This is a genomic window from Brevundimonas sp. AVps4 (assembly GCF_058681525.1).
In genome coordinates this window covers 447,490-503,226 of record NZ_CM178741.1, presented here as the reverse complement: position 1 = coordinate 503,226, position 55,737 = coordinate 447,490, and the positions used below count along the sequence as shown (strand labels likewise).

Genomic DNA, 55,737 nt, shown 5'->3' with positions numbered 1-55,737 from the left:
CGACTGGCGCCGCGACCAGCGCTATGACCGGCGCGACGAGCGCCGCGACTATCGCTACGATCGCCGCTGGTAGACTGCGGACGTGAAATTCAGAAGGGGCGCCTTATCAAGACGCCCCTTTTGTCATGCCGCGTCCCGACGCGGGTCCCAATGCGGGAAGGGATCCTCCAGCCTGGCCCAGCCCTCGGGTCCGCGTTCCATCTCGAACCGGCTCAAAAGGGCGGCGTCGAACAGGGAGGTCAGCAGATCGCGGTTCATGTCCTTGCCGATCAGGACGATCTCCTGACGACGGTCGCCATAGGGTTGTCGCCAGACGGCCTCGATCGCCTTCAGCCATTCGGCGTTGTCGTCGGGCCAGCGCTCGCGCGGCGCCGAAGCCCACCACAGTCCGCCCCATTCATGTTCGGTCACGGCCCCGGCCTGGCTCCAGGAACCGACATAGTCCATCCGGCTGGCCAGCCAGAAGAAGCCCTTGGAGCGCCAGACGCCGGGCCATTCGCGCTGCAGCAGGTCATAGAAGCGCCGGGGATGAAAGGGTCTGCGCGCCCTGTAGACGAAGGTTGAGACGCCGTATTCCTCGGTCTCGGGCGTCACCTCGCCGCGCAGGGCCTGGGACCAGCCGGCCGCCTGTTCCGCCCTTTCCATGTCGAACAGGCCCGTGCCGACGACCTGATCCAGGGGCACGGCGCCGCGCACTGCCTGGATGATCCGGGCGCGCGGATTGAACTGGGCCATCATCGCCTTCAGCGTCCCGAGTTGGGTCGCATCGAGCAGATCGCACTTGTTCAGCACGATGACGTCGGCGAACTCGATCTGGTCCATCAGCAGATTGGCGATCGTGCGTTCGTCGTCCTCGCCCAGATGTTCGCCGCGGGTCTTCAGCCGGTCGGTCGAGGGATAGTCGCGGTGGAAGTTGAAGGCGTCCACCACCGTCACCATGGTGTCGATCCGGGCCAGGTCCGACAGGCTGAAACCGTCCTCGTCGCGAAAGTCGAAGGTGGCGGCGACCGGCATGGGTTCGGATATCCCGGTGGATTCGATCAGCAGGCAGTCGAACCGACCCTCGCGCGCCAGCTTGCCGACCTCGATCAGCAGGTCCTCGCGCAGGGTGCAGCAGATACAGCCGTTGGACATCTCAACCAGCCGTTCCTCGGTCCGCGACAGGTCCGCCCCGCCGCCGTCGCGCACCAGGGCGGCGTCGATGTTCACCTCGCTCATGTCGTTGACGATGACCGCGACCCGCAGCCCGTCGCGGTTCGCCAGGACGTGGTTCAGCAGGGTCGTCTTGCCGGCCCCGAGAAAGCCGGACAGGACGGTGACGGCCAGGGTCTTGAAGCTCGGACATGACGGCGCTCCACGGCTGCTGCGCCGAGCTTGACCACAGCCCGGCGACTGTGAGAGTTACGTTATATTATAACATGCATAGTCAGCAAGGTTTTCCATGGCGGTCGGCGCAGTCGTCCAGGGGCAGGCGCCCACGGTCTTCACCACCCTTTTCGAGCCGCAGGTGCGGATGGCGATCTGGTCGCGGCCCAGTCCCATGCCGCCGGACGCCTTACCCCCGCCGGACTTCACCGCCGACTGCGACGGGCGCTGGATCGCCACGTCCGGTCCGGCGCCCGAGTGGTTGCTGCAGGATATAGAGGGATTGGCGGAGATTGTGGCGGCGATAAGCGGATGCGACGCCTGGCGGGCGCGCTGCGAGACCGTGACCCGCCGCGCCTGCCCGCGATTTCATCAGGACGCCGTGCCGGTACGCCTGATCGTCGCCTATGAGGGGCCGGGGCCGGAATGGGCCTTCGCCGGCGAGATCGGCGAGGATCTGGACGGGCGCCTGATCGGCACGCGTCGTCGGGTCCGCACCCTTCGCCCTGGCGACGTCGCCGTCATCAAGGGCACGGCGCCGGGCTGGGAGGCCTGGCCGGACTTGCCGGTGGTCCTGCACCGCTCGCCGCCGGCCGGGAGACGCACCCCCCGGCGCGTCCTGACGATCGACGCCGCGCCGGACCGCGAGGACCGGGTTTGATCAGGGTCGCGAACGCGCGCGTCCGATCAGGCCGAGATGAGTCACGCCAAAGGCTTCAGGCGATTTCAGCCCATACCCCAGGGCGCGATCCAGGCCGATATGGGCCAGCCAGATTAGGGCCACGGACGTGGCTGAGGGGATGGATGCGGCGAGCCCCACGGCTCCCAGCACGAGGGGGCCGATCAGGCTGTGCGCCAGATTATAGCCCAGGGCGCCGAGACTCGGCCCCGCCAGATAGGCTGCGAAACTGACGTCGGGCGCCAAAAACAGGACGGCGAACAGGATCCAGCTGGCGTCCATATGGGCGTAGGCCGCCAGGGCCGCGCCGAAAAGCGCCAGGGCCTCGACCCTTTGCCAAGTTGCAGCGACGACCTTCATTGCGACAGGCGTCGCATCAGGGCGGCGGTAGAGGGGTCCAGTGCCTCGGACGGTCGTCCCGCCTCCACATCCTTCAGGATCGCCTTCGCTAGGACCTTGCCCAGCTCTACGCCCCATTGGTCGAAGCTGTTGATGTCCCAGATCACGCCCTCGACGAAGGTCTTGTGCTCATAGAGGGCCAGAAGGGCGCCCAGGGTCTGGGGCGTCAGACGGTCCATCAGTATGGCGGTCGAGGGGCGGTTTCCGGTGAAGGTCCGGTGGGTCGCCAGACGGGTCGCCTCTTCTTGCGACAGGCCCTGGGCCAGGCCTTCCGCCTTGGCGGCTTCGGTGGTCTTGCCCAGCATCAGGGCCTGACCCTGGGCCAGGGCGTTGGACCAGAGCGGCGATTCCGGCGCGTCTCCATGGGTCTTGGCCACGATGACGAACTCGGCCGGGACGATCTGGGGACCCTGGTGGATCTGCTGGAAGAAGGCGTGCTGGCCGTTGGTGCCGGGCTCGCCGAAGACGACGGGGCAGGTCTGGCGCGTCACGGGGGTTCCGTCGCGATGCACCCGCTTGCCGTTCGACTCCATCTCCAGCTGCTGCAGGAAGGACGGCAGGCGGCGCAGGGCGTGGGCATAGGGGGCCACCGTGCGGGCCGGCCGGTTCAGGCCGTCAACGTTGAAGACCTGGGCCAGGGCCAGAAGGATCGGGGCGTTCCGCTCCAGCGGGGCCGAGACGAAGTGATCGTCCATGGCCGCCGCCCCGGCCAGCATGGCCTCGAACACGTCCCAGCCCAGGGCGATGGCGCACGACAGGCTGACCGCCGACCACAGCGAATAGCGTCCGCCGACCCAGTCCCTGAACGCGAAGGTGCGGCCGCAGCCGAAGGCCGCCGCCTTGTCCGGCGCCGCCGTCACCCCGATGAAGTGTTTCGTCATGCCTTCGACCGGCAGGGCGGCCGCCAGCCAGGCCTTGGCCGCCTCGGCGTTGGCCAGGGTTTCCTGGGTGGTGAAGGTCTTGGACACCACCACGACCAGGGTGGTCTCGGGATCGAGCCCCGTCAGGGCCTCGGCCATGTCGCGGGGGTCGATGTTGGCGACGAAACGCAGGTCGATGGACGGCTCCAGCGGCCGCAGGGCGTCCCACACCACGCGCGGACCCAGGTCCGAGCCGCCGATGCCGACATGGACGATGGCTTTGAACCGTTTGCCCGTCGCCCCCGCCTCGGCGCCCGCGCGCACGGCTTCGGCATAGGTCTTCATGTCGGCGCGCACCGCGTCCACCTCGGCCGAGACCGGCTCGCCCAGGGCCTTGAAGTCGGCGCCGGCCGGGGCCCGCAGGGCCGGATGCAGCACGGCCCGGCCCTCGGTCAGGTTGACGGCCTCGCCGGCGAACAGGGCGGCGCGACGGCCCTCGACGTCGCAGGCGTGGGCCAGGTCCAGACAGGCCTCGAAGGCGTCCCGGGTCCAGCTCTGTTTCGACAGATCCAGATAGAGACCCGCCGCCTCGACCGACATCCGCGCCAGCCGGTCCGGATCGGCGGCGAACTGGTCCACGATACGGGCTTTGCCCGCCGTTGCGGCGGCGGCGTCGAAGGCGGTCCAGGCGTCGTTGCGGGTCATCAGTCGTCCTCGGGAGGAGAAATCTTGGGAAGACAAGGAAGGTAAACACTCGTTTACGGGTCGAGCGTATGCCGGTTCAACGTCCTAGCCGACGCTGAAACAGGAAGTCACCCATGTCCTGCGGCCTTGCTCTCACGATCGCCCTGACCCTGTCCAATCCCGCCGTGGCCCTGGCGGCTGATCAGCCCGCTGCGGCCGCCGGCGCCCCCGTGTCCGTGGCGGCCGAGCCCCTGTTCGCCGACATCGTGGCCCGGTCCGGGAGGCTGAAGGCGATGGTCGACGGCTGGGCGGCGTCAAAGGCTGCGGACGACGCCGGTTTCTTCACCAGCCAGGCCTTCACCGGCTTCAAGGCCCAGGCGGACGAACTGGCGGCCCTGGACCTGCAGGGCCATCTGATTCTGAAGGAACGGGGCACCGACGGCGATCTGAAATGCATCCTGCGCGGCATCTCCGAGGACATGCCGAAAAAGGTCCAGGCGGTTCAGGCCGCCGCTACCCCCGCAGAGCGCGCTACGGCCCTGTCGGAACTGTCCTATTTGCTGAACGACAATGTCGAAGTGATCACCGCCCCGCCTCAGCCTGAGGTCTAGCGAGCGAAACCCCGACCTCTGCGGGTTGCGGGTTGCGGGGGTGACGGTGCGGGTGCAGGCTGGGGGAAACCGTTTCCGGAGTCCCCATGGCTGGTCTTGTGCCCCTGATCGCCGTTGCCGCATCAATGGCCGCGTCAATGGTCGAATCCGCGACCGTTCCGCTCGGCGCGGTGCGCGGGGCCGAGCCGGTCGCCCTGGCGCAGCGGATACTGCCGCCGGAGACGGCGGCGCGGATCGAGGGCGGCCTCGTCCGGCGACAGTGGCTTCCGGGTCAGAGCTATTTCATTCGCTTCGACGAGCGCCCGAGCGTCCATTCGGACGGCCTGTGCCGCCGCACCTCCCACGTCGCCTCGGCCGGGGCGCCGCGCGTGGGCGAGGAGGCGGCCGACGACACGCCGCTGGCGCTGACGCCTTTTCAGACCGTCGTCTTCTACGCCCCGACCTATCCGAACCTCGCCTCTGATGCGGGGTGTCTGTCAGAGGGCGGCTGGATCGGCGCCCCGGAGCGCGAGCTTGAACCGACCCTGCGGATGCTCGACCGGCTGACGCGGGCGATGGCGCGGGCCGCCGGCCCCGACGAACTGGGGTTCGCCCTGTCCTGTCGTTCGGACAAGCCGGAAGATTGCGCTGATCCGCGACGCGCCCTGGCCGACCTGCCGCTGGATCGGCTGCTGGGCGTTCGGCTGAAGAACACCGTCTATCAGGAAGAGCCGACCGAGGGCCGGGTGCGGGTTCGAAAGATGCAGCCGGTCGTCGACGACCGCTGGCCCGAGGCCGAGGTCCATTTCGACAGCACGCCTCCGGACGGCCAGTCGTGGATCGTGGTGCTGAAGGGCATCGACCGCCTGGAGGCGGTCGAGATCCGGAGGACGCTGGTCATCCGCCACTGAGCCGCCGCATCCGACGCTCGCCGCGTCTTCACCGTCCCGTCAGCGCTTCGACCACCACACCCTCGGTCAACAACTGCGGCAGGATGCGGGGTTCGCCGCCGGCGGCGGGATAGAACAGATACAGGGGCACGCCCGAGCGGCCGTGACGCTCCAGTTCACGGCTGATGGCGTCGTCGCGGCGGGTCCAGTCGCCGACCAGATAGAGGGCGTTCGACGCCTTCAGGGCCTCGGCGACGCGGGGCGAGGACAGGGCGGCGCGCTCATTGATCTTGCAGGTGACGCACCAGTCGGCGGTGAAGTTCACCAGGACCGGACGGCCGGCCGCCTGGGCGGCGCGGACGGCCTCGGCCGACCAGGGGGCGGCTGTGAGAAAACCAGTCTCGGCCGCCGCCGCAGACGGCGGCCGAGTGGCGGCCAGACCGGCGAAACCGACGGCGAAGAACAGGGCCAGGGTGGCGGCGACGGCGCTGACCACGGCGGTCCCGCCCTGGGCCCGGCGCGCCTGGTTCATACCGGACAGCCACAGGCCGAAGGCCAGCATCAGGCCCGCTGCAAGGACCAGGGCCAGGGCCTCGGGCCCCGTCTGGCGCGAAAAGATCCAGACCAGCCACAGGGCCGCGCCGTACATGGGGAAGGCCAGCAGGGCCTTCAGCCGCTCCATCCACGGCCCCGGCCGGGGGAAGCGTCGCAACAGGCCGGGCGACAGGCTGATCGCCACATAGGGCAGGGCCAGGCCCAGGCCCAGCATCAGGAAGATCGCCAGGGCCGCGGGCCAGGGCGCCAGCAGGGCTGCGCCCAGGGCGGCGGCCATGAAGGGGGCGGTGCAGGGGGCGGCGACGACCACGGCCAGCACCCCGGTGAAGAAGGCCCCCACGCCGCCGGGCAGCCGCGACAGGGGACCGGCGCCGGCCCCCTGCAGCCCAGCCCCAACATGGAAGACGCCCGACAGGTTCAGGCCGACGCCCAGCATCAGCAGGGCCAGGCCCGCGATCACCGCCGGCGACTGAAGCTGGAAGCCCCAGCCTATGGCCTCGCCGCCCGCGCGCAGGATCAGCAGGGCGCCCGCCAGAACCAGGAAGCTGGACAGGACCCCGGCCAGGAACAGCAGGCCGTCGCGCCGGGCCTCGCCGGCCTGATGGGCCGAGGCGGCCAGGGCGGCGGCCTTCATCGCCAATATGGGGAAGACGCAGGGCATCAGGTTCAGGATCAGTCCGCCGACGAAGGCGAACAGGATCGACTGCAGGATCAGGCCCGCGCCGGTCCCTTCGGCGGGGGGGACGACCTCGTCGCTGAGGGCCGCGCCGCCGGTTGTTCCGGGCAGGGGGGGACCGGGCCGGGCCGTGATCTCCCAGGCGCCGGCGTCGGTGGCCAGGACGCCGGACACCGGCCGGGTCAGGCCCTGGGCCTTCAGACCGGCGCCGGGGGTCAGGGTCAGGCTCAGCCCCCGGGGGCCGGCCTGGCCCGACTGGGCCGCAGCATGGTCGATCACGCCGCCGTCATAGGGATAGAAATAGGCCTGGGTCACGCCCGGCGCGCCGCCCATGATCTCCGCCAGCGGTCCGCCCGCCGCCGACAGGGTCAGGACGCCGTTCTCGAGCGCGGCGCGCGCCTCGATCCCGGCAGGGCGGGGCGCGGCCTCGAGCACGGCCTGGAGCGCCCGACCGTGATCCGGGTCCAGCGGCGGCGCCCCCTCCCGGATCGGCAGGTCCAGCCTCAGGCTCATCTGCACCGGCACGCACATCTGGTCGCTGCACACCAGGAACAGGGCGTCGGCGACCAGGGGCAGGGTGGTGCCGGGTCGGGCCGAGGCCGGGATCTCGATCGGCACGGGCAGATAGACCTCGCCCGAATAGCCGTAGTTGACCAAGCTCATCAGCCGCTGGCGGGTCGGCAGGGGCCAGACGATGTCGCCGGCCTCGACCCCCGGCGGAAGGCGCCAGTTCAGGGTGGTGGGGCCCCCGGAATCGCCGGGGTTGCGCCAATAGGTGTGCCACCCCTCGGCGATCTGCTGTCGCACCGCCACCACGGCGGTGGAGCCCGGCGCCGCCCAGCGCGTCAGAGGAATGAGTTCCGCCCGGATGTTCTCCTCGCCCTGAGCGCCCGTCTCGACGGGGGCTTGGCTTCGGACCTGGGCCAGGGCCGGAGAGGCCAGGCCCAGCAGCAGGCCCAGGTTCAAGACCAGCAGCAGGCGCACCCCGAATCTGGAGCCGTCGCGGAGCCGGCCGGCCTTGAACAGGATGGAGAAAAGAAGGCGCATGATCGGCCTTTTAGGCCGGGAGACCGCCCCTGTCAGGGCGCCTTTACGGGATCAGCGAGGATGGGCGTCGATCGCCACCTCGGTGCGGCGGCGCAACGGCTCGGCAGCGCCCTCGGTCGTGACTGCGCCGACGTCCCCGGCGGCGGCCACGTCGAAGACGGGGGCGGGCAGGCCCGCGGTGTTCAAGGCCTGGGCCACGGACCGCGCCCTCTGTTGAGAGAGGCTGAGGTTGGCCGCAGACCCGCCCGTGGCGTCCGCGAGGCCCAGCACCTGGACCCGCCGAACGTCGCAGGTCTTCAGCACATTCGCCGCCGCCGTGATCGCCTGATCGGCCGCAGGCGTAAGCCGAGCCTCGCCTTCACGGAAATAGATGTCGAACCGCACCGGCGCGCACGGCGATTCCCCCGTCACGATTGCGTCTCGCGACGGCGCGGTGGCGCAGGCCGACACGGCCGCGGCCAAACCCAATGCCGAAATCGTCAGATATCTCATACCGTCCCCCTCGGTTGTGCGTCTGCAGACGCAAAAAGGGCGGCCCGTCGCCGACGAGCCGCCCGGTTGAACGGACGCGAACCGTCTCGCGCCCGTTCAGAAACCCTGAGGCTCAATAGCGCCGTTGGCCATTGTCCCAGTAGCATTCGTCCTGGCGGTTGTCGTAGCAGTAGTAGTAGCGACCCTGGCTGTCGCGATAACGCTGCTGGTTGTTGCGGTCCGCCTGAGAGCCGCGCACCGCGCCGGCCGCACCGCCCAGGGCGCCGCCGATCAGGGCGCCGGTGGCCGCATTGCCGCCGCCGACATTGTTGCCGATGACCGCGCCCGCCACGGCGCCGAGGCCCGCGCCGATGGCGCCCTGGCGCACCGTCTGGTTGGTGCCGCCGTAAGGATCGCTGGCGCAGGCCGAAGCCAGAAGACCGGCGCCGGCTATGGCGATGATGGCCTTGTTCATGGTGAATTCCTTTATCCTGGGTTCGCCCCGAATACGAGAACGCTGGACTCCCGCACCGGTTCCCTTGTCTATCACTGTTCCGCTGAAGCGGCTAAAATCGCCGCACGGCAGTCAAGCTTATGGGGGCAGGACGATGCGATTTTCCACACTGACGCGGGCTTCGGCCGGCGCCGAGGGACCGATCTGGTCGCGGCCTCGCAAACGCAAGCGCAGAGTCTCGGCGGCGTCCCTGGTCAACACTCTGCTGGTTCTGCTGGCCTTGATCGGCGCCCTGACGCTGGTTCTGTCGATCAGGGCGGGTTCGGTCGAGACCGCCGGCCGGACCATGGACGGATGGATCGCGACGGCCTGGGCCCACGGTCAGGCCTTGATCGGCCGAACGCCCAGCCCCAGCCGCTGAAGCGTCAAAGCGACGTTCGAGTCATGCTGAGGGGAACGGCTCGGCTTGGCAGGCGTTCGGCCCGACATGACCGACATCCTGAGCTCTGAGCCCGACACAGGGGAGGGCGGGCCGCGCCCGGACGCGGGCCGCGTCCTGACGCCTCATGCGTCGCTGAAGCGGTTGGTCATTCTGGTGAATCCGCTGTCAGGCGGCGTCGGACCGCGCGCCGTCGCAGAGGTCGAGGCGATCCTGGCCGACTATCAGGTGGAGAGCCAGGTCATGCTGTTGCAAGGCGGCGGCTTCGACCAGGCCATCGCCGACGCCTTCGCCGCAACGCCCGACGTCATCTTCGTTCTCGCCGGGGACGGCACGGCCCGTTCGGTGGCGGCCAAGGCCAGGCCGGACGGTCCGATGATCGCCCCCCTGCCCGGGGGCACCATGAATATGTTGCCCAAGGCGCTTTACGGCACCGGCGATTGGAAGGCGGCCTTGCGCCACGCCCTGGAGGAGGGCGAGCCCCAGACGGTGTCCGGCGGCGAGGTCGGCGGGGAATATTTCTACTGCGCGGCCATCCTGGGGTCGCCGGCCCTGTGGGCCCCGGCGCGCGAGGCGATGCGGACCGGAAAGCTGAGACTGGCCTGGGCCTATGCTCGACGGGCGTTGAGGCGAGCCTTTTCCGGCCGATTGAGGTTCAGCCTGGACGGCGGCGGCCGTCGCCGCGCCGAAGCCCTGGTGTTGATCAGCCCGATGATCTCCAAGGCGATGGAGGAGCCGACGGGGCTTGAGGCGGCGGCCCTGGACCCGTCGGACGCCAGCCAGGCCTTCCGACTGGCGGCGACGGCCCTTTTCAGCGACTGGCGCCATGATCCCGCGGTCTCGACCCGCCCCGCCAAGCGGATCGACGTCCGCGCCCGGTCCAAGATTCCCGCCGTGATCGACGGCGAACCCCTCCTTCTGAGCCCCGAGGCGACGGTGCGGTTCATTCCCAAGGCGTTTCGCGCCCTGGCGCCCAAACCCCCCGCCGCCGAGGACAGTCTGTAATGGGGCGTATTCTCCAGTTTTCCGATGTTCATTTCGGATGTGAGCACAAGGGGGCGGTCGCCGCCGCCCTGGAATACGCCCACGCCACGCCCAACGACCTGGTCCTGATCACAGGCGACATCACCCAGAAGGGCTATCCCAAGGAGTTCGCGGCGGCGGGTCGTTGGATGCGCGCCATGCCCGAGCCGCGCTTCGTCATCGTCGGCAACCACGACGTCCCCTACTGGGACGCGGTCGCAAGGCTGTTCCATCCCTGGAAAGCGTTCGAGACGGCGACCGGGTTTCCCGCCCACGACGGCCAGTTCTGCAATGAGACCGTCATGGTGCGCGGCGTCGTCACGGCGCGCGGCTGGCAAGCTCGGCCCAACTGGTCAAAGGGGGTCATCGATCTGGACCAGACCCGGCGCGCGGCCGAGGCCCTGCGGCAGGCGCCGATCGGGGCGCTGCGCATCCTCGCCTGTCACCATCCGCTGATCGAGATGATCGGGGCGCCGATGACCGGTGAGGTCAAGCGCGGGGACGAGGCGGCGCTGATCTTCGCCGAGGCGGGCGTGGATCTGATCATGACGGGCCATGTCCATGTGCCCTTCGCCCTGGCGATCGACCTGGCGGATCGCTGTTCCTATGCGGTGGGTTGCGGAACCTTGTCGCATCGGGAGCGGGGATCGCCGCCCGGCTTCAATCAGGTGGAGTGGGACGCCAAGACCATCACGGTCACCGCCCTGGCCTGGGACGGCGCGGCCTACAGGCCGCATCAGGTGTGGAGGCTTCCGCGTCGCCAAGACACCCGCCGCGCGGCGACGGCGCCCGATCCGAACGCGCCGGGCATGCTGGAAAAGGCGGCGGTCTGACGCCGCCCTTCCATCTCGGCCACGGCCCATAAGGACCTCGGCATGAAGAAAGGGCCGGAACTCGCGTTCCGGCCCTTTCCGTTTTGAAGCTCGACGCCCTTTACAATCGAGGCGCGCCGCGTCCGCGAAGTCCGCCGGCCACAAGGGCGATGACGAACAGGATGATGGCGATCACGGCGATGAATTTGGCGATCTCGAACGAGAAGTTCGCGATGCCGCCGAAGCCGAGAACGGCTGCGATCAAAGCCACGACCAGGAAGATAATTGCCCAGCGAATCATGGGTTTAGCTCTCCTGCATTGATGTTTCCGACGGCGGCCTCGCAGCCGTTCGTCCGTCGGTGGATCAACGTTCCCGGTCGCGGGGCGTTCCGCCCGCGACAGAGAAAGGAAAGACTATCGCCGCCGGCGACGGCCGTAGCCGCGATGCTCCATCTTGCGGTCCGCCACCATGCCGGCCACGATCGCGGCCAGGGCGGGATTGCGCAGCAGCAGGAAGGCGGCCCCCAGTCCGCCGACCACCCCGATGACAGGGCGCTCGCGCACCATATGCAGGATCTTGCCGGCCAGACCCTCCGGCTCCTCCTCCTCGTCCTCATCGTCCCCTTCGGCGCGCTTCAGGAAGACGAGGGCGACGATCAGGGCCGTCAAGGCGAACAGGCCGAAGGTGATGGCGGCCGCGCCCAAGGGCGTGGTCATCAATTGGAGGGCGTAGAACACAGCGACGCCCAGGAAGATGACGGCCAAAAAGACGCTGGCGGCGACCACGGCGGTCGCCACGGCGCGCTTGAGGATGCCCTTGAACATCAGCGGCGGCGACCGGCCAGCAGCATGCCCAGCACCAGACCGACGCCCAGGGCGATGGCCGTGGACTGGAGCGGACGCTCCTGCACCCGTTCGACGACATAGCGCTGGGCTTCGTCCAGGCGCTCGGCGGCGTCGTCGTAATATTCGCGGCCCCGAACGCGGGCGGCGTCGTAATAGGTGCGGGCCTGTTCGCGCACTTCCTCGCTCTTGGCGCGCAGGCGGGCCTCGGCCTCCTCGGCCTTTTCGCGCAGGCGCTGGGTTTCTTCGCGAGCGCCGGCCTTCAGATCCTCCTTCAGGGTCTTCAGATCGGCCTTGATGTCTTCTCGAGCCTTGGTGGTGGCCATGATGCGCGCTCCAGTTTCAAGCTTGGCATTAGAATAGGGAACCCCGTCTGCCAACGCCACACCCCTGTCGAGGTTCCGTCGTCGCCAATGTCGGTGAAGGCCTCGTCACCTCCGTCCCGGCGCCCTAGATTGGCGCCATGACCGCCTTTCTGTTCGAGCCCCCACCCCAGCCCAGCCTGCCGATCATCGGCGATGCGCGACGGTTTCCCGTGCGGCGGATTCTGTGCGTGGGCCAGAACTACGCCGCCCATGCGCGCGAAATGGGGTCGGATCCCGAGAAGCAGACGCCCTTCTTCTTTTCGAAGCCGGCCGACGCCGTGGTGACCGACGGCGCCGACCCGGCCTACCCGTCCGCGACGGCCCAGCTGCACTATGAGGCCGAGCTGGTGGCGGCCATCGGCGAAGGCGGGCGGATCGTCGGCTGGGCCGCCGGTTGCGATCTGACCCGACGCGATCTGCAGGCCCAGGCCAAGGCGGCCGGCCGCCCCTGGGACGCCGCCAAGGGGTTTGATCAGTCGGCGCCCTGCGGCGCCATAACCCTGGGCGCCCTGCCGAAGCCGGACGGGTCCATCGTCCTGACCGTCAATGGCGAAACCCGCCAATCCAGCGTCCTCAGCGACATGATCCTGAACCCGGACCAGATCGTCGCGGCGGCGGGCGGGCTGTGGACGCTTCAGCCGGGCGACCTGATCTTCACCGGAACCCCGTCCGGCGTCGGGCCGATCGTGCGCGGCGACAAGGTGGCGGTCGCCATCGAGGGTCTAGCGCCCCTGAGCTTCGAGATCGTCTGATGATCCTGCACGGCTATTGGCGGTCCGGCGCCAGCTATCGGGTCCGCATCGGCCTGGGGCTGAAAGGATTGGCTTATCAGACTGCGGCCCTTGATCTGCGCAAGGGCGAACAGAAGGCCCCCGCCTTTCTGGCGATCAATCCCCAGGGCATGACCCCCGCCTTGCAGCAGGGGGAGACGGTCCTGACCCAAAGCCCGGCGATCCTGGAATGGCTGGAGGAGACCCATCCCGAGCCGCCCCTGTTGCCGAAGGACGCCCAGGACCGCGCCCAGGTCCGGGCCATGGCGGCCCTGATCGGCTGCGACATCCATCCGCTGAACAATCTTCGCGTCCTGACCGCCCTGCGTCAGGAGTTCGGCGCCGATCAGGCGACGGTCGACGCCTGGGCGGGGCGCTGGATTACGCCGGGCTTCGACGCTCTGGAGGTCCTGGTCGCGCGCCACGGTGCGGGTTGGAGTTTCGGCGATCGTCCCGGACTGGCGGACTGCTATCTGATTCCACAGCTCTATTCGGCGCGGCGGTTCAATCTGGCCCTGACGCCCTGGCCGCGCCTTCTGGCGGTCGAGGCCGCCGCCCAGGCCCATCCGGCCTTTCAGGCGGCCCACCCGGACCGGCAGCCCGACGCCGACGGCTGAGCGCGCCCGACCCATATCGGCGGTCGATGAGTAAGACTCGCGTAAGGTCTTGATCAACCTCCCTTAAGCTTTGGGGGGCATGATCGGGGGGTGACGCAGTCCCCACCCTCTCCCTCGGCGCCATCGCCGGTCGATCGCCTGGCCCTGGCCGTGGTGACCGAGCCCGAGCGCGCCGCCAAGCCCCTCATGGCCGCCCCGTCGGGCGCCCGCGAGGACGCGATGCGTTTCCTGTTGCAGACGGGAGCGGACGCGGGGGTCAAGGTGATCGCGACCAAGCCGACCGGCGACGGCGAACGGCTGTTGGGCCAGGCCTGGCCCTTCCCCTCCCCCTTCCGCGTCACGGTTCGCACCGTCGGCCTGGGCGAAGGACTGGATCGGGTTGAGGCGCGGGCGCGCCGCTCCTTGGAACGTCTGGGCCTGCCGCGGGGCGAGGCCCTGCTGGTCAACAATCCCGCCGACCTGGCCGGCGCCGAGGGGCGGGCCCTTTGGGACCGGCTGCAGGCCTTGAAGGCCCGCGGCCTGTTTCGCAGCATCGGCTTTTGCGCCACGGTCGAGGACGGACCCGTCCTCCTAGCCCGGCGCCTGGAGGCCGATGTGGTTCAGGTCGCCTGCAATCTTCTGGATCAGCGCGCGGCGGCCGAGGGAATTCTGGATGAGATCAAGGCCCTGGGGGCCCAGGTCCACCTGTCTTCGGTCTTCGCCGGCGGCCTGTTGTTCGCCCCCGGCGACGATCTTCCGGCCCATTTGACCGGCTATGATCAGGCCCTGTCGCGCATCCGACGGCGCCTGGCGGAACGGCGCTGCGATCCGATGCAGGCCGCCCTGGCCTACGCCTTTTCTCTGGAGGCGGTGGACCGGGTGGTGGCCAGCGTGGCCTCCGCCGCCGAGCTGCGCGCCATATTGGCGGCCGCCCATGCGCCCGGTCCCGACCTGGACTGGTCGGAACTGGCGCTGGAGGCGCCGGCGGCCTTCGCCGCCGACGCCCGCAGCCTGATCAGTAGCGCAGCCTGACCCCGACATAGGCCGACCGGCCGGGCTCTCCATAGCCGAACACCTGCTGATAGTGTTCGTCGCCCAGGTTCTCGATCCGCGCCGTCAGGGCGACCTTGTCCGTCAAAGCGTAGGCCGCGTTCAGATTGGCCGTGACGAAACCCTTGCGGACCACAGTCGAGAAGCCGCCGGAATCGTCCTGATCGCCTTCCGCCCGCACGGTCAGGGCGCCCGACAGTCGATCCCCCGTCCAGCCTAGGGTCGCCGAACCGGCGTGTTCGGGCACGCGGAGCAGACGGGCGCCCGTGGTGCGGTCCGCAGCGTCGGTCCAGGCGTAGGCCAAGGTCAGGTCGAAACCGGCGCCGAGGCGCGCGCGGCCTTCCAGCTCGAGCCCGTCCGACCGCGTCTTGGCGACGTTGACGTAGCGGCCGGCGGAATAGGTGATCTGGTCCTCGACGTTCAGCCGATACAGGGTCGCGCGTCCCTCGAACCGACCGCCGGCGGAGGCCCAGCCCAGGGCGATCTCGACGCTGTCGGCCGTCTCCGGCTTCAGCGCGGGCCACGGCTGGGGTGCGAAACAATAGTCGCACACCGCCTGGCTGACGGTCGGCGCCTTGAAGCCCGTGCCATAGGCGCCCGACAGGATGAAGCCGCCGGCCAGATCATAGGCCGCCGAAATCCGGCCCGTGGTCTTTGAGCCGAAATCGTCCGTGTCGTCGTACCGCAATCCGCCGCTCAGGTTCAGCGGGCCGGCGTCATACCGGGCCACGCCGAACACCGAGGTTATCGACAGGTCGCGCGACAGACCTGACGACAGGGCCGCCGAGGCCTCGTTGCGTTCGACGCCGAAGGCGTAGTCCACGCCTTGCGCCTGACCGTCCGCCTGCCAGCGGTAGGCCTGACGGTCGCCGCTGAAGGTCGAGCCGAAGCCGTCGCTGTAGGAGGTGCGCTCCAGATCGGAAGCCGAGATGCTGAACTGATGATCAAGACCGAAAGCCTGGGCCGTTACCCGACCGAAGCCCGACCACTGTTCACTGTCCTGGGCGTCGCCGGTGTCGGCCAGCACATAGTCGGGCGCCGGGAAGCCGTCGATGTCGGCGTGGCTGTCGTTCCAGCGCGCCGCGCCTTCGACCTTGACCGCGTCGGACAGGGCATAGCGGCCCTTGGCGCCCAGGGTCGTGCTGCGAAAGCCGTCGGTCTCGGGATTGCCGTCCGCCTTGTCCGCCGCCGAAATCCCGTCGGTCTGGAAGCGCGAGACATAGGCGCTGAAGGCGTAGGTCTCATTGGCGACGCCGGCCGACAGACGACCGCGCACCGTGTCGAAGCTGCCCGCCTCGGCCTCGGCGCGAACGCCGTCGATGTCGCGCGTGGTGAAGGAAATCACCCCGCCGATGGCGTCCGATCCCCACAGGGACGACTGTGGACCGCTGAGCACCTCGATCCGGTCGATGTCGGCCAGTTCGAAGCTGGAGAAGTCATAGGCGCCGTTCGGTTCGGCCGCATCATTGACCGGCGCGCCGTCCACCAGCACCAGGGTCTTGCCCGGCGTCGCGCCGCGCATGCGGACCTGGGCGATCCCGCCGAAAGCCCCCGTTCGCGTCACCGACAGGCCGGGCACGTCGGACAGGATGTCGGCGGCGAAGACGGCGCCGCGTTGCTCAATGATCCTGGAATCGATGACCCGGGCGCCGGGCGTCTCGGCGACGATGGCGGGCAGGCGGGTGGCGGTGACCACGACCTCGTCCAGCTGGGACGCCTCATCGGCGAAAGCGGGTGCGGCGATGACGGCGGCCATGGCCGCCGTCGATGAAAGAATGGAGCGCTTCATTGTGAGCGATGTCCCCGTATCGGCCCGGCGAATGCGCGCGCAGGGTCGTGACCAGCGAGCCGATCCGCCCGGCCGCGAGGCCGGGACGACGCAAGATCGGGTCGCTTCCACGGAGAAACCGCGCCTCTGTCTGGTCCCGGACAGGAGCGAGCGACGTCGGCGGCCAGGTCTCCTGGCTTGCGGGTCATAAACCGCCGTCCTCGCCTTCCCAGTCACCCAGTGGCGCCGAGGTTGAAACCCCCGGACGAACGACGCTCTCGCCGCCTACAGTTGCGGGCACAGCCACGGCGTCTCACCGTGTTCCCTTAACCGCCTAGCGCGGCCTATCGCAGGGCCGACAAGCCTGTGCAAGAGCCGGTTAACGGGCTTGAGCGCCAGGGCGCGATCCGTCACCCTGTCGCGAGATGAACGCCCCTGTCTCTCACCCGCCCGAAATCGCCGCCTCGCTGGAGGGCGCGACGCCCTTTATGGCGCAATATCTGACGGCCAAGGCCGGACAGCCGGACGCCATCCTGTTCTTCCGCATGGGCGACTTCTACGAGCTGTTCTTCAGGGACGCCGAAGTGGCGGCGGCGGCGCTCGGGATCACCCTGACCAAGCGGGGCAAGCACCAGGGCGAGGACATCCCTATGGCCGGGGTGCCGGTCCACGCCATGGAGGGCTATCTGGCCCGGCTGATCCGGTTGGGTCACAAGGTGGCCATCTGCGAACAGCTGGAAGATCCCGCCGAGGCCAAGAAGCGCGGCGGCAAGGCCGTGGTCCATCGCGGCGTGGTGCGGGTGGTGACGCCCGGCACCCTGACCGAGGACAGTCTGCTGGACGCGCGCGGCGCCAACCGGCTGGCCGCCGCAGCGGTGCGCAAGGGTCGGGCGGCCGTGGCGGTGGTCGAACTGTCTTCCGGCGCTGTGGACAGCGTCGCCTGTTCGCCGGAGGATCTCGGGGCGACCCTGGCCGCCTTTCGCCCGTCCGAGGTCCTGGTCACCGACCGGATCTATTCCGACCCGACGACGCGGGACGCCCTGGACGGGTCCGGCGGCGTGGTTCAGGCCCTGGCCTCGGCCATCGCCGAGCCCCAGGCGGCGCGGACGCGGGTCGAGCGGCTGTACGGGGTTGCGGCCCTGGACGGGTTCGGCGCCTTCGAGGAGGCCGAGGTCTCGGCGCTCGGCCTGATCGCCGCCTATCTGGAGACGACCCAGGCCGGCAAGGTTCCGGCCCTGGCCCCGCCCCGCCGTCTGGGCGAGAGCGGGTTTCTGGCCATCGACCCGGCGACCCGGGCCAGTCTGGAGATCGACCGGACGCAGAGGGGCGAACGCGAAGGCTCGCTGTTGGCCTGTATCGACCGCACCGTCACCTCGGGCGGGGCCCGGGCCCTGGCGGAACGGATCGCCCGGCCGCTGCGCAACCCCCTGGCGATCAATGAACAGCTCGACGCCGTCGAATGGCTGCTGGAGCGGCGCGATCTGCGGCGCGACCTCCGCGACGGTCTGAAGGCGTCGGCCGATGTGGCGCGGGCGGTCGGACGGCTGGCCCTGGGGCGCGGCGGTCCGCGCGATCTTGCGGCGGTGCGCGTGGGCCTGTCCGTCGCCGAGGGGATCGCGGGCCTGTTCATCGGTCAGGTGGACCCGCTTACCGGCCAGCCGCGCCGCATCGCCCTGGCCCTGGACCGACTCAGCCTGTCGCCCGAGGTGTCGCGGCTGAAGGCCGATCTGATCGACGGCCTGGTGGACGAACCGTCGCATCTGGCCCGCGACGGCGGCTTCGTGCGCCCCGACTATCGCCCCGAACTGGACGCCGCCCGCACCCTGCGCGACGACAGCCGCCGGGTGGTGGCCGATCTGGAGGCGCGGGCGGTCGCCGAGTCCGGCGTACCCTTCAAGGTCAAGCACAACGCCGTCCTGGGCTATTTCCTGGAAACCTCGGCCAAGGCGGCGGAGGGTCTGTTGCGGGCCGGGCCGGACAGTCCCTTCATCCACCGTCAGACCCTGGCCAGCCAGGTACGGTTCACCACGGTCGAACTGTCGGAGCTGGACGCCCGGATCAGCCAGGCCGGTCACCGCGCCCTGGCCATCGAGGCCGAGACCTTCGAGGGCTGGCGGCGCGAAGTCGCCCGCCTGGCCCAGCCGCTGCAGGCGGTCGCGGAGGCTCTGGCCGAGCTGGACGCCCATGCGGCCCTGGCGGAATGGGCCCAGGAGGCCGGGGCGACTCGGCCGGTGGTGGACGACAGTCTGGTCTTCTCGGTCGAGGCCGGGCGGCATCCGGTGGTCGAGGCGGCGGTCAAGGCGGCCGGCGATCCCTATACGCCCAACAACGCCCGGCTGGACGGGGCTGGATCGGACTGCGCCCGGCTGGCCATCGTCACCGGGCCGAACATGGCCGGCAAATCGACCTTCCTGCGCCAGAACGCCCTGCTGGTGATCCTGGCCCAGGCCGGGGCCTTCGTGCCCGCGCGCGCCATGCGTCTGGGCGTGGTCGACCGGCTGTTCAGCCGCGTCGGCGCCGGCGACGACCTGGCGCGGGGCCGGTCGACCTTCATGATGGAGATGGTCGAGACCGCCGCCATCCTGACCCAGGCCACGCCGCGCAGCTTCGTGGTTCTGGACGAGATCGGCCGGGGCACGGCGACCTATGACGGCCTGGCGATCGCCTGGGCCACGGCCGAGGCCCTGCACGACGTCAACCGCGCCCGCACCCTGTTCGCCACCCACTATCACGAGCTGGCCCAGCTGGAGACGCGGCTGGACCACGTCTGCAACCTGTCCATGACGGCCAAGGAATGGAACGGCGACCTGGTCTTTCTGCACGAGGCGGCGCCGGGGGCGGCGGACCGGTCCTACGGCGTTCAGGTGGCCAAGCTGGCCGGGGCGCCGGCCGCGGTGGTGGCGCGGGCCAAGGCGGTGCTGGAGCGGCTGGAAGGGGAGAAGGCCGCTGCGGCCCGCCTGGACGACCTGCCGCTGTTCGCCGTGGCCGAGCCGGAGCCGGCGCGCGCGCCCTCCAGGCTGGAGGCGGCCTTGCAGGCGGTGGACCCCGACGCCCTGACGCCGCGCGAGGCTCTGGAGACCCTCTACAGGTTGAAGAGCCTGGCTGACTGAGAAGGTCGGCCCTTGCCAGGGATAGAAATCCAGACCCTGTTCGGTAACAGTCGTGGTCCGCCAGACCGAATCGCTGAGGATCGGCCATGAAGCCCAGCGCGCTTTCCCTTTCGGGCAAGACAGCCTTGATGGTCATTACGGCCCTGGGCGTCCTGACCCTGGTGCTGACGGCCGTCGCTGCGGTCCTGCTGACCCGCGACGCTGAGGCCCAGGCCGCCGAGCGTCAGGAGGCCAATATGCGGGTCGCCTGGGACGTGCTGGCCGATTACGGCGACGGCTTCACGGCGCGCGACGGCAGGCTGTATGTCGGATCGACTCCGATGAACGACTTCGTCGAGCCCGTGGACCGGATCAAGGCCCTGGTCGGGGGAACCGCGACCGTCTTCCTGAACGATCTGCGGGTGACGACCAATGTGGTCAAGGATGACGGCTCCCGCGCCGTGGGCACTCGGCTGAAGCCCGGCCCCGTCTATGACGCGGTGCTGAAGGCGGGCGAACCCTATCGCGGTCAGGCGGACATTCTGGGCAAGCCTTATTTCGTCGCCTACGACCCGATCAAGACCGCTTCGGGTCAGACCATCGGCGTGCTGTACGTCGGCATCCCCAAGGCCGACTTCATGGCCCCGGTAAACCAGGTCATCTCGGCCCTCGTCCTATGCGGCCTGATCGCCGCCCTGATAGGGGTGGCGCTCTGCCTGCTCGCCTCTCGCCGCATGTTCTCGCCCCTGAAGGCGCTTTGCGATCGGATGGAGGCCCTGCGACAGGGCCGGACCGACTTCGACGCGCCCTGGGCGGCCCGTCAGGACGACATCGGCCAAATCGCCCGGGCGGTGGTCGCCTTCCGCGAGGCCGCCGTGCGCCAGAAGGCCACGGAAGCCGAGACCGAGGCCATGCGTGAGGCCGCCCGCGCGACGCGAGAGGCGGGAGAGGCGGAGCGGGATCGTCTGGCCGAGGAAGACGCCCGGGTCGCCGCAGCCCTCGGGGAGGGCCTGTCCGCCCTGGCGCGCGGCGATCTGAGCCACCGGATCACCGCAGACTTCGCTGAGCGCAGCCGCCAGCTGAAGGACGACTACAACGCCGCCGTGGACACCCTGGCGGCGACCATGGCCGACATCATCGACCTGGTTGAGGCGATGCGGGCGGGAACATCGGAGGTGACGACCGCGACCGACGACCTGTCGCGCCGCACCGAAAGACAGGCCGCCGCCCTGGAACAGACCGCCGCCGCTCTGGACCAGATCACGGTCACGGTGCGCAAGACTGCGCAAGGCGCCCGGTCCGCCGCCGACATCACCGCCGAGGCCCGGAGCGGCGCCGCGACGCGAGAGCAGATCATCGCCGAGACCACAACCGCCATGGGCGAGATCGAGGCGACCTCGGGTCGGATCGGGCAGATCATTGGGGTGATCGACGAAATCGCCTTCCAGACCAACCTTCTGGCGCTTAACGCCGGGGTCGAGGCGGCGCGGGCGGGCGAGGCCGGTCGCGGTTTCGCGGTGGTGGCTTCAGAGGTTCGCGCCCTGGCCCAAAGGTCGGCGGAGGCCGCGCGGGAGATCAAAGACCTGATCGCCGCCTCCAGCGCCAGCGTCGGCGAAGGCGCTCGACTGGTGTCCCAGACCGGTGCGGCCCTGACCGCCCTGATCGGCCAGGTGGCCGAAATCAACCAGCTGGCCGGCGAGATCGCCGCCTCGGCCAAGGCGCAGGCCGAGGGGCTGGCCGAGGTCAATACGGCCGTCAACCAGATGGACCAAACCACCCAGCAGAACGCCGCCATGGTCCAACAGACCACCGCCGCCAACCAGGCGCTCAGCCAGGATGCGGAACGGCTGGCCGAACTGGTGTCGCGCTTCCGTCTGGGCGACGGGGCGCCATACGGCGACGCTCAGGACGAACGGACGGTCTGGGCCGCCTGAGCGGGATCGAACAGGCGCAAATGAAAGGCCCGCCCGGAGCCTCCGGGCGGGCCTCGTCGCATCGACTGAGAGGTCGATCGGAGCCGGATCAGGCCTGCATCATCCAGCCTTCGACGTCCATGGCCGCCTGACGGACGGCTTCCGAACGGGTGGGGTGGGCGTGGCAGGTGCGGGCGATGTCTTCCGAGGCGCCGCCGAAGCTCATGGTGACGGCGGCTTCGTGGATCATTTCGCCGGCCTGGGGGCCCATGATGTGGACGCCCAGCACCTTGTCCGTCGCGGCGTCGGCCAGAACCTTAACGAAGCCGTCGGTCTCGTGGTTGATCTTGGCGCGGCTGTTGGCGGTGAAGGGGAATTTGCCCTTCTTGTAGGCGACGCCGGCGGCCTTCAGCTGATCCTCGGTCTGACCGACCCAGGCCACTTCGGGGAAGGTGTAGACCACGCTGGGGACCAGAGCGTAATCGACGTGGCCGTATTTGCCGGCGATGGTGTCGATCACGGCGACGGCGTCTTCCTCCGCCTTGTGCGCCAGCATCGGGCCATGGGTCACGTCGCCGATCACCCAGACGCCGTCGGCGACCTTGAAGTGATCATGGTCGATGAAGCCGCGCTTGTCCGGCGTGACGCCGATGGTCTCCAGACCCAGGCCGTCCGTATAGGGCCGGCGGCCGATGGCGACCAGGACGACGTCGCCCTTCAGGGTTTCGGCGGCGCCGCCGGCCGAGGGCTCGACCGTCAGCTCGACCCCGTCCTTGCCCGACTTGGCGGCCGTGACCTTGGCGCCCAGTTTGAACGCCATGCCCTGTTTGGTCAGGGTGCGCTGGAAGGCGGTGGCGACCTCGGTGTCCATGCCGGGGGTGATGCGGTCCAGGAACTCGACCACCGTCACCTCGGCGCCCAGACGGCGCCAGACCGAACCCAGCTCCAGGCCGATGATGCCGGCGCCGACCACAATCAGCTTCTTGGGCACGGCCGGCAGGGACAGGGCGCCGGTGGAATCGATCACCTTGCCCGCTTCGAACGCGACGCCCGGCAGCGGAGTGGGCTCCGAGCCGGTGGCGATGACGATGTTCTTGGCCTCCACCGTCTGGACCGAGCCGTCGGCGGCGGTCACCTCGACCTTGCCCTTTCCGACGATCTTGCCCTTGCCCTTGATCCAGTCGGCCTTGTTCTTCTTGAACAGGAACTCGATCCCCTTGGTCAGGGCGGTGACGCTGTCGTCCTTGGACTTGTGCATCTGGCCCAGGTTCAGCTTGGGCTGGACCTCGATGCCGATCTTGGCGAACTCGCTGTTGGCGGCGTCGAACATTTCCGAGGCGTGGAGCAGGGCCTTGGACGGCATGCAGCCGACGTTCAGGCAGGTGCCCCCCAGGGTGGCGCGCATCTCGACGCAGGCGACCTTCAGGCCCAGCTGGCCGGCGCGGATGGCGGCGTTATAGCCGCCGGGCCCCCCGCCGATGATGACGACGTCGTAGGGAGCGGGGGCTTCGGCCATGATATCCTCTGGTCTTCTGGCGCGCGGGAAAAGCGCGCGGACACTAGCGCCGACCCCGCACGGGTCAACCGCCGCGCATCATATGGGGCGCGGAATCGACCTTTGCAGGGGGTCAGACGACCGGCTCGGCCCTGGTCTGCTCCTGCGGCGACGGCTCGGGCTGGGCGCCGGCGGCGCCTTCAGGCGTCAAATCCAGCGGCAGGGTGATGGCCACCTCAGCCCCCTCGCCCGGGGCGCTCTCCACGGTCAGGGCGCCGGACGCCTGTCGGGCGAAGGCGAAGGCCTGAGACAGACCCAGCCCCGCCGCGTCGCTTCGGGTGGTGAAAAAGGGTTCGGGCGCGCGACGCAGAGTGTCCGAATCCATGCCGGGGCCGGAGTCGCGCACGCTGAGCCGCAGGTCGCCGGCCGAGGCGATCGCCAGACGAACGGCGACCGATCCGGCGCCGTTCGAGGCCTCGACCGCATTGCGGGTCAGGGCGATGACCGCCGCCTCGAATGCGACGGGATCGACCCGCGCCGGCGCGGGCTGGTTCGGGGTCTCGATCATCAGATCGACGCCCGGTCCGGCGATCTGGCGCAGCCGGCCCTCCAGCCCCGCCAACAGGACGCCCAGGTCCAGGCGGCGCAGCAGGGTGCGGTCCTCGTCCTGGGAGAAGGCGCTCAGCCGGCGGGTCATCTGTTCGCCGCGTCGCCCAGCCGTCAGGGCCGCCTGGCCCAGCCGGCGGACGCGGTCAGGATCGTCGGAGTGGCGCAACAGCATGTCCAGGGCGGAGGTCATGACGTTCAGCAGGGCGGCGAAATCCTGCGTCACACCGCCCGCAAGACGCCCGACATTGGCCATGCGGCGTTCGGCCTCCAAGGCCTCACGCAGATCGCGCTCCGCCTTTTCCGCCTGGGCCAGCGCCTTTTCATGGGCGAGCGCCTGGGCCTCCTGACGGCGGGAGAATTCGGCCTGGGCGGCGGTAAGGGCGGCGGCGACCGCGTCGGAGGCGGCCGCATCGTCGTTTGCCTCGGCGAGGGCGGGCGCAGCCGGGGCCGTATCCTGGGCCTCGGACACGGGCGAGCCGGCCAGAAGGATCGCATCCGCAGCGTCCGCCTCGTCGGTCAGAGGCAGGAGGGTCCAGCGGATCGCCGCGCCCTCGGCGTCGATCGTCTCTATCGGAGGGATATCCTCGCTCGGAGCGGTCAGAACGGCTCTGAGGGTCTGGCGAGCCTCGACTCGGCGGTCGGGCGGCAGGAACAGGTCGGCGAAATCGGCCCCGGCCACGCCCTCGCTGCGGCCCAGCATGACCAGGGCGGCGCGGTTGGCCTGGCGGATCGCGCCGTCGGCCCCGACCACCACCAGGGCGCTGGAGGCGGCGTCGAAGACGCGGTCGGACAGGCTCGGTCCCGCCGGGCGCGCCGAGGGCGCGGCCGGGGGCGCCGGCGGAGGCGTCATCGGTTCGATCGCCGGGGTGGTCAGGACGTCCGTCTCGACGATGGCGGCGATCGAGCCCGTGATCTGGCCGTGCTCGTTCTCGATCGGCATGGCCGTCACCGAAACCAGCATCTTCTTGCGGGTCGCCGCATTGACCATCAGGTGCTGAAAGCCGCGCACCGTCTGGCCCCGCAGAGCCCGTGCGCTGGGAAGGAGGTCGGGCGGCACGGTCTTGCCGTCCGGAAAGGTGATGCCCCAGGTGGCGGAGTGGAACCGCAGCCCCAGGAGTTCGGCGTCGCGACGGCCCAGCAACTGATGCGCGGCGCGGTTGGCGAAGACGAACTTGCCCGTCTGGTCCGTCTCGACCATGGCGACGGGAACGGCGTTCAGGGTTTCGAACAGGCGGCGATCCGAGGACTCCGCCACCTTCTGAACGATGTCCAGCTGATCCGTCGCGCTGGCGTGGCGCACCCGGTTGGCGATGGCGAACCAGATGGCGATGACCGCCGCGACATTGCCGAAGCCCGCCAGGAGTCCAAGCACCAGGGTCCAGTTGACCTCGCCTTCGAGGAACATCAGTCGATCCGTCTCAATTTGGGGCTCACATCCCCCGCATCGGCGTCCCCGTGCAAAAGGCGAACCGGTGAAGCGGAGACTTAGCGTGTTAACCACACGACATCGCGACGGGCGTCGTCAAGCCGTTCCAACCCTCTCAGCCCCAACGAAAAAGGGGCCGGACGTCGCCGCCCGGCCACCTCTATTCGCGGCTCGGCTGAGCCTTACAGTTTGAAGCGAACGCCGAAGAAGACGTTGTAGCCGAACTTCTCGTACTCATAGGTCCTTTCCTTGACCCCGTAGTAGCGGACGCCCGCCGAGTCGGTCAGGTTCTTGGCCTCGCCGAACACTTCGACGCCGTTGCCGAAGTCGTAGCTGGTGGTGAAGTCCAGCTGACCGCGACCTTCGACATAGAGATCCTTGCCCGGATTGGTCGCGTCGATCGCCTCCAGGAAATCTCCGCGGTGGGTGTAGGAGATCCGCGCGCTGAACCCGTACCGCTCATAGAAGAGAGCGGCGTTGTAGGTTTCGTCCGACTGACCCGGCAGGGCGAAGGTGTCGCGACCGGCGAAGGCGCGGCTGGTTTTGATTTCCGCATCCGTCAGGGTGTAGTTGGCGAAGACGCCGAAGCCGGACGCCCAGCCCGGCAGGAAGTCGAACGTCTGCTGCCAGTTGAACTCGACGCCGGCGATGTGGCCGTCGCGCGCATTGCGGGCCTCGGTCACCTGGGCGACCGTGCTGGTCGGGGTGACGTAGGGCACATTGTCCGTCACCAGGGTGAAGCGGTAGTTGGACAGGTCCTTGTAGAAGGCGTTGGCCGAGACCACGCCCAACGGACGCAGATAGTATTCCAGGCCCAGATCGACGTTGTTCGAAAGGGTCGGCTTCAGATCGGGATTGCCCCGTGTCACGGTCGTGCGGCCGCTGTCGGTCGTTTCCAGAACGCGCGGCACGATGTCCGTATAGTCCGGGCGCGAGATGGCGCGGGTCAGGGCGAACCGTCCGATCAGCTGATCGCTGAAGCTGTGGCGCAGCGTCAGATTGGGGAAGAAGTCCGTCTGATCGCGATCGACCGTGACCGGGGTCTGGGCGCCCGACAGGGCGACGCTGGTCGCCGACCCTTCGAAGTCCGTCTTCTCGACGCGCAGACCCACGAGGACATTGGTTGCACCAAGGTCGAACTTGGCCTGAGCGTAGCCCGCCAGGATGTCTTCGTCGGCGGTGTAGTCGGCCGTGATCGACTGAGGAACGCGACGCACTCCAGCGGCCGGATCGGGATTGGTCGAGGTGGTGCGGATGCGATCGAAATAGTCGGAGACCAGACCGGCGTCGAACTTGAAGCCGAGGTTGTAGTCGTAGTTTTGCGACGGACGATCGCTGAGCAGCGTAGCCAAGGCGCCAGGATTTGCGGCGGCGGTGCGGTCGCGGAAACGCTCCTCATCGGCCGTCACTTCGCGGGTGCTGTACTTGGCGCCGAACTTGAGCTCGACTTCTCGCCCGCCGATGACCGTGGGCAGTTCGAGGTCGGTCTTGAAGGCGACGTCGTCCTGTTCGGTCGAGTTGGACCGGAAGGTGTTTTCCCGGAAGCTGTAGTTGCCGGCGTTTAGATAGAAGCCGGTGGGCTCGCTGAACACCGAATAGGTCGGCTGGTAATGGTCGGCCGTATTGTAGGACAGTTGCGTGGCCGAGGAGCGATAAACCAGTTCATCGCGATGGGGATAGGTCTGTTCGCTGTTGGCGAACGACAGGGTCGCGTCCCACACCAGGCCGTTGGCGAAGGTGTGTTCGCCGCCGAGCGAGACGGTGGAGATGTCGTTCTCTTGGGTGCGGTGGCGAAGCTGCTTGTAGATGCGCGCGTTGTTGAAGGTCGCGCTGGTGTCGGTCGAGCCGGGTTGCAGGGCGCCGTCGCTATAGGTCAGATTTAGCGTGTTGCGGAACTCGTCGTCGCGGAACTGGGCGTAGGAGCCCTTCAGCCAAACTCGGGTGGCTTCGCTGGGCCGCCATTCCAGGGCGCCGGTCGCGGCCTTGCGCGTCCGCTCGGTCTCATAATCCTTGAACAGGCTGTTTTCCAGACCCCACACCTGACCGCCGCCCTGGGCTGTCGTTCGGTTGATCAGGACCCACCCGTTCTCGACATTGTCGGGGCGGCGGTTGGTTTCGGAATAGCTCAGCGAGACCAGGGCGCCGAAGTTTTGGTTGGCGCCGAATACGTTGGAGGCCGTCAGGCCGCCGCGATAGTCTTGACCGCCGTAGTCATTGTAGCTGCCGCCGGCGTAGCCGCTGACCGCCAGACGGCGCTGGTCGAAGGGCGAGCGCGTCTTGATGTTTACGGCGCCGGCGATGGAGTCCGCATCCTGGCTGGGACGCAGGGTCTTGGAAACCTCGACGGTGGAAACGATGTCGCTGGGCAGGGTGTCCAGATCGACCGCACGTGTCGTCGGGGACACGGCGGGGATGGCGACGCCATCCACCGAAACGGCGGTGAAGCTGGAGGGCGCGCCGCGGACGTTGATGTAGCGGCCTTCGCCCTGGTCGCGCTGGATGGCGATCCCTTGGACGCGTTGCAGGGATTCGGCGACGTTGGGGTCAGGGTAGCGGCCGATGGCGTCGGCCGACAGGACGTTGACGGTGCCGTCGGCGTTCTTCTGCTGGTTCAGCGAACGGGCCACGCCGTCGGTGATGACGCCGGTGACGATCACGTCACTGACCGTTGCGGCCTCAGCCGCGCCCAGGGCGATGGCGACTTCGGTTCCACCTTGAACCACATTGACGGTCTGGCTGGCCGAGGGCTGGCCGATGTAGCGCACGTCCAGAACCGCCGTACCGGTCGGCAGAACCAGGTCGAACTCGCCCTGGGTGTTGGTCACGGCGCGTTGGCCGGTAGCGCGAACGACCACCTCCGCACCCGGGAGGGCGTCGCCGGCGGCGTTGGTGACCCGTCCGTGAACCACTTCGCCGGCGACGGCGACCGAGGCGGCCAGGGCGGAGCTCTCATAGGCGTGAGCCGGCAGGGCGGCGGTCACAGCGGCGAGCGACGCGAGCGAGGCGCCCGCGAGGAGATGGAATTTCATGACGATGTCCCCAATGCCGGGTTCAATCCCGACGAATACAGCCGCGCTTAGCGCCGAGCGGCGAAAGGATCGCGACGGTTCAGCGACGCTTGCGGATCGGTTCGGCGTCGCTGGTGTGACAAATCGTCAGTAAGCTGGCGAATCATCGTTCTGTCGTCTCGAAAACGTCACTCATTCGCCGTTGACGCCGTGCGGCGTCTTGCGGATCAGGCGCTTCTCATTCCTTAGGGGGATATCATGAAGGTCAATCAAGGCGCCGTTTGGTCCGGGATCTCGATCTCCGCACTCCTGCTCGCGGCTTGCGCGACCCATGAGGTGGATTTCCAGGGCGAAGGCGAAGGCTTCGTGGGGCCGGGGGCGGAGGTTCAGGCGGTGCTGGAGACCCCCTCGGTCGGCACGGCGGGCCAGGACGCCGCCGACGACCCGGCCGTCTGGGCGTCGTCAACCCCGGTGACGGTCGGGGGCCAGACCACGCTCGGTTTCGTCGCCGGCACGGACAAGAAGTCGGGTCTTTACATCTACGGCCTCGACGGGCGGATCCTGCAATTCCTGCCGGAGGGCCTGCTGAACAACGTCGATCTGGTCGAAGGTCTGACCGTCGAGGGCCGTCCGCAGATCGTCCTGGGCGCCAGCGACCGCACGCCGGGCAAGACGGGGGTGTCTCTGTATCTGTTCGACCCGGCGGGAACCGGCGACAACCGCGTGCGGCCCTGGGGCGCCGTCGCCACGGACGTGGTCGAACCCTATGGTTTCTGTTTCGCGCGTCGGGGCGATGAGGTCCATGCCATCCTGGTCGGGCATGAGGGCGAGCTGCGCCAGTTCATCCTGAGCGTGGACGCCGCCGGCCGTCCGGCGTCGCGCGAGGTGCGCCGGGCCGAGATCGGTTCGATCTCCGAAGGCTGCGCCGCCGACGAGGCGACCGACGCCCTTTATATCAACGAGGAGAATGTCGGCCTGTGGCGCTATGGCCTCAATCCGGCGACGGGCGCCGCGCGCACCCTGGTCCAGCCGATCGCCAAGGATCGCCTTGTCGCCGACGCCGAAGGGCTGACGACCCTGACCGATGGAGACAAACGTTATCTGATCGCCTCCAGCCAGGGTGATTCGACCTTCCCCGTCTGGCGCATCGACGGCGCGGCGCCCGAATACCAGGGGCGGTTCAAGGTCGTGGACGGGGCGGTGGACGGGATCACCGGCACCGACGGCCTGGCCGCCGCCGGCGGCGCGGTCGGCCCCTTCCCCGAAGGGGTGGTGGTGATCCAGGACGATGTGAACGACGTCGGGACCCAGAATTTCAAATATGTGGACTGGCGCGACATCCGCCGCGCCCTCGGGCTCTAGAACCCGCCGGTTCTACTGATCCTCGTCGAACTTGCGGGCGACGAGGTCCGTCAGGGCCTCGATCGCTTCCTGGGCGTCGGAGCCTTCGGCTGAGACCTCGATCTGGCAGCCGATCCCGGCGCCCAGCATCAGCAGGCCCATGATCGACCTGGCGTCCACGGTGACGCCGTCGCGCGAGACATGGATCTCGCTGTCGAAGCTGGACGCCAGCTTGACGAACTTGGCCGAGGCGCGGGCATGCAGCCCCCGCGCATTGCAGATGTCCAGTGTGGCGGTGACGCTCATTTCTCGCCTGCAAGCACCCAGGACGCGACGGAGATGTATTTGCGACCGGCGTCCTGGGCATGGGCCACACAGGCCTCCAGCGTCTCGCGCCCGCGCACGCTGGCCAGTTTGATCAGCATGGGCAGGTTCAGCCCGGCGATGACCTCGGCATGGGTCTGTTCCATCACCGAAATCGCCAGATTGGACGGCGTGCCCCCGAACATGTCGGTCAGCAGGATGACGCCGTCGCCGTCGTCCACGGCGGCGGCGGCGTCGACGATGTCGCGCCGCCGGCGCTCCATGTCGTCTTCGGGCCCGATGCAGATGGCCGCCACCCCGCGCTGCGGGCCGACCACATGCTCCATCGCCGAAAGAAACTCCGAAGCCAGCCCTCCGTGGGTGACGATAACAAGGCCAATCATGAGAACGTCACTCGCATCCCCCGAAACATCCCCGGACCCCTCCCTGTCCGACAGGGAGGCCGGACGCGCCCACCTCGGGACCGCAAGGGCCGTGTCATAGACTCGTTGCGCGCCGGTTCAAAGCGTTCCGAGCGCGACTGCGACCATCTCGACGGCGGACGGGGGGCGGGGGTCCAGCGCCAGGAGCGGCAGATCCACCCCCGCGAACCGGCGGGTTTGCGTCTCGGGCAGGCGTTCGACCGCCTCGGGCACGCAGGCGACGGCCATGACGACACGGGCGATCCAACGTGTTCTGGCGGACACGATTCCGACCCCGCGCGCCTCGATCCGCCCGGCGATCGACTGGGGCGCCGTAGCGTAAAGCGAGCCGCCTGAGGCCCAGACTCGGGTATAGTCGTCGCTGACCAGTCGCCAACCGCGTCCGATCAGCCGCAGCGCCAGATCGCTTTTTCCGGCGCCTGAGGGCCCCAGGATCATCACCGCCCGCCACACGCCCTCGCCCGGTCCGCGCCGAGCCACCGTGGTTGCGTGGATAGGGGCGGCCTCGGTCACGGACGGCGGCCGTTCGCCGGCAGGGCCACCACGAAGCGGGCGCCCAGGATGCGGTCGCCCTCCGTCATATTCTCCGCCCAGGCGCGTCCCCCGTGCGCCTCGACGATCTGGCGGACGATGGACAGGCCCAGACCTGAGTTCGATCCGAAGGCCGCGCCCTTGGGTCGCGAGGTGTAGAAGCGTTCGAATACCGTCTCGAGATTTTCGGGCGGCACCCCCGGCCCCTGATCCTCAATGCGGATCCGGATCGGCAGCTCGCCCTCCGTCTCTTCCAGGGTCACGCGCACCGCTCCGTCGGCGGGGCTGAAGGAGCGGGCGTTGTCGATCAGGTTGCGGAAGACCTGGCCCAGGGGGCCGTCGCGCCCCACCACCCGCAGCGCCTGAGCCGGCGGATCATACAGAACCGGAATGTCGCCGGGCTTGGCCGTCGTCTCATAGACGTTGACGATGTCGCTGAGCAGGGTGTTCAGGGCGATGGGGCGGGGGCGGTCGCGCGACAGCTCCGCATCCAGCCGTGAGGCGTTGGAGATGTCGGTGATCAGCCGATCCAGGCGCCGCACGTCCTGCTGCAACAGGGCGGTCAGCTTTTCGCGCTGAGCGTCCGTCTTCACCAGGGGCAGGGTCTCCAGGGCCGAGCGGATCGACGTCAGCGGGTTCTTGATCTCGTGGGAGACGTCGGCGGCGAAACGTTCGATCGCGTCCATCCGGGTGGACAGGGTGTCGGTCATCGATTCCAGCGACCGGGCCAGGTCGCCGATCTCATCCTTGCGGTCCTCCAGATCGGGAAGAGAGATGGATCGGGCCCGTTGCAGCTTGACCCCGTCCGCCGCCGCCGAAAGCCGCATGATCGGCCGGGCCACGAACAGATGCAGCAGCAGGGAGGCCAGGAGATTCACTCCCAGGGCCACCAGGGCGAAGGGCACCAGGGCGCGCCTCTGGGCGCCGAGAATCTCATCGACATTGCCGGCCTCGAGGGTCAACACCCCCAGGACCTGACGCACATGGCGGATGGGGATGGAGACGGAGACGACGCGATCGCCCGACTCATTGCGCCGGAGCGTGGTCTGGGGCGCGCCGGCCAGGGCCAGCTCCACCTCGGCCGTCACCTCGCGCTCCGCCGCGTCCTTCTGTTCGGCCCGACGCGCGTTGACGCGCGCCAGATCGCCGGGCGCCTTGGAACCCGCCGGCCGGGCGGGCGGCAAGGCCTGGCCGGGGATGTTTTCGGTGACCTGATAGCTGTCGATGACCTGCAGGCCGTTGATGTCGTACAGGCGCACCCGCTGGCCCTCGGGCACGAAGTTGTCGCGCAGCCAGCGGGCCGCCTCGCCGACGTCCAGCTCCGGCGTGGGCTCGCCTCGCGTGATGCTGAGCTGCCCCAGCACGTTGCCGAGCAGCTCGGCCTGGACCTTCAGCGATTCCTGGCGCGCCTGAATCAACCCCTTGCTCCATTCATTGAGCAGGAGGGCGCCGCCGAACAGGATCAGCAGGCTCAGCAGGTTGAGGGCGAGGATAAAGCCGCCGAGCCGCGAACCGCCGAAGCGGAACAGCGGCCGTCGATGAGGCTCTTCCTCGGCCTCGCGGCCGGGAAGATCAGCTTTCGCGGTATCGGTAGCCGACGCCATACAGGGTCTCGATCGCGTCGAACTCGGGGTCTACGGCGCGGAACTTCTTGCGCATCCGCTTCACGTGGCTGTCGATGGTGCGGTCATCGACATAGACCTGGTCGTCATAGGCCGCGTCCATCAGATTGTCGCGGCTCTTCACGAAGCCGGGGCGCTGGGCCAGGGCCTGAAGCAGCAGGAATTCGGTGACGGTCAGCTTCACCGGCTTGCCGTCCCAGGTCGATTCGTGGCGGGCCGGGTCCATGCTCAGCTTGCCGCGCTTGATCGCCTTGCCGGAGACCTCGGCCGAGGGCTCGGGCTCGACGCCGTCGGCGCCGGTGCGACGCAGCAGGGCCTTGACCCGCTCGATCAGCAGCCTCTGGCTGAACGGCTTGTGGATATAGTCGTCGGCGCCGAGGTTGAAGCCGAGAATCTCGTCGATCTCTTCGTCCTTGGAGGTCAGCATGATGACCGGGAGCTGCGAGGTCTGGCGCAGCCGGCGCAACACCTCCATCCCGTCCATGCGCGGCATCTTCACGTCGAGAATGGCCAGATCGGGCGGCGTGCTCTCCAAGGCCGCCAGACCCGATGCGCCGTCGTGATAGGCGGTGATCTTATGGCCATGGCTTTCCAGCGCCAGCGAGACGGACGTCACGATGTTCTCGTCGTCGTCGACCAGGGTGATGTTGGCCAAGGGGTCTTCTCCTGAACTTCCCGTTCCCGAAACCGAGAACGCACGGCAAGCGTAACCGTTCGATCACGGTCACATTAGGGCCAAGACAGATGGGCCGCCAAGCCGCAGGTTTCAACGACGGCGATAGGCGGATGGGTCAAAAACTAACAATTTAGCCGGGCAACGCCGCCTTAAAGCCTTGGCGTCTAGGGTGGTCGTATGGCCGGCCCAATCCATTATGAAGTCTATGTCCGAAGGACCGCTCCGGCGGCCTGGGCCCTGCTGATCGCGACCGAAGACCGAAAAACCGCGCTGGAAACCGCCGAAGAGCAGTTTCAGGCCAAACAGGCCGTCGCGGTGCGGGTCACCAAGGAGACGCTGGACCCCGAGACGATGGAGTTCAACAGCCTGACGATTCTGAATCTCGGGCTGCCGGAGGAGAAGTCGAAGAAGAAGCCGGAAGCGGCGGCTCGTCCGGCTTGCAGCTCGCCCAAGGAACTCTATGCGCCCCATGCTCGGGCCCTGATCGGCCGCGTCCTCGAGGACTGGCTGAAGCGGCACGGGGTGACCGCCTTCGAGCTTCTGCACCGGCCGGATCTGGCGGAACGGCTGGACGCCTCGGGCGTCGAACTTCAACATGCCGTTCAGAAGGTGGCCGTCCCCGAAAGCCAGGCCAGCGGCCAGGATCTGCACGGGATGGTGCGCCACTACCAGCGGCTGGCCGACGCCACGATCTCCCAGCTGATGAAGGCGGGGCGGAGCGGCCAGTTTCCGTCACTGGACGGTCTTTCGATCGCCGATGTGGCCCATCGCCTGTCGGGATCGGCCGACCGGGCCTTCATCATGGGCGGCGTGGCGGCCCAGGCCCTGGCCGATCGTCAGGGCGCACGGGCGCGGCTGGACCGGCTGATGGATCTGATGGATGGAGCGCCGACGGAAGGGCCGCCGCGCGCCCTGGTCGCGAGCGTCGTCGAGCAGATTGCGACGGAGATGCTGGCGACGCGGTCGAATCTGGCGGACATCCTGGGTCCGTCCTTGGATCACGGAGCCACTCTGGCGGCCCTGGTGCGTATGGTGGCGCCCAAGGAGGTGGAGCGGCTGATCGCCCTGGATCCCCGGACGGGGCTTCTGACCCCGCCCGTGGACGGCCCAGCAGCCCGGCTCGGCAGCCGGATCGCCGCCGGCGACTTTCCGCGTGTGTCGGCCGCCTTGGCCCGATTCATAACGCGCGAACTGTCCAGTTCCCGCCGCCTGCGCCCCGCTGATCCGGCGGGCGAGATCGATATTCTTCGAACCCTGGCCATGGCCCTGACGGCCGCTTCGGGTCGGCTTTTGAGCCTGGAGGAGGTTCAGAACGCCTTCGTCGATCGGTCCAGGAGCCTGGTCACGCCCGACTTCGTCGCCTCCTATGTTCAGTCGTGCGCGACCGTATTGGCCGAGGCCGAACATCTGACGCGGCTTTGCGAGAATGTGACCGGCGCCGCCAACAAGCGGGCTGCGGCGCGATGGCTGAGCGGCTGCGTCAAGTCGGTGAGGCTTGAGGCCGAGCTCCGGCAATCGACTCCGGGCGGTCCAAACGCCTCGCAGAAACTGCTCACTCTGGCGCGGCTGCAGCGCTCGGTGCGCGCGGTGCAGTTGGGAGAGATCGACGAGCGTGAGATCGCCGCCTCGATCGGGACCTTGGGCGGAACCCTGGAGGCGGACGCCGGCCTGATCAGCCAGATCGCCCGCGCCTCGGCCGCCGTGACGCAGAAGCTGGGCGTCCTGCTGAGAATGGCGGCCGGCGAGACGGCGCCTCTGGGACCGGCCGCCGATCGCGCCCGGGCGGAAGCGCTGCGCATGCTGCGCGCGTCCGAGGTCAAGGACGCCCTGAGCGTCGAGCCGGAGGCGTCGGCTGCGCTGAACGCCCTGATGCCGGCCGCCGGGATTCGGCTTTAGGCGTCAGTCGAAAATGTCGAAGATGCTGTCGCGCTTCTTCTTCTTGTAGTGATAGCCGTCGTCGCGGCGGCGATCGTCCCTGTAGCCCTTGACCTCTCCATAGTCGGACGGCGCGTTCCAGGGGCGGGTCTGCGGCGAGGGGGCGGGGGCGGCGGCGCGTCCTTCATCGACGGCCGAGGCCATCAGGGTTTCCAACTCGCCGCGATCCAGCCAGACGCCGCGGCAGGTGGGGCACATGTCGAACTGAACGCCGTTCCGATCCAGGCTCTGCATCGGGCTGTCGTCGTTGGGGCACATCAGAAGGGGCATGGCGGGGCTCCGGTCGGTTGACGATCGGGTGCGACGCGACGGGAAGGCAGGGGGTCCGAGACCCGTCGCGTCGATGCACCCGTGCGGTCCGACATCGCATCGCACGCCCAGGGGAGGGGAAACCCGGCCGCGACGACGCCAGAGGGGCCCGTTCCGCAAACCCAAGCTAGGGGGTCGGCGTCTGCGCCGCCATGCGTCGTGGCGCCACAGGGCGCGGCTTGATCCTGCTCTCGCTTCAATCTGGAGCCTGATTCACCGTTTCAGCGGAACCGCGAAGCGGTTCCTCCTCAACGGATCAGGCTCTAGCAGACTTGGCCGGCGGCCCAGCCTGAAGACCAGGCCCACTGGAAATTATAGCCGCCCAGCCAGCCGGTGACGTCCACCGCCTCGCCGATGAAATAGAGGTTGGGGACGGACTTTACGGCCAGAGTCTGCTGGTCCAGGGCGGCGGTGTCGATCCCGCCCAGGGTGACCTCGGCCGTGCGGTAGCCTTCGGACCCCACAGGTTTCACCGTCCAGGCGTTGACCGCCTGGTCCAGCCGCCGCAGGGCCTTGTCCGACAGATCGGCCAGATTGCCCGCCACGCCTTCGCGCGCGCACAGGTTCTCGGCAAGGCGACGCGGCACGATCTGGGACAGGGCGGTGTGGACCGCCTGGCGTCCGTTCGCCGCCTTGGCGGCCTTCAGCACCTCGAACACGTCGTGATCCGGGGCCATGGCGGCGACTATGGGCTCGCCCTCGCGCCAGTAGGAGCTGATCTGAAGTATGGCCGGACCGCTCAGGCCGCGGTGGGTGAACAGCATGGCTTCGTCGAACCGGGCCTTGCGCGTCTTCTCGGCCGGGGCCGAGGCCACGCGGGCCTCCACCGCCACCCCGGCGAGCGGCGCCAGGGTCTCCAGCAGGCCCGCCTCGAATGTCAGCGGCACAAGAGCGGGACGGGTCTCGGTCACGCGGATGTCGAACTGGCGCGCGACCTCATAGGCCCAGCCGGTCGCCCCCATCTTGGGAATGGACTTTCCGCCTGTGGCGACCACCAGCGAGGCCGTCGCGATCTCGGACCCGTCAGACAGGCCGATCGACCAGCCCTCGCCCTTTCGGGCGATCCGATCGACGCCGGTCTTCATCCGCAGCTCGACCCCGGCCTCCGCCAGGGCGTCGGTCAGCAGTCGCACGATCTGTTTGGCGCTGCCGTCGCAGAACAGCTGGCCCAGGGTCTTCTCATGCCAGGCGATGCCCGCCTGATCGACCCGCTTTATAAAGTCCTGGGGGGTGAACCGGCGCAGGGCCGAGGTGGCGAACCGGGGGTTTTCACCCAGAAAGTTCGCCGGCCCGCAGCCCAGATTGGTGAAGTTGCACCGTCCGCCGCCGGAGATGCGGATCTTCTCGCCGGGATTGGCCGCGTGATCGACGACCAGAACCCGACGGCCGCGCCGCCCGGCCTCGGCGGCGCACATCATGCCGGCGGCGCCGGCCCCGACCACCAGGACGTCGAACGACGCCCGGCTCACGAGACCGGCTCCGGAAGGCGGTTCTTAGTAGCGGTAGTGTTCGGGCTTGAACGGCCCTTCGACCGGCACGGAGATGTAATCGGCCTGTTCCTTGTTCAGCACGGTCAGCTTGGCGCCCAGCTTGCCCAGGTGCAGGGCCGCGACCTTTTCGTCCAGGTGCTTGGGCAGGGTGTAGACCTTGGTCTCATAGGCCGACTTGTTGGTCCAGAGTTCGATCTGGGCCAGGGTCTGGTTGGTGAAGGAGGCCGACATCACGAAGGAGGGGTGGCCCGTGGCGTTGCCAAGGTTCACCAGACGGCCTTCCGACAGCAGGATGATCTTGTTGCCGTTCGGGAACTCCACGTGGTGGACCTGGGGCTTGATCTCGTCCCACTTGAAGTTCTTCAGGCCCGCGACCTGAATCTCGGAGTCGAAGTGGCCGATGTTGCAGACGATGGCGTTGTTGCGCATCCGGCGCATGTGGTCGACGGTGATCACATCCTTGTTGCCGGTAGCGGTGACGAAGATGTCGGCCTTGTCTGCGACGTCGTCCAGGGTCTGGACCTCATAGCCTTCCATGGCCGCCTGCAGGGCGCAGATCGGGTCGATCTCGGTCACGATCACGCGGGCGCCGCCCTGACGCAGCGAGGCCGCCGAGCCCTTGCCCACGTCGCCGTAGCCGCAGACCACGGCCACCTTGCCCGACAGCATGACGTCGGTGCCGCGACGGATGGCGTCGACCAGGGATTCACGGCAGCCGTACAGATTGTCGAACTTCGACTTGGTGACGCTGTCGTTGACGTTGATGGCCGGGAAGGGCAATTCGCCGCGCTCCGACATCTGGTACAGGCGGTGGACGCCGGTGGTGGTCTCTTCCGACACGCCGCCGATGGCGTCGCGGATGGCCGAATAGAAGCCGGGCTTCTCCTTCAGATACCGCTTCATGACCTTGTAGAGGGCTTCTTCTTCCTCATTGGTCGGGTTGTCGAGGACCGAGGGGTCCTTCTCGGCCTTCGGACCGAGCACGCACAGCAGGGTGGCGTCGCCGCCGTCGTCCAGGATCAGGTTCGGATAGCCGCCGTCCGCCCATTCGAAAATCTTGTGGGCGTAGTCCCAGTATTCCTCCAGGGTCTCGCCCTTGACGGCGAAGACCGGGGTGCCGGCCGCGGCGATCGCGGCGGCGGCGTGATCCTGGGTCGAGAAGATGTTGCACGAGGCCCAGCGCACCTCGGCGCCCAGGGCTTCCAGCGTCTGGATCAGAACCGCCGTCTGGATGGTCATGTGCAGGCTGCCGGCGATCCGGGCGCCCTTCAGCGGCTGGTCCTTGCCGAACTCGGCGCGCAGCGCCATCAGGCCCGGCATTTCCGTCTCGGCGATGGCGATTTCCTTCTGGCCCCAGTCGGCCAGAGAGATGTCGCGGATGATGTAGTCGGTCATGGCAGGGGCTCCTGGCCGTAAGGGGGTATTGCGCGCCTCATAGCCCGGCAGGTCTGAAGGAGCAATAAACATATAAGGATGTCCTTATATGCAAGGGTGTAGCCGTTTATTAAGCGCCGCGCGTTAGGGTCACGCCATGGAACGCCGCGCCCTCCTCGGTCTCGCCCTTGTCGCAACGGCCGCCGCCTCGGCCTCGCCGGAGCCCGCCGCAGCCTCTTCGAGCAAGGAGGGCGGCGGCGCCTCCGCCGAAACCTATTTCCGACTGCCGGTCGTCACCGCCTCCATCGCCGGGCTGACCGGGCGCCGAGGGGTTCTGTCGATCGAAACCGGTCTGGACGTGCCCGACGCCGCCCTGCGTCTTCGCGCCCAGCAGTCCACGCCCCGCCTCCGCGCCGCCTATAACACCGCCGCTCAGCAGTTCGCCGCCGGCCTGCGGCCCGGCGCGGCGCCCGACATCGACCGCCTGGCCGGCGCCTTGCAGGCGGCGACCAACGCCACCCTGGGCCGCCCCGGCGCCCGGTTGCTGCTGGGCACGGTTATGGCGATCTGACCGCTCGTCTCGGACGGGCGGGCGCGTATCAGAGGAAGGAATAGGGATCGACGTCCACGGCCAGCCGGACCGAGGCGGGAACCTTCACCCGCTGCAGCCAGGCACGCAGAAAGGCTTGCAGATCGACGTCGCGATCCGCGCGCACCAAGAGCCGCTTGCGCCGCCGCCCGCGCACCAGGGCCAGGGGCGCGTCGGCGGGGCCATAGACCTCCAGCCGTTCGGCGTTGGGAATGGCCTGGGCCAGGTCGGCGGCGGTCTTCTCCACAGCCTGAGCATTCTCGCTGGACAGGACGATCGCCGCCAGCCGGCCGAAGGGGGGCAGGGACGCCGCCTCCCGCTCGGCCATCTCCGCCTCGACGAAGGCGTCCCGGTCGCCGGCCGCCAGGGCCTGAAGCACCGGATGTTCGGGGGTCCAGGTCTGCAACAGGGCCCGTCCCGGCCGATCCGCCCGGCCCGCCCGTCCCGTCGCCTGGGCCAAGAGCTGATAGGTGCGCTCGGCCGCCCGCAGATCGCCGCCCCTCAGGCCCAGGTCCGCATCCACCACCCCGACCAGGGTCAGGCGGGGGAAGTTGTGGCCCTTGGCGGCCGCCTGTGTGGCGACCAGTATGTCGATCTCCCCGTGCGTCATCCGCTGGATCAGGGCCCGGGCCGCTTTGGCGTCGGGCGCGGTGTCCGAGCTGAACACCGCCGTCCGCGCCTCGGGAAACAGCTGGCGCACCTCCTCCTCGACCCGTTCGACGCCGGGACCGACCGAGACCAGACTGTCTTCGGCCCCGCACGACGGGCAGAGTTTCGGCCGGGCCATGGAGAAGCCGGTCAGGTGACAGACCAGTCGGCCGGTGTAGCGATGTTCGACCAGCCAGCTGTCGGTGTCCGGCGCCGTCAGCCTGTGCCCGCAGGCGCGGCACAGGACCACGGGGGCATAGCCGCGCCGGTTCAGGAACAGCAGCGTCTGTTCGCCGCGCGCCAGGGTTTCGCCGATCGCCTCCCTCAGGCTCTGCGACAGCCAGGTCTGCGGATCCGGAGGCGCCGCGCGCAGGTCGATCAGGTCGATGTCCGGCAGGACGGCGGTCCCATGCCGCGCGCCCAGCTTCAACCAGTCGTAGCGGCCGTTCTGCGCATTCCACAGCGTCTCCAGCGACGGGGTCGCCGAGGCCAGGACCACGGCCGCCCCCTCGATCCGCGCCCGCGCCACGGCCAGGTCCCGGCCGTGATAGACCAGACCCTCTTCCTGTTTGAACGACCCGTCATGCTCTTCGTCGACGATGATCAGCCGCAGATTGACGAAGGGCAGGAACAGGGCGGACCGGGCGCCGACCACGATATTGCAGCGGCCGGCGATCGTCGCCTCCCACACCTGGCGGCGGCGGGGCGGGGCGACGCCGGAATGCCACTCGGCGGGGGCCGCGCCGAAGCGGGCCGCGATCCGTTCGATCAGGGCCTGGGTCAGGGCGATTTCAGGCAGGAGGATCAGGATCTGCGCCGCCGGATCGGCGCGCAGCACCCGCGCGATCGCCTCCAGATAGGCTTCGGTCTTGCCGGACCCCGTGACCCCGTCCAGCAGAAAGGGTCGAAACCCGCCCTGGGTCGCCCCGGCCGCCAGGGCTGAAGCCGCCGCCGCCTGGTCGCCGTTCAAGGTCGCCGGCGCATGGTCGGGATCGGGCGGGGCGAAGGCGGCTTCAGCGGCGATCTCGACGATCTCCAGAACCCCCTCGTCGATCAATCCCTTCACCACGCCCGCCGACACGCCGGCGTCCCGCGCCAGGTCGGCGGCCGTCATTGATCGCGCGCCCAGGGCCTCCAGCACGCCCGTTCGCGCGGGGGTGGCGCGGGCCGGCTGACGGTCGCCGACCCGCCGCACCCTCCGTTCCGGCCGGGGACGCGGCGCGCGCAGACCCTTCAGCGCGGTGGCCGCCATCTCGCCGGGCGGGGACAGGGTCCAGCGCCCGGCCCATTCGACGAAGTCCATCACCCCTGCCGGCAGGGCGGGGTCGTCCAGTTTCGAGTCCACCGCCTTCAGCCGCCGGTTCGAGCCGGTGGTCTCGAACACCTCGGCCACCACGCCCCGGATCAGGCGCGGACCCAAGGGGACGGCGACCTGATCGCCGCGCGCCAGGCTCAGCGCCTCGGGAACTTCGTAATCGAAGGCTTCCGGCACGGGCAGGGGAATGAGGACTGAGGCGACTTTCACCGAACTGCGCCCTCGGCTATGAAGCCGTCCATGAAACTCTTTCTCGATACCGCCGACGTCGCCGTCATCAAGGACATGGTTCCCACCGGCATGGTGGACGGCGTCACCACCAATCCGTCGCTGATCGCCAAGTCGGGTCGGAACATCGCCGAGGTCATCGCCGAAATCTGCGCCCTGGTCGAGGGCCCGATTTCCGCCGAGGCCGTCTCGCTCGATTTCGAGACCATGGTCAAGGAGGGCGACAAGCTGGCCGCCATCGCCCCCAATGTGGTCGTGAAGCTGCCCCTGACCTGGGACGGTCTGCGCGCCTGTCGCGTCTTCACCGACAAGGGGATCAAGACCAACGTCACCCTGTGCTTCTCCGCCGCCCAGGCCCTGCTGGCGGCCAAGGCCGGCGCTACCTTCGTCTCGCCCTTCGTCGGTCGGCTGGAGGACAACGGCGCCGACGGGATCGCCCTGTTGGAAGAAATTCGGGTGATGTACGACGTCCACGGTTTCGAGACCCAGATCCTGGCCGCCTCGCTGCGCAACGTCGCCCATGTGGCCGCCGCCGCCGTGGCCGGATCGGACGCCGCCACCTTCGGCGCCGACACTTTCAAGGCTCTGGTAAAGCACCCGTTAACCGACAAGGGTCTTGATGCCTTTGTGGCGGACTGGGCCAAGACCGGTCAGTCCATCCTGTAACTCGCGCGTCACGGAGAAGGTCTGTTGAGCGGCTCATTGGACCTTTTCGAAACCTCTGAAGCGGACGCCGCCCCGGGCGACGGTCTCCACTGGCCGGATGTTCGCGGCTGGCTGCAGGCCCATCCCCAGATGCTGCTGGACGACCGGTCGCTGCTGGAGGAGATCGGCCTGCGCCCGCACGGTCGCAATGTGATCGAGTTCGGCGCCGCCGCCCTGACGCGGCTTGAGGCGGTGGTCGAGCGCGAGGCCGGCGCCCGGCGCGAGGTCGAGATGATCGCCCGCGCCAATTTCGCCGCCCAGACCCAGACCCACGTCGCCGCCCTGGATCTGATGGAGGCGCGCAATCATTCCGATCTGGCGCGTCGCCTCGACGCCGCGGCCCAGGGCCGGTTCGGCCTGGCCGGCGCCGCCATCGCCCTCGAAAGACCCGGCGGGGTGCCGTTCGGCTGGCGCGGACTGGACGCCGGCGAGGTGGACCGCCTGCTGGGCGACCACGGCCTGAGCTGGCTGGGGCCGATGTTCGACGGGCTCGACCTGTTCGGCGCGGCCGGCGATCAGGTGAAGTCGGTGGCCCTGGTCCGCATGGCGCCGCATCTGACCCCCGGCGAACCGCCCCGACCCTGCCTGTGCGCCTTCGGCTCGCCTGAGCCCGAGGGTTTCACCCCCAATATGGGCTGCGAACTGGCGGCCTTTCTGGCGCGGGTGGTGGAGCGGATGGCCGAGCGATGGCCGGTGTTGAACTGACTTTCCGTACTTCGCTCACCGTCACCCTCGGGCTTGACCCGAGGGTCGGACGCTCCGTCGCAAATGCGTACGGGTTGGCGCACGATCCCCGCCATTCGCCTCGTTCAACGCCCGATCCTCGGGTCAAGCCCGAGGATGACGGACAGGAAACGGGCGAATGACCGCCGCCGAGGCCCTCCACGCCTGGCTGGAGCATCTGGCGCACGAGCGACGGCTGTCGCCCCGCACCCTTGAGGCCTACGGCCATATCGGCCGGCTCTATGTCGCCTTTCTCGAACGCCATCGCGGCGAGACCCTGACGCTGAAAGGCCTGGGAACCATCACCGCCGCCGAGGTGCGCGCCCATTTAGCCGACCGCCGCAGCGGCGATCACCCCTTGGCGGCCCGATCCCTGAGCCAGACCCTGTCGGCCGTTCGGGGCTTTCACGCCTTTCTGGACCGGCGGCTGGACACGCCCGCCCCCCAGCTGGCTCTGGTGCGCGGTCCCCGGATCAAGCCGTCCCTGCCCCGCCCCGTCAGCGAGGACCAGGCGCGCGGCCTGCTGGCCGAACCCGACGCCGATCCGGACGCCGAACCCTGGGAAGCCGCGCGCGACCGGGCCGTCCTGACCCTGCTGTACGGCTGCGGCCTGCGGATTTCCGAAGGCCTGTCTCTCGTCCGCGCCGATGCGCCCCTGGGCGAGACCCTGCGCATCGTCGGCAAGGGCGCCAAGACCCGGGTCGCGCCCGTTCTGCCGGCCGTCCGCGCGGCGGTGGACGCCTATCTGGCGCTGCTGCCCTTCCCGCTCCAGCCGTCGGACGCCCTGTTCCGGGCTCGGCGCGGCGGCCCGCTCAGCCCGCGCCACGTCCAGGCCTCGGTCCAGCGACTGCGCGGGCGGCTGGGCCTGCCCGAACGCACCACCCCCCACGCCCTGCGCCACAGTTTCGCGACCCATCTGCTGGGGGCCGGCGCCGATCTGCGCTCGATCCAGGAACTGCTGGGCCACGCCAGCCTGTCCACCACTCAGAAATACACCGGCGTCGATGCGGAGCGCCTGTTGAGCGCCTATTCCGCCGCCCATCCGCGCGCGAGCGGCGCCTGACGGATCAGGGCGCCGTCGTCGCGACGGGCGTGCGCATCGCCAGGATTTCCCGTGTCCGCCGGGTGATGCCGTAGAGGACGCCGGGCTCGCTCTCGTCCCAGTCGATCGCCTGACCCTCGGCCTCTATGCCGAGGGTTTCCAGATGATCCAGAATTCCCCCGCCTTCGGGCAGGGCGACGACATAGAGTTCGGGCCGGTCGTGGCCGGTCAGATAGAGACGTCCGTCCGGTCCCCAGCCGCCGCCGGAAATGCTCATCGGCGCAATCCGCTCCAGAATGGAGACCGGCAGCCCCCAGGCCTCCAGCCGTCGCCATTGGTCGTCGAACCGCACCAGGGTGGTGTGGCGGTGGTCGCGCGGCGCCTCGCCCCCGCGACCGTCATAGTTGGCGAACATGGCCCACCAGGCGCCGTCATGTCGATCGACCCAGGTGATCGAACCCGTCCCCATGCCCAGGGCGACGCTGCGCTTGTGATGCAGGTCGACGGCGTCGAAGACCTCCACCGTGCTGATCTGAGGAACGGCGGGAAAGTTGGAGCTGGCGCAGACCAGTTCGCCGTCGATCAGGGCGCAAGAGTTGATGTGCGGAAATCGGGCTCGGTCACCGGTCCATTCGGCCTGTTTGGCGCCCGTCTTCTTGTCATAGCGCACGATCGACCAGTTGGAGACGGCGTAGACGTCATCGGGTCCCACGGCCACGCCTTGGCGCGCCTCAGCGGGGTAGCGCCGCAGAGTCCGAGCTTCGCCCGACAGGACGAGCGGCGCAACCGCGTCGCCTTCGGCCGTCGGTGTGGCCTGGGCGGCCGAGACAAGCAGCGACAACAGGACGGAGGCGAGCATGACAGGCGTTCCTCAAAAGGACAGGGGCCGCGTCCCGGAGAAGGCGGCCCCTTTGATCGTCGGGATTAGAAGCTGGCGGACAGACCGACCCAGTAGGTGCGGCCGTAGTTGGCCGATTCCTGAAGATAGGTTCGACCCGGGCCGGTCACTTCCCGGCGTCCCGAGTTCGACAGGTTCTGGCCTTCGACGAAGACGGTGAGGCCGTTGTCGAAGCGCCAGCTGACCGAGGCGTCATAGACGTGGCGGCCCTTCCAGTATTGGTCGGCGTTCGGAATGGTGTCGTTGATCGTTTCCAGGAAGCCGCCGATATAGTTGTGCGAGACGCGGGCCTCGATGGGGCCGCGCTGATACCAGATCGATTCATTGGTGGTGGTCGCCGGCTGCTGGAACAGACCCGTGTGACGCTTGCCCGCCGTGGTCAGGAAGGTGAACTCCGTGTCCAGGAAGGTGGCGTTGGCGCTGACGCCCAGGCCGTCGAACGGCGCCGGCAGCATGGTCAGGGCCTGCTGGAAGGCGACTTCGACGCCGCGAATCTTGGCCGTTTCGGCGTTCGTCGGCGTCGAGACGATCACCGCCTCCACGCCCCGGCCCACGTCCAGGTTCTGGACCGAGCTGAGAGTGAAGATCTCGTTGGCGATGTCCTTGGTGAACAGGGCGACCGACATCAGCCCGTCGGTCGGATAGTATTCAAACGACAGGTCCAGACCTTCGCTCTCGCGCGCCTTCAGGCCGGGGTTGCCGCGGGACAGGGTCGGCTGCGAGCCGTCGAAGCTGATGCTCTCGCTGGCGGCCAGCGAACCGAAGTCCGGCCGGCCGATGGTGTTGGTCCAGGCGGCGCGGACGACCATGTTCTGACGCAGATTCCAGCGCAGGTGCAGGCTGGGCAGCCAGTTGTCATAGTCGCCGCTGTTCGACACCGGCGTCAGGACGCCGCCGGATAGGCGGGCGGCGTCCGAACTGACCTCGGTCTTCTCATAGCGCAGTCCGCCCAGCAGGGTCAGGTCGCCGACCCTGTAGCTGGCCTGGGCGTAGCCGGCGAAGACGTCCTCGGTGACGTCATAGTCGCCGGTCGGGGCGGCGGTCTTGACGTTGAAGCTGTCTGCGTTGGCCGCATAGAAGGCCTCCGCCGTCGCCACGTCGATACGCGGCGTCAGACGATACTGCCCTTCGATCAGCTTGTCCGGCCCCGGACGATCGACCTGATCCAGGGTATAGATGAAGCCCGGCTTGGTCGTGTAGTCGGTGCGGCTGGACCGATAGCTGCGATCGCTGGAGCGCCACACGGCGCCGACCTTCGCCTTCAGGTTCCGCGTCTCGCCGCCGTCGTCGAAGGCCAGGTTGAACCGCGCCTGGGTGGTGTCTTCATCGGTCCGCAGCAAGGACACGCGCCGTTGCTGGAGATTGAACAGAGTTGGGTCGCGGAAGGCCGTCGGATTGGTCGGCGTGAACACCGGGAAAAAGTTCGAGGTGTCGTAGCGGAAGCCGAAGTTGGCGTTCGACGCCGTGCGGAACTCCATCGAGGTGTTGGGGGTCTCTGAGCCCGCCTGTGAATAGACCAGATCGCCGTCCAGCCGCCATTGCGGGGCGGCGTCCCACCGGAAGGCGGTGCGGCCCAGGCCGATCTCGCGACGGGTGATGGGCTGGTTCAGACCGATGATGTTGCGCCCGGTGGCGAAGGTTCCCGAGGTGCGGGTCTGGTTGGTCACATTGCCGACCGGCTCGGTGCGGAACTCGGTCCGCTCCTCATCGTCCTCCATCCGGGCGTACAGGGCCGAGGCCTCCCAGCGGAAATCGACGCTCGGCCGCCATTCCAGCTTTCCGTTCGCGCCCGAACGCTGTTTGGTGTTGTTGTACCAGAACAGGCGCAGTTGGGTCGGCACCTGGATTCCGTTGCCGGTCGGAGCGCCCGAGTTCACCGGCTTGCCGGCCGCGTCGTATTCGCGGATCGAAGGCGCGGCCGACTCCGCCTGTGGAATGTCGTAGTCGAGCTGCTCGTGGGAGGCGCCGATCACCACGCCCCATTCGTCGGCCGCGCCGAAGCGGCGACCGGCTGCGAAGGCCAGGCGATAGGACGGATCGTCGTTGCGGACGTCGCCGTGCTGTTCATAGACGCCGTAGGAGGCCATGCCGTTGAAGAAGGGTTTGGCTGCGTCGAACGCGCTGCGGGTGGCGACATTGATCACGCCGCCGATGGCGTTGCCGTCGTTCTCGGGCGTGACCGTCTTGATCACCTCGACCCGGCCGGCCATCACGGAGGGCACGATGTCCATCGGCACGGTGCGGGCGCTTTCATCTACCGAACCCACGAAGGCGCCGTCGATGGTCGTGCGGTTGTAGGTGGAGGCCAGGCCCCGAAGGATCGGCCAGCGCGGCTCGCCCTGATCCTCCATCACCGAGACGCCGGGAATGCGGCGCAGGGCGGCGGCGGTATTGTGGTCCGGCAGCTTGCCGATGTCGTCGGCGGAGACGGCGTCCATCACCTCGAACTCAGCGCGTTTCACGGCGATGGCGGCGCGCTGCGCCTCGCGCTGGCCGGTCACGACGATCTCATCGACCTCGGCGGTCGGGTTGTCCTGAACCTGGGCCTGGGCGCTGGCCGCAAGTCCGGCGCTGATCAGGGCGGTGGTGGCGAGCAGAAACCGTTGCCGGCTCTGTGACGAAAAACACATGTTCTATCCCCCAACGTCGAATTTCGACGGGGCTCGCATAGGGGGCGGAGGCGACGTGCAGGCGTCTGTTCTGTGTCGCGCCCGACAACAGTGGGTGGAGATTCGATGGCGATTTCGCCGCTACGCGCCCTTTGCGACCCGAGCTTGTGCGGAGATTGCGACAGTCGGTCGATTGTCGAAGCCTGGGCCGCCTCGGCGCAAACGGGACGTTAACCGAAGCGGCGCACCCTCTTATCAATGTGGCCGCCGGAAACGTCTGGTCGGCCGTGGAGGGCCGGCCCATGTCGACCAAGATGACTTCGAGCGTGCGTCGTCACAGCGACCATTTCGAACCGCAGGACACCGATCCGCACGAGCAGCGCCGCCTGCGCGGCCAGTTGGAGCAGATCGACTACGCCGCCTATGTCGCCAATAAGGAGCTGATCGGCCACACCCTGACCGGTCTGGACGCCGCCTCGCTTCAGAAACTGGCCGTGCTGACCGCCGGCGCCCGCGCCAAATGGGGGGCCGAGGCCCTGCGTCTGGCCCATTCGGGCTCGCCCGTCACCCCCGACCAGGTCGCCCGCCTGACCGCCGCCCGCACCGCCTTCGACGAACTGGCCGAGGTGTATGAGGCCCTGCGTCGCATGGTCGAGCGAGGCTATGTGGTGCTGAAATAGGCTCTAGGGACGCCTGGTGGAGCCGAGGGGACGCCAGAAGGTTCGGATTCGTCGGTCATGGGAAGGCTCTGCGACTCGGGCATTCGACACGATCAACAGAGTCCGATGTCTGATGGCGGTCAACGTCCCGAACGGCGCCGCATGACCGTCTTTGACGTTGCGGCTCCGGGCGGCCACAACATCAGCAAGCCGTAGTCGAATGGCTACGTCCGGTTCAGGCGTGCACTACGCTCTCCTGACGGTCTGTCTGGACCGTCTTCAGCGTGCGCGAGATCGCCGTCACAGTGGTCGTGGAGGCACGATGTAGCCGTGCGGTGGCACGGATGCCCAAACCGTCGATCAGCGACCTCCTGATCGCTTCCAGACGGTCTTCAGGCATGGGCTTGCGACCGGACTTTTTGGTCGTCCGCCGAAGGCCGCTCAATACGCGCTCGCGGTGAATTGCTCTTTCGAATTCGGCGAAGACGCCGAGCATCGAGAACATCATCCGACCCGAGGAGGTCGAGGTGTCGAGGCCCTGCGTGTGGACGTAGAGGTCCACATTCTTGGTCTGGATGTCGCCGAGGAAGTGGATCAGGTCGGGCAAGCTTCGTCCGATCCGGCAGACCGAGAAGCACGCGATCAGATCAAAATCTCTGCGCGCCACTCCCTTCAACAGGTTGTCGAAGCCGGGTCGTTTCTCACGGCCCTTGGCGCCCGAGATGCCCTCATCGAGGAAGGTGGCTACGATCTCCCAGTCCTGCCTCTGGGCGACCGCTCGTAGATCGCGAAGCTGGTTTTCCACGGTCTGGTTTTTGTCGGCCGTCGAGACACGACAGTAGAGGGCCACGCGCTTGGTCAGGGTCATCTCCTCCGAGATCGAGGAGATCATCGTCTCATGAATCGGCGAGGTGTCACCCAAAACGGATGGTGTCAGGAACATCGACGCACGGCTCTGTGCGCGGCCCTGAAGCCCGGATTTACGGGACGCTGAAGGACCGGTTTTCAGGGGTGTTTGGGAGAACGGCTATTCCGGCTCGCCCTCTATGAATTTCCTGCGCCGCTCTGGATCGGTTTCTCCGATCAGGTCGAGCACGAAGATCGCGGCGTCCTGCTTCTTCTTATTGATCCGCTTCTTCGGTGAGGCTGGGACAGCGGGGGCCGAAGTCGGCGGCGCAGGAGGCCTGAGGCGCCCCCTTCCTGATCCCTCGTTTTGAGTGAGAGTCCGTTTCATCAAGGAGACGGACGTGAAGAAGAGCAGGTTCAACGAAGCGCAGATCATAGGCGTGCTGCGCGAGCAGGAGGCCGGAAGCCCGACGGCGGAGGTATGCCGAAGGCACGGGATCAGCGAGCAGACCTTCTATCGGTGGAAGGCGAAGTACAGCGGCATGAGCGTGTCGGACGCCACGAAGCTGAAGGCGCTGGAAGACGAGAACCGGCGGCTGAAGAAGCTGCTGGCGGAGTCGATGCTGGACGTGTCGGCGCTGAAGGATCTTCTGGGAAAAAACTGATCGGGCCTGCAGCGCGCAGAGCGGCCGTGCTTCGTCTGATGGCGGAGCGCGGCTTCTCCCAGAAGCGCGCCTGCGGGCTGGTTCAGATCGATCCGAAGACGGTGCGTCGCGAGCCTGAACAGGGCGATGTGGAGGTGCGCGAGCGCCTGCGCAGCCTGGCGGCTGAGCGCCGCCGGTTCGGCTACCGGCGCTTGGGCATTCTGTTGCAACGGGAGGGCCTCAGCATGAACAAGAAGCGGCTGTTCCGGCTCTATCGGGAGGAAGGCTTGGCGGTGCGACGGCGACGGGGCCGCAAGCGGGCCACCGGAACCCGTGCGCCCATGGCCCTGCCGGACGGCCCAAACCAGCGCTGGTCGCTGGACTTCGTGGCCGACAGTCTGTCGTGGGGCCGACGCTTCCGCATCCTGTGCATCGTGGACGACTTCACGCGCGAGGCCCTGGCTCTGGTGGTCGACACCTCGATCGGCGGCTCACGCATGGCGCGCGAGTTGGACCGGCTGATCGCCCGACGCGGGCGTCCGGCCATGATCGTCAGCGACAACGGGACCGAGATGACCAGCCGGGCCATCCTGGAATGGACCAACCGCACCGGCGTGGCCTGGCATTACATCGCGCCGGGCAAGCCGCAGCAGAATGGCTTCGTCGAAAGCTTCAACGGCAGGCTCCGCGACGAGTGTCTGAACGAGGAGGTCTTCGCCACCCTGGCCGAGGCCCGCGCCGTCATCGAGCGCTGGCGCATCGACTACAACCACGTCAGGCCGCACTCGGCGCACGGGGGACTGACCCCGGAGGCGGTGCGCCTGAACCCCGCGGCCGTTCGGCTGCGCAACTTGATCAGCTCCGCCGCACGGCCGCTCCCGTCGGCGAAGCAGATCGGCTATCAACCCCCTGGACTCTCATAATGATCGAGGGACCAGAGGGGGGCGCCTCAAAGGGGCCGTTTGGACGGTGTGTGCGGCGAGGTGGTGCTACAGCCTTGGGGCGGTGAACTGACTGAAGGGGAACGCTTTTTCGACGGTCTCTTACGAGCCGTGTGTAGCAGCGTGATGTCAGAATTCTCGCCTGAACCTGTCCAAACCCTTGTGGAACAAGGATTTGGTGGAGCCGAGGGGAGTCGAACCCCTGACCTCGTCATTGCGAACGACGCGCTCTACCAACTGAGCTACGGCCCCGTTCCAGTCAGGAGCAGGCCTCCAGGCGAGCGCGGGACATAGAAGGCGGGCGGGCGTGGTGTCAACGGGCTTGTGCGCGCAATCCGCGCAGGCGACCGCAGAAGATTGTCGGATGGGCGGGGGACGGCTAGAAGCCGAGGTTCGCGCCTTGCAGGAGAATACATATGGGCACCGCCCTGGTCTGGCTTGTGAACACCGTCATCGGCCTGATGGTCTGGTTCATCATCATCCAGGCGATCTTGAGCTGGTTGTTCGCCTTCGACGTGATCAACCATCGCAACCGGTTCGTCAGCCAGGTCGCCGACTTCCTGGACCGGATCACCGCCCCCATTCTGGAACCCTTCCGTCGGATCATTCCGCCGCTGGGCGGGATCGACATTTCGCCCATCGTCGTCCTGCTGCTGCTTCAGTTCGTCCGCATCCTGTTCAACGCCTCGGCGGCCCCGGTCCTGATCGGCATGTTGGGCTGAGGCGCCACGGCGGCGGGAGATTCCGACGCGAGACGGCGATTCCGCCCTTGCGCCCGGCCGCCAGCTTCCTAAAGGTGCCGGCCCCGACCATTATTGACCACGGTTCATGAGCACGATCACCACAGTCGCCGTCCTGGGCGCCGGACAGATGGGCGCAGGCATCGCCCATGCGGTGGCCCTGGGCGGCTATTCGGTCCGACTCTACGACGTGGCGCCCGCGCGGCTGCCGCTGGCCCAGGGCGAGATCGCCGCCAGCCTGTCGCGCCACGTCGGCCGCCATCTGGTGACCCAGGCCGAGGCCGACGCCGCCCTGGCCCGGATCGCCGTCACGACGGACATGGCCGAGGCCGTGTCTGACGCGGACCTGGTCATCGAGGCGGCGCTGGAGGACGAGGCGGTCAAGAAGGCCCTCTACGCCGAGGTCGCCCCCCATCTGGGCCCGCAGACCCTTTTGGCCTCCAACACCTCCTCCATTTCGATCACTCGACTGGCCTCGGCCTCGGACCGGCCCGACCGGTTCATCGGCCTGCACTTCATGAAGCCGGCGCCGATCATGCGACTGGTCGAGATCGTGCGCGGCATCGCCACCTCGGCCGAGACCCACGCGGCGGCCGTAGACTTCGCCGAGAGCCTGGGCAAGACCACCACCGACGCCGAGGATTTCCCGGCCTTCATCGTCAACCGGATCCTGGTGCCGATGATGAATGAGGCGATCTTCGCCCTGTATGAAGGGGTCGGCAACGTCGCCTCCATCGACAAGGCGCTGCGCCTGGGCGCCAACCATCCGATGGGGCCGCTGGAGCTGGCGGACTTCATGGGGCTGGACGTGGTCCTGGCCATCATGAACGTCCTGTACGACGGGCTCGCCGACAGCAAATACCGCCCCTGTCCGCTGCTGGTGAAATATGTCGAGGCCGGCTGGCTGGGCCGCAAGAGCGGGCGCGGCTTCTATGACTATTCCGGCGAGACGCCGGCGCCGACGCGATGAGCCGGTTCGAGACCTATGCCGACCTGCCGGGCCAGGCGACCATCCAGTCGCGGCCGGCGCCGCTCTATCCGATCCTGGCCTCTCTGGCCGGCGCCGCCTGGCCCCCGCTGATTCTGACCCTGCCCTTCTGGCCGCCCAACGCGATCGGGATGGGGCGTGACATCGACTGGCGGATTCTGGTGCTGCTGATCGGTCTGGCGGCCGTTCCTGCGGGCCTGTGGCGGATCAATCAGGAGCGCCGTCGCGAGGGTCGGCCGGGGTCGCGGCTGGGCGTGGTCTGGCGTTTCATGCTGTTCGGCGGCCTGACCGCCGCCCTTGTCCAGGTGGTCGTCAGCCTGGCCATGGTGGTCATGGGCTGGCTGGAGGCGGGCGACCTGATGCAGGGTCTCGGCGCGGCCGAGACGACCCTCCTGATCTTCGGCGTGGGCGGCCTGCCCATCGCCATGATCGTCGGGGTCAGCTACGCCCTGTGGGCGGGTCTTTGCGTGGCCTTCATTGCCTTTGAGGCGCGGCCGACGATCGAGGTCGGGCGGCGTCGCTAAGATTATCCGAGCGCCGCTCAGGCGCTGAAACGCTTCGGGGGAGGCTGTGAATGTCGACGGTGAACCAGACGACGGAACCGACCGGATTGGCGCCGGTCGAGGCGCCCGCCCGTATCGCTTCTCTGGACGTGATGCGGGGGCTGGCGGTCCTGGGCATATTGGCGGTGAACGTCGTCTCCTTCGGCCTGCCCTTCATGGTCTATGGCGATGCGGACCTCAGCCCCTTTCCTGTGACGGGCGCCAACGCCGTGGCCCGTTGGGCGATGGACGTCTTCTTCCACCAGAAGTTCATCACCCTCTTCGCCATGTTGTTTGGCGCTTCGATCTTTCTGGTGGGCGGTGAACGAAGCGATGCGGCGCGGGGGCGGCTGCTGCGCCGGCGCCTGTTCTGGCTGGCTGTGATCGCCCTGATCCACGGCCTGGCCTTCTGGTACGGCGACGTCCTTCTGCTCTACGCCTGGTCCGGCCTGTTCGTCATGCTGATGCGGTCCTTCTCCGCCCCCGTTCTGATCGGGGTCGGGCTGGGGGTCACCCTGGCGCTGGGGGCGATGCAGGCGGGGTTGAGCTGGCTGATGGTCGCCGGCCCCGCAGAAGTGGTCGAGGCGATGAAACAGGGCCAGCCGCAGAACAGCCAGGAGGCCGTCGCCGCCGCCATCGCCGCCTATCGCAGCGGCTGGGCCGGGGCCATGGGCCAGAACCTGACCGCCTGGTTCTTCCTCCAGGGCGCCAGCCTGGCCATGTTCGTCTTTTCGACCGTCGCCCTGATGATGACCGGCATGGGTCTGTTCAAGGCGGGTTTCCTCAGCGGCCGGGCGCCGACCTGGCTCTATCTCTTCGTCCTGGCGGTCGGGAGCGCGGTCCTGGCCCTTGTGGCGACGACCCATTGGACCGAAATCATGGCCGCGCCCGACGCCCATCCGACGCAAGGGCTGGCGGAGGCGGTCGCGGCCTTCCCGATCCTGGTGACCCTGGCCTATGTCAGCCTGATCGTGCTCGTGACCACGCGCGGACCGGCCTGGCTGGTCGCCCCGCTTCGGCCGGTGGGGCAGATGGCCCTCACCAACTATCTGAGCCAGACGCTGATCATGACCACCCTCTTTTACATGCCTTGGGGGCCGCGTCTGTTCGGTCAGGTGGACTATGTCGGCATGTGGGGCTTGGTGGCGGCCGTTTGGGCGGTCCAGCTGATCTGGTCTCCGCTGTGGCTGGCGCGGTTCAGAATGGGGCCGCTGGAATGGGTGTGGCGCTGCCTGACCTATGGGCGGCGCGTGCCGATCCGAAAAGCCGCCTGATCGCGCTTTTATCAGCGGCGTGAAAAGATTAACTGAGGAGCATGGCCGCCCCGGACACTCCCGCCGAAACCTTCAAACGCGCGCTCAGCCACGCCGCCCGCGCCCTGGCCGAGCAGCCTGAGCTGGAGGTGGTGTTCGGGTCGGACGGACCCAAGCTGGCTGGCGGGATACTGACTCTGCCGCATCCCCCACGCGACCCCTCCGGTAACGAGAGCGCGTCCCTGCGAGGCCAGGCCGACCGCCTGGCCCTGCGTTTGGCCAATCATGACGCGGGGATCGACGCCCGTATGCGCCCCGCCGACACCCAGGCGGCCGAGGTTTTCGACGCGGTTGAACAGGCGCGGGTCGAGGCGGTGGGCTCCGAATTCCTGGCGGGGGTCAGGGACAATCTGGACGCCGCCCTGGTGACGCGGCTGGAGAAGACCGGGGCGCTTCGCATCCTCGAGCCCGAACGGGCGCCGGTTTCGGAGGCCGTGGCTCTCCTGGTGCGTGAACGGCTGACGGGCCGGCCTTCGCCCGACGGAACCAAATCCCTGCTGGATCTGGTTCGAGCCGGCATAGAGGCCAAGGCGGGCGATCAGCTGGACGCCCTGACCGCGACCGCCGGCGACCAGGCTCTGTTCGCCGAAAAGATGCGCGAAGTGCTGCGCGCCCTGAACCTGGATCCCGGCGACGGCCAGGGCGAGGACGCCTCGGACGACCCGGGCGATCAGGAGCCGGATCCCCAGGAGCCCGACGCCGACGATCAGCCGGACGAGGACGAGGAAGAGGAGGGCGGCGAGGGCTCCCAGTCCATGGAGGGCGACGCCGACGATCAATCGTCGGAGCAGGAGCGCGAGAGCCGCCCTGAGGGCGCGCCCGCCGATCCGGAGGGCGACGGCGCCGAGGACGGGCCGGAGCTGAACGAGGGCCAGCAGCCCAATCGCCAGCAGACCGCCGACGACGGCCGGGCGGTCGACTTCTACCGCGTCTTCACCACCGCCTATGACGAGGTGGTGGACGCCGCCGACCTGTGCGATCCGATGGAGCTGGAGCGGCTGCGCAATCTGCTGGATCAACAGCTCACCCTGCTGGCCAGCGTCGTCTCGCGCCTGGCCAATAAGCTGCAACGGCGGCTGCTGGCCCAGCAGAACCGCGCCTGGACCTTCGATCTGGAAGAGGGGATGCTGGACACGGCCCGGTTGACCCGGATCGTCACCGACCCGACCGCGCCCCTGTCCTTCAAGGCCGAGAGCGAGAGTCCGTTCCGCGACACGGTCGTGACCCTGCTGCTCGACAATTCGGGTTCGATGCGCGGGCGGCCGATCATGGTGGCGGCGGTCTGCGCCGATATTCTGGCCCGCACGCTGGAGCGTTGCGGCGTCAAGGTCGAGATCCTGGGCTTCACCACCCGGGCCTGGAAGGGCGGACAGAGCCGCGAGGCCTGGATCAGCGCCGGCAAACCCGCCAATCCGGGCCGGCTGAACGACCTGCGTCACATCATCTACAAGGCCGCCGACGCACCCTGGCGCCGGGCCAAGAAGAACCTCGGCCTGATGATGCGCGAGGGCCTGCTGAAGGAGAACATCGACGGCGAGGCCCTGCAATGGGCGCACAACCGCCTGCTGGCCCGCACCGAGCAGCGGCGCATCCTGATGGTCATCTCGGACGGTTCGCCGGTCGACGACTCGACCCAGTCGGCCAACGCCGCCCTCTATCTGGACAAGCACCTGCGCCAGGTCATCGCCGAGATCGAGGATCGCTCGCCGGTCGAACTGTTGGCCATCGGCATCGGCCATGACGTGACCCGCTGGTACCGCAAGGCCCTGACCATCGTCGACGTGGAACAGCTGGCCGGCGCCATGACCGAAAAACTGGCCGAGCTGTTCGAGGCGGACGTCGCCGCCCCGGCCGCGCGCCGGCCGCGTCAGAAGATCGCCGCATGAGACGTCGTCTACCGCGTCTCGCGGCGGCCTGGTCGGCCCTGGCCCTGACGGCCTGCGCCGCGACCCTGGGCCCGCCCCAACCGTCCCTTTCAGACGAAGACGGCTGGTCCTTCGCCGCCGCCGAGTTGAAGCCGGTCGGTCTGGGCCTGCCCGGGGCCGTCCTGGCGCCCGGCGTGCGTTTCGCGGGCGGGATCGAGATCGTCGCTGGCCTGGGATCGCCGCTGCATGGGCTTTCCGATCTTAAACTGAGCGGAGGCGGCGGCTTTGTCGCCGTATCCGACGCGGGGGACCTGGTTCGCGGCCGCCTGCGGCTCAACGCCCAGGGGCGGCTCGTCGGCGTCGATGGTCTGGCGTCTCACCGGCTGGCCCTGGAGGACGGGACGCCGATCAGCGACAAGCGCGACGGAGACGCCGAGGGTCTGGCCCTGACGCAATCAGGCGACCTGCTCGTCAGCTTCGAACGTCGCCATCGAATTTGGAATTACGGCCCGCTGTCGGCCGTGCGCGCCCCCCGACCGGT

51 protein-coding genes, 1 tRNA gene and 1 riboswitch (2 of these 53 cut by a window edge) are annotated in these 55,737 nt (G+C 68.3%); of the genes, 26 read left to right on the top strand and 26 right to left on the bottom strand.

The features are described 5' to 3' along the window. On the top strand, nt 1-73 hold the 3' portion of the coding sequence (locus ACW178_RS02455) for a YMGG-like glycine zipper-containing protein (RefSeq protein WP_152949224.1). The gene continues 353 nt to the left of window position 1, outside the view; the window shows 73 of its 426 coding nt (coding positions 354-426); its start codon lies beyond the left edge, outside the window; its stop codon occupies nt 71-73. Nucleotides 74-123: 50 nt separating this feature from the next. Here ACW178_RS02455 and ACW178_RS02450 read toward each other — a convergent pair whose 3' ends face one another. Then, complete coding sequence (locus ACW178_RS02450) at nt 124-1,275, bottom strand: GTP-binding protein (RefSeq protein ID WP_492025041.1); 1,152 nt, start codon at nt 1,273-1,275, stop codon at nt 124-126. Between the two features lie 166 nt (nt 1,276-1,441). Between ACW178_RS02450 and ACW178_RS02445 the strand changes: the two genes are divergently transcribed. Beyond that, nucleotides 1,442-2,026, top strand: coding sequence for a DUF1826 domain-containing protein (locus tag ACW178_RS02445; protein ID WP_152949222.1), 585 nt, complete (start codon nt 1,442-1,444; stop codon nt 2,024-2,026). Here ACW178_RS02445 and ACW178_RS02440 read toward each other — a convergent pair whose 3' ends face one another. Then, the gene (locus ACW178_RS02440) at nt 2,027-2,404 is read right to left on the bottom strand and encodes a DUF4260 domain-containing protein (RefSeq protein ID WP_152949221.1); all 378 of its coding nucleotides are present in this window, start codon (nt 2,402-2,404) and stop codon (nt 2,027-2,029) included. Continuing rightward, a complete protein-coding gene (gene pgi, locus ACW178_RS02435) occupies nt 2,401-4,011 on the bottom strand; it encodes a glucose-6-phosphate isomerase (protein WP_227976094.1) in 1,611 nt (536 codons plus the stop codon). Before pgi ends, ACW178_RS02440 begins: the two co-directional genes overlap by 4 nt. Before the next feature lie 110 nt (nt 4,012-4,121). On the opposite strand from pgi, the gene ACW178_RS02430 reads away from it, so the two are divergent. Then, the gene (locus tag ACW178_RS02430; protein ID WP_054764365.1) at nt 4,122-4,598 is read left to right on the top strand and encodes a hypothetical protein; all 477 of its coding nucleotides are present in this window, start codon (nt 4,122-4,124) and stop codon (nt 4,596-4,598) included. A 137-nt stretch (nt 4,599-4,735) separates the two neighbouring features. After that, the gene (locus tag ACW178_RS02425) at nt 4,736-5,488 is read left to right on the top strand and encodes a hypothetical protein (RefSeq protein ID WP_191554762.1); all 753 of its coding nucleotides are present in this window, start codon (nt 4,736-4,738) and stop codon (nt 5,486-5,488) included. 28 nt (nt 5,489-5,516) lie between these two features. Here ACW178_RS02425 and ACW178_RS02420 read toward each other — a convergent pair whose 3' ends face one another. From ACW178_RS02420 to ACW178_RS02410, 3 genes are all read right to left on the bottom strand, one after another. Continuing rightward, entirely contained in the window at nt 5,517-7,745 is a 2,229-nt protein-coding gene (locus tag ACW178_RS02420; protein WP_492024824.1) for a protein-disulfide reductase DsbD family protein, read from the bottom strand. Nucleotides 7,746-7,796: 51 nt separating this feature from the next. Beyond that, nucleotides 7,797-8,237, bottom strand: coding sequence for an OmpA family protein (locus tag ACW178_RS02415; RefSeq protein WP_054764363.1), 441 nt, complete (start codon nt 8,235-8,237; stop codon nt 7,797-7,799). A gap of 112 nt (nt 8,238-8,349) precedes the next feature. Then, a complete protein-coding gene (locus ACW178_RS02410) occupies nt 8,350-8,691 on the bottom strand; it encodes a YMGG-like glycine zipper-containing protein (protein WP_054764362.1) in 342 nt (113 codons plus the stop codon). 133 nt (nt 8,692-8,824) lie between these two features. Here ACW178_RS02410 and ACW178_RS02405 point away from each other — a divergent pair, with 133 nt between their 5' ends. The 3 genes from ACW178_RS02405 (at nt 8,825) to ACW178_RS02395 (ending at nt 10,965) form a co-directional block, all read left to right on the top strand. Next, a complete protein-coding gene (locus tag ACW178_RS02405; protein ID WP_182713769.1) occupies nt 8,825-9,091 on the top strand; it encodes a hypothetical protein in 267 nt (88 codons plus the stop codon). A gap of 66 nt (nt 9,092-9,157) precedes the next feature. Next, nucleotides 9,158-10,114, top strand: a complete 957-nt coding sequence (locus ACW178_RS02400; RefSeq protein WP_287106367.1) for a diacylglycerol/lipid kinase family protein — start codon at nt 9,158-9,160, stop codon at nt 10,112-10,114. Further along, the gene (locus ACW178_RS02395; RefSeq protein ID WP_054764360.1) at nt 10,114-10,965 is read left to right on the top strand and encodes a metallophosphoesterase family protein; all 852 of its coding nucleotides are present in this window, start codon (nt 10,114-10,116) and stop codon (nt 10,963-10,965) included. The genes ACW178_RS02400 and ACW178_RS02395 overlap by 1 nt, the downstream gene beginning before the upstream one ends. 100 nt (nt 10,966-11,065) lie before the next feature. Here the strand turns inward: ACW178_RS02395 and ACW178_RS02390 are convergent, their stop codons facing one another. The 3 genes from ACW178_RS02390 to ACW178_RS02380 form a co-directional block, all read right to left on the bottom strand. After that, the gene (locus tag ACW178_RS02390) at nt 11,066-11,245 is read right to left on the bottom strand and encodes a DUF1328 domain-containing protein (protein WP_008262305.1); all 180 of its coding nucleotides are present in this window, start codon (nt 11,243-11,245) and stop codon (nt 11,066-11,068) included. A 114-nt stretch (nt 11,246-11,359) separates the two neighbouring features. Next, nucleotides 11,360-11,770, bottom strand: a complete 411-nt coding sequence (locus ACW178_RS02385; protein ID WP_054764359.1) for a hypothetical protein — start codon at nt 11,768-11,770, stop codon at nt 11,360-11,362. Next, nucleotides 11,770-12,114 (bottom strand): ElaB/YgaM/YqjD family protein, encoded by a 345-nt coding sequence (locus ACW178_RS02380; RefSeq protein ID WP_054764358.1) that lies wholly within the window; start codon nt 12,112-12,114, stop codon nt 11,770-11,772. The genes ACW178_RS02385 and ACW178_RS02380 overlap by 1 nt, the downstream gene beginning before the upstream one ends. A gap of 137 nt (nt 12,115-12,251) precedes the next feature. On the opposite strand from ACW178_RS02380, the gene ACW178_RS02375 reads away from it, so the two are divergent. The 3 genes from ACW178_RS02375 (at nt 12,252) to ACW178_RS02365 (ending at nt 14,551) form a co-directional block, all read left to right on the top strand. Then, nucleotides 12,252-12,905 carry a fumarylacetoacetate hydrolase family protein gene (locus ACW178_RS02375; protein ID WP_182713766.1) on the top strand — a complete coding sequence of 218 codons (654 nt, stop codon included), beginning with the start codon at nt 12,252-12,254 and terminating at the stop codon, nt 12,903-12,905. Next, on the top strand, nt 12,905-13,540 hold the full coding sequence (gene maiA / locus ACW178_RS02370; protein WP_054764356.1) for a maleylacetoacetate isomerase: 636 nt from the start codon (nt 12,905-12,907) through the stop codon (nt 13,538-13,540). The genes ACW178_RS02375 and maiA overlap by 1 nt, the downstream gene beginning before the upstream one ends. A gap of 90 nt (nt 13,541-13,630) precedes the next feature. Next, complete coding sequence (locus ACW178_RS02365) at nt 13,631-14,551, top strand: aldo/keto reductase (protein WP_152949213.1); 921 nt, start codon at nt 13,631-13,633, stop codon at nt 14,549-14,551. Here the strand turns inward: ACW178_RS02365 and ACW178_RS02360 are convergent. Further along, the gene (locus ACW178_RS02360) at nt 14,535-16,358 is read right to left on the bottom strand and encodes a TonB-dependent receptor plug domain-containing protein (RefSeq protein ID WP_492024823.1); all 1,824 of its coding nucleotides are present in this window, start codon (nt 16,356-16,358) and stop codon (nt 14,535-14,537) included. The genes ACW178_RS02365 and ACW178_RS02360 overlap by 17 nt on opposite strands. 144 nt (nt 16,359-16,502) lie before the next feature. Beyond that, nucleotides 16,503-16,712, bottom strand: a riboswitch (cobalamin riboswitch). A 50-nt stretch (nt 16,713-16,762) separates the two neighbouring features. Between ACW178_RS02360 and mutS the strand changes: the two genes are divergently transcribed. Both mutS and ACW178_RS02350 read left to right on the top strand, forming a co-directional pair. After that, nucleotides 16,763-19,447 carry a DNA mismatch repair protein MutS gene (mutS, locus tag ACW178_RS02355; RefSeq protein WP_492024822.1) on the top strand — a complete coding sequence of 895 codons (2,685 nt, stop codon included), beginning with the start codon at nt 16,763-16,765 and terminating at the stop codon, nt 19,445-19,447. Nucleotides 19,448-19,533: 86 nt separating this feature from the next. After that, a complete protein-coding gene (locus tag ACW178_RS02350) occupies nt 19,534-21,360 on the top strand; it encodes a methyl-accepting chemotaxis protein (RefSeq protein ID WP_191558417.1) in 1,827 nt (608 codons plus the stop codon). An 88-nt stretch (nt 21,361-21,448) separates the two neighbouring features. Here ACW178_RS02350 and lpdA read toward each other — a convergent pair whose 3' ends face one another. From lpdA to ACW178_RS02335, 3 genes are all read right to left on the bottom strand, one after another. Continuing rightward, the gene (lpdA, locus tag ACW178_RS02345) at nt 21,449-22,855 is read right to left on the bottom strand and encodes a dihydrolipoyl dehydrogenase (RefSeq protein ID WP_054764351.1); all 1,407 of its coding nucleotides are present in this window, start codon (nt 22,853-22,855) and stop codon (nt 21,449-21,451) included. A gap of 112 nt (nt 22,856-22,967) precedes the next feature. Continuing rightward, complete coding sequence (locus tag ACW178_RS02340; protein ID WP_492024821.1) at nt 22,968-24,848, bottom strand: PAS domain-containing sensor histidine kinase; 1,881 nt, start codon at nt 24,846-24,848, stop codon at nt 22,968-22,970. Between the two features lie 203 nt (nt 24,849-25,051). After that, nucleotides 25,052-27,898: a TonB-dependent receptor gene (locus ACW178_RS02335; protein ID WP_287105548.1), complete on the bottom strand. Its 2,847-nt coding sequence runs from the start codon at nt 27,896-27,898 to the stop codon at nt 25,052-25,054. Between the two features lie 237 nt (nt 27,899-28,135). Between ACW178_RS02335 and ACW178_RS02330 the strand changes: the two genes are divergently transcribed. Beyond that, complete coding sequence (locus tag ACW178_RS02330) at nt 28,136-29,239, top strand: phytase (RefSeq protein WP_287105546.1); 1,104 nt, start codon at nt 28,136-28,138, stop codon at nt 29,237-29,239. A gap of 12 nt (nt 29,240-29,251) precedes the next feature. On the opposite strand, the gene ACW178_RS02325 is transcribed toward ACW178_RS02330, so the two are convergent. From ACW178_RS02325 to chvI, 5 genes are all read right to left on the bottom strand, one after another. Continuing rightward, the gene (locus ACW178_RS02325; protein ID WP_054764348.1) at nt 29,252-29,524 is read right to left on the bottom strand and encodes an HPr family phosphocarrier protein; all 273 of its coding nucleotides are present in this window, start codon (nt 29,522-29,524) and stop codon (nt 29,252-29,254) included. Continuing rightward, complete coding sequence (locus ACW178_RS02320; protein WP_054764347.1) at nt 29,521-29,925, bottom strand: PTS sugar transporter subunit IIA; 405 nt, start codon at nt 29,923-29,925, stop codon at nt 29,521-29,523. The genes ACW178_RS02325 and ACW178_RS02320 overlap by 4 nt, the downstream gene beginning before the upstream one ends. Nucleotides 29,926-30,042: 117 nt before the next feature. After that, nucleotides 30,043-30,477, bottom strand: a complete 435-nt coding sequence (locus ACW178_RS02315) for an HPr kinase/phosphorylase (RefSeq protein WP_492024820.1) — start codon at nt 30,475-30,477, stop codon at nt 30,043-30,045. Further along, the gene (chvG, locus tag ACW178_RS02310) at nt 30,474-32,099 is read right to left on the bottom strand and encodes a two-component sensor histidine kinase ChvG (protein ID WP_492024819.1); all 1,626 of its coding nucleotides are present in this window, start codon (nt 32,097-32,099) and stop codon (nt 30,474-30,476) included. The genes ACW178_RS02315 and chvG overlap by 4 nt, the downstream gene beginning before the upstream one ends. Continuing rightward, nucleotides 32,068-32,772 (bottom strand): two-component response regulator ChvI, encoded by a 705-nt coding sequence (chvI, locus tag ACW178_RS02305; RefSeq protein WP_054764344.1) that lies wholly within the window; start codon nt 32,770-32,772, stop codon nt 32,068-32,070. The genes chvG and chvI overlap by 32 nt, the downstream gene beginning before the upstream one ends. Before the next feature lie 198 nt (nt 32,773-32,970). Here chvI and ACW178_RS02300 point away from each other — a divergent pair, with 198 nt between their 5' ends. After that, nucleotides 32,971-34,689 carry a hypothetical protein gene (locus ACW178_RS02300; RefSeq protein WP_287105625.1) on the top strand — a complete coding sequence of 573 codons (1,719 nt, stop codon included), beginning with the start codon at nt 32,971-32,973 and terminating at the stop codon, nt 34,687-34,689. Between the two features lie 3 nt (nt 34,690-34,692). On the opposite strand, the gene ACW178_RS02295 is transcribed toward ACW178_RS02300, so the two are convergent. From ACW178_RS02295 to ahcY, 3 genes are all read right to left on the bottom strand, one after another. Then, a complete protein-coding gene (locus ACW178_RS02295; RefSeq protein ID WP_182713755.1) occupies nt 34,693-34,998 on the bottom strand; it encodes a TFIIB-type zinc ribbon-containing protein in 306 nt (101 codons plus the stop codon). 302 nt (nt 34,999-35,300) lie between these two features. Beyond that, complete coding sequence (locus ACW178_RS02290) at nt 35,301-36,455, bottom strand: BaiN/RdsA family NAD(P)/FAD-dependent oxidoreductase (protein ID WP_492025040.1); 1,155 nt, start codon at nt 36,453-36,455, stop codon at nt 35,301-35,303. 75 nt (nt 36,456-36,530) lie between these two features. After that, nucleotides 36,531-37,922, bottom strand: a complete 1,392-nt coding sequence (ahcY, locus tag ACW178_RS02285) for an adenosylhomocysteinase (RefSeq protein WP_182713753.1) — start codon at nt 37,920-37,922, stop codon at nt 36,531-36,533. A 136-nt stretch (nt 37,923-38,058) separates the two neighbouring features. On the opposite strand from ahcY, the gene ACW178_RS02280 reads away from it, so the two are divergent. Beyond that, a complete protein-coding gene (locus tag ACW178_RS02280) occupies nt 38,059-38,472 on the top strand; it encodes a Tat pathway signal protein (protein WP_191554747.1) in 414 nt (137 codons plus the stop codon). 28 nt (nt 38,473-38,500) lie between these two features. Here ACW178_RS02280 and ACW178_RS02275 read toward each other — a convergent pair whose 3' ends face one another. Beyond that, nucleotides 38,501-40,663 (bottom strand): primosomal protein N', encoded by a 2,163-nt coding sequence (locus ACW178_RS02275; protein ID WP_182713751.1) that lies wholly within the window; start codon nt 40,661-40,663, stop codon nt 38,501-38,503. 30 nt (nt 40,664-40,693) lie between these two features. On the opposite strand from ACW178_RS02275, the gene fsa reads away from it, so the two are divergent. The 3 genes from fsa (at nt 40,694) to ACW178_RS02260 (ending at nt 43,172) form a co-directional block, all read left to right on the top strand. Beyond that, the gene (gene fsa / locus ACW178_RS02270; protein ID WP_054766781.1) at nt 40,694-41,347 is read left to right on the top strand and encodes a fructose-6-phosphate aldolase; all 654 of its coding nucleotides are present in this window, start codon (nt 40,694-40,696) and stop codon (nt 41,345-41,347) included. A gap of 36 nt (nt 41,348-41,383) precedes the next feature. After that, nucleotides 41,384-42,091, top strand: a complete 708-nt coding sequence (locus ACW178_RS02265; protein ID WP_152951037.1) for a DUF484 family protein — start codon at nt 41,384-41,386, stop codon at nt 42,089-42,091. Nucleotides 42,092-42,248: 157 nt separating this feature from the next. Continuing rightward, entirely contained in the window at nt 42,249-43,172 is a 924-nt protein-coding gene (locus ACW178_RS02260; RefSeq protein WP_191558412.1) for a tyrosine recombinase XerC, read from the top strand. 4 nt (nt 43,173-43,176) lie between these two features. Here ACW178_RS02260 and ACW178_RS02255 read toward each other — a convergent pair whose 3' ends face one another. Beyond that, entirely contained in the window at nt 43,177-44,010 is an 834-nt protein-coding gene (locus tag ACW178_RS02255; protein ID WP_353781607.1) for a hypothetical protein, read from the bottom strand. Between the two features lie 65 nt (nt 44,011-44,075). Continuing rightward, nucleotides 44,076-46,679: a TonB-dependent receptor gene (locus tag ACW178_RS02250; RefSeq protein ID WP_287103836.1), complete on the bottom strand. Its 2,604-nt coding sequence runs from the start codon at nt 46,677-46,679 to the stop codon at nt 44,076-44,078. A gap of 281 nt (nt 46,680-46,960) precedes the next feature. Here ACW178_RS02250 and ACW178_RS02245 point away from each other — a divergent pair, with 281 nt between their 5' ends. Further along, nucleotides 46,961-47,338, top strand: a complete 378-nt coding sequence (locus tag ACW178_RS02245) for a hypothetical protein (RefSeq protein ID WP_054766780.1) — start codon at nt 46,961-46,963, stop codon at nt 47,336-47,338. 214 nt (nt 47,339-47,552) lie between these two features. Here the strand turns inward: ACW178_RS02245 and ACW178_RS02240 are convergent, their stop codons facing one another. Beyond that, nucleotides 47,553-48,260: a recombinase family protein gene (locus ACW178_RS02240; RefSeq protein ID WP_492024818.1), complete on the bottom strand. Its 708-nt coding sequence runs from the start codon at nt 48,258-48,260 to the stop codon at nt 47,553-47,555. A 304-nt stretch (nt 48,261-48,564) separates the two neighbouring features. Between ACW178_RS02240 and ACW178_RS02235 the strand changes: the two genes are divergently transcribed. Then, nucleotides 48,565-49,730 (top strand): IS3 family transposase gene (locus tag ACW178_RS02235; RefSeq protein ID WP_191559183.1). Its coding sequence is split into 2 segments (ribosomal slippage): nt 48,565-48,823 and nt 48,823-49,730, totalling 1,167 coding nucleotides; the frame shifts between segments, so codons are not numbered across the junction. A 194-nt stretch (nt 49,731-49,924) separates the two neighbouring features. Here ACW178_RS02235 and ACW178_RS02230 read toward each other — a convergent pair. After that, nucleotides 49,925-50,000 (bottom strand) — tRNA-Ala (locus ACW178_RS02230). 164 nt (nt 50,001-50,164) lie between these two features. Here ACW178_RS02230 and ACW178_RS02225 point away from each other — a divergent pair. From ACW178_RS02225 to ACW178_RS02200, 6 genes are all read left to right on the top strand, one after another. Beyond that, complete coding sequence (locus ACW178_RS02225; RefSeq protein WP_054764334.1) at nt 50,165-50,470, top strand: YggT family protein; 306 nt, start codon at nt 50,165-50,167, stop codon at nt 50,468-50,470. A 106-nt stretch (nt 50,471-50,576) separates the two neighbouring features. Further along, nucleotides 50,577-51,458, top strand: coding sequence for a 3-hydroxybutyryl-CoA dehydrogenase (locus ACW178_RS02220; RefSeq protein ID WP_152949199.1), 882 nt, complete (start codon nt 50,577-50,579; stop codon nt 51,456-51,458). Beyond that, nucleotides 51,455-52,000, top strand: a complete 546-nt coding sequence (locus ACW178_RS02215) for a phthalate transporter (RefSeq protein ID WP_191558671.1) — start codon at nt 51,455-51,457, stop codon at nt 51,998-52,000. Before ACW178_RS02220 ends, ACW178_RS02215 begins: the two co-directional genes overlap by 4 nt. A gap of 50 nt (nt 52,001-52,050) precedes the next feature. Further along, nucleotides 52,051-53,292 carry a DUF418 domain-containing protein gene (locus tag ACW178_RS02210; protein ID WP_054764331.1) on the top strand — a complete coding sequence of 414 codons (1,242 nt, stop codon included), beginning with the start codon at nt 52,051-52,053 and terminating at the stop codon, nt 53,290-53,292. A gap of 41 nt (nt 53,293-53,333) precedes the next feature. Further along, nucleotides 53,334-55,217 (top strand): cobaltochelatase subunit CobT, encoded by a 1,884-nt coding sequence (gene cobT, locus ACW178_RS02205; protein WP_191558672.1) that lies wholly within the window; start codon nt 53,334-53,336, stop codon nt 55,215-55,217. Then, nucleotides 55,214-55,737, top strand: partial view of an esterase-like activity of phytase family protein gene (locus ACW178_RS02200; RefSeq protein WP_287103504.1) — the 5' portion only. It continues 457 nt past the right edge of the window; 524 of the gene's 981 nt are visible here — the first part of the coding sequence; it begins with the start codon at nt 55,214-55,216; its stop codon lies off the right edge, out of view. Before cobT ends, ACW178_RS02200 begins: the two co-directional genes overlap by 4 nt.

Excerpts from the sequence above, each read along its gene's own strand:
- ACW178_RS02445 (WP_152949222.1), top strand. The coding sequence starts at position 1,442 with ATGGCGGTCGGCGCAGTCGTCCAGGGGCAGGCGCCCACGGTCTTCACC.
- ACW178_RS02440 (WP_152949221.1), bottom strand. The coding sequence starts at position 2,404 with ATGAAGGTCGTCGCTGCAACTTGGCAAAGGGTCGAGGCCCTGGCGCTT.
- ACW178_RS02430 (WP_054764365.1), top strand. The coding sequence starts at position 4,122 with ATGTCCTGCGGCCTTGCTCTCACGATCGCCCTGACCCTGTCCAATCCC.
- ACW178_RS02425 (WP_191554762.1), top strand. The coding sequence starts at position 4,736 with ATGGTCGAATCCGCGACCGTTCCGCTCGGCGCGGTGCGCGGGGCCGAG.
- ACW178_RS02420 (WP_492024824.1), bottom strand. The coding sequence starts at position 7,745 with ATGCGCCTTCTTTTCTCCATCCTGTTCAAGGCCGGCCGGCTCCGCGAC.
- ACW178_RS02415 (WP_054764363.1), bottom strand. The coding sequence starts at position 8,237 with ATGAGATATCTGACGATTTCGGCATTGGGTTTGGCCGCGGCCGTGTCG.
- ACW178_RS02410 (WP_054764362.1), bottom strand. The coding sequence starts at position 8,691 with ATGAACAAGGCCATCATCGCCATAGCCGGCGCCGGTCTTCTGGCTTCG.
- ACW178_RS02405 (WP_182713769.1), top strand. The coding sequence starts at position 8,825 with ATGCGATTTTCCACACTGACGCGGGCTTCGGCCGGCGCCGAGGGACCG.
- ACW178_RS02400 (WP_287106367.1), top strand. The coding sequence starts at position 9,158 with ATGACCGACATCCTGAGCTCTGAGCCCGACACAGGGGAGGGCGGGCCG.
- ACW178_RS02395 (WP_054764360.1), top strand. The coding sequence starts at position 10,114 with ATGGGGCGTATTCTCCAGTTTTCCGATGTTCATTTCGGATGTGAGCAC.
- ACW178_RS02390 (WP_008262305.1), bottom strand. The coding sequence starts at position 11,245 with ATGATTCGCTGGGCAATTATCTTCCTGGTCGTGGCTTTGATCGCAGCC.
- ACW178_RS02385 (WP_054764359.1), bottom strand. The coding sequence starts at position 11,770 with ATGTTCAAGGGCATCCTCAAGCGCGCCGTGGCGACCGCCGTGGTCGCC.
- ACW178_RS02380 (WP_054764358.1), bottom strand. The coding sequence starts at position 12,114 with ATGGCCACCACCAAGGCTCGAGAAGACATCAAGGCCGATCTGAAGACC.
- ACW178_RS02375 (WP_182713766.1), top strand. The coding sequence starts at position 12,252 with ATGACCGCCTTTCTGTTCGAGCCCCCACCCCAGCCCAGCCTGCCGATC.
- maiA (WP_054764356.1), top strand. The coding sequence starts at position 12,905 with ATGATCCTGCACGGCTATTGGCGGTCCGGCGCCAGCTATCGGGTCCGC.
- ACW178_RS02360 (WP_492024823.1), bottom strand. The coding sequence starts at position 16,358 with ATGAAGCGCTCCATTCTTTCATCGACGGCGGCCATGGCCGCCGTCATC.
- mutS (WP_492024822.1), top strand. The coding sequence starts at position 16,763 with ATGAACGCCCCTGTCTCTCACCCGCCCGAAATCGCCGCCTCGCTGGAG.
- ACW178_RS02350 (WP_191558417.1), top strand. The coding sequence starts at position 19,534 with ATGAAGCCCAGCGCGCTTTCCCTTTCGGGCAAGACAGCCTTGATGGTC.
- lpdA (WP_054764351.1), bottom strand. The coding sequence starts at position 22,855 with ATGGCCGAAGCCCCCGCTCCCTACGACGTCGTCATCATCGGCGGGGGG.
- ACW178_RS02340 (WP_492024821.1), bottom strand. The coding sequence starts at position 24,848 with ATGTTCCTCGAAGGCGAGGTCAACTGGACCCTGGTGCTTGGACTCCTG.
- ACW178_RS02335 (WP_287105548.1), bottom strand. The coding sequence starts at position 27,898 with ATGAAATTCCATCTCCTCGCGGGCGCCTCGCTCGCGTCGCTCGCCGCT.
- ACW178_RS02330 (WP_287105546.1), top strand. The coding sequence starts at position 28,136 with ATGAAGGTCAATCAAGGCGCCGTTTGGTCCGGGATCTCGATCTCCGCA.
- ACW178_RS02325 (WP_054764348.1), bottom strand. The coding sequence starts at position 29,524 with ATGAGCGTCACCGCCACACTGGACATCTGCAATGCGCGGGGGCTGCAT.
- ACW178_RS02320 (WP_054764347.1), bottom strand. The coding sequence starts at position 29,925 with ATGATTGGCCTTGTTATCGTCACCCACGGAGGGCTGGCTTCGGAGTTT.
- chvG (WP_492024819.1), bottom strand. The coding sequence starts at position 32,099 with ATGGCGTCGGCTACCGATACCGCGAAAGCTGATCTTCCCGGCCGCGAG.
- ACW178_RS02300 (WP_287105625.1), top strand. The coding sequence starts at position 32,971 with ATGGCCGGCCCAATCCATTATGAAGTCTATGTCCGAAGGACCGCTCCG.
- ACW178_RS02295 (WP_182713755.1), bottom strand. The coding sequence starts at position 34,998 with ATGCCCCTTCTGATGTGCCCCAACGACGACAGCCCGATGCAGAGCCTG.
- ACW178_RS02290 (WP_492025040.1), bottom strand. The coding sequence starts at position 36,455 with ATGATGTGCGCCGCCGAGGCCGGGCGGCGCGGCCGTCGGGTTCTGGTC.
- ahcY (WP_182713753.1), bottom strand. The coding sequence starts at position 37,922 with ATGACCGACTACATCATCCGCGACATCTCTCTGGCCGACTGGGGCCAG.
- ACW178_RS02280 (WP_191554747.1), top strand. The coding sequence starts at position 38,059 with ATGGAACGCCGCGCCCTCCTCGGTCTCGCCCTTGTCGCAACGGCCGCC.
- fsa (WP_054766781.1), top strand. The coding sequence starts at position 40,694 with ATGAAACTCTTTCTCGATACCGCCGACGTCGCCGTCATCAAGGACATG.
- ACW178_RS02260 (WP_191558412.1), top strand. The coding sequence starts at position 42,249 with ATGACCGCCGCCGAGGCCCTCCACGCCTGGCTGGAGCATCTGGCGCAC.
- ACW178_RS02255 (WP_353781607.1), bottom strand. The coding sequence starts at position 44,010 with ATGCTCGCCTCCGTCCTGTTGTCGCTGCTTGTCTCGGCCGCCCAGGCC.
- ACW178_RS02250 (WP_287103836.1), bottom strand. The coding sequence starts at position 46,679 with ATGTGTTTTTCGTCACAGAGCCGGCAACGGTTTCTGCTCGCCACCACC.
- ACW178_RS02245 (WP_054766780.1), top strand. The coding sequence starts at position 46,961 with ATGTCGACCAAGATGACTTCGAGCGTGCGTCGTCACAGCGACCATTTC.
- ACW178_RS02240 (WP_492024818.1), bottom strand. The coding sequence starts at position 48,260 with ATGTTCCTGACACCATCCGTTTTGGGTGACACCTCGCCGATTCATGAG.
- ACW178_RS02225 (WP_054764334.1), top strand. The coding sequence starts at position 50,165 with ATGGGCACCGCCCTGGTCTGGCTTGTGAACACCGTCATCGGCCTGATG.
- ACW178_RS02220 (WP_152949199.1), top strand. The coding sequence starts at position 50,577 with ATGAGCACGATCACCACAGTCGCCGTCCTGGGCGCCGGACAGATGGGC.
- ACW178_RS02215 (WP_191558671.1), top strand. The coding sequence starts at position 51,455 with ATGAGCCGGTTCGAGACCTATGCCGACCTGCCGGGCCAGGCGACCATC.
- ACW178_RS02210 (WP_054764331.1), top strand. The coding sequence starts at position 52,051 with ATGTCGACGGTGAACCAGACGACGGAACCGACCGGATTGGCGCCGGTC.
- cobT (WP_191558672.1), top strand. The coding sequence starts at position 53,334 with ATGGCCGCCCCGGACACTCCCGCCGAAACCTTCAAACGCGCGCTCAGC.